Raw genomic sequence first — 56,580 nt, 5'->3', positions numbered from 1 at the left:
GCGTACGTGGTCATCACACCCCTCCTTCGTTCGTGCCGGGTTCGCTGCGCCCTCGGGGCACCCGGTGGTGGCCGGGTGCCCCGAGGAGGCTGTCAGCTGTCGGACCGTGACGGCGAGGTCAGGCCGTGGGGTACGGGTGGTTCTGCTGCGCACAGGACGAGGAGCCCTGGCAGGAGCTGGAACCCCACGACGCGCCGCCCTCGGGCAGTGCGGCGCTGTCGCGCAGCGAGGTGACGGTGAGGTCGCTCAGGTCGAGGTCCTGCAGCTCGAAGCTCGGGGTCTCGTGGAGGTCGGACATGGTGGATCTCCTTCCGGTTGGGGCGGTGGACCGGGGACCTACCCCGGGGTGGAACCGATCAAGCGCTGATCGAGAGCGACTTTAAGCCGGAATGCACCGGCCCTTCTGCCCCGATATGCCTGGCGCCGACACTGCTTGAACGAGCGTCAGATACTGCTTCAGGTCAGGCCGCTGTCGCACGGTATGTCCGTGGACTGGCGCCGCGATGACGCGCCGCTGACACGGCGGCAGCACGGATCTCCCGGCACGGGTGGGGTGTTCACGAACGCTGCGGCCAGGGTGTGATCCGCTGCCCGACCGGGAGGTTCTGCCATGACCAGTAGGTTCACCGAGCTCGCGATCGACTGCACCGACCCCGACGCTCTCGCGCGGTTCTGGTGCTCGGTCCTCGACTACGAGGCGCGAGAGGAAGACGAGGACGGAGTCGTCACCATCGGCCCGCCGGTGACGCCCGGGGCCGGGAGCCAGCGCGGCCCGGTGCCGCCGACCTTGACCTTCGCGCGGGTGCCCGAGGGCAGGACTGTCAAGAACAGGCTCCACATCGACCTCTCCCCGGCCGACCGGGAGCAGGACGAGGAGGTCGGCCGCCTGCTCGCGCTGGGCGCGCGGACCGCTTACGTCGGCCAGGGCGACGAGAGCTGGGTGGTCCTCGTCGACCCCAACACACCTGACTACCAGTTCTGCTGAGCATACCGGCACGTCAGAGAACGCAAGAGGCCCCGCACAGTCGGAGAGACCGCACGGGGCATCGTCGTACATGGGGCCTACCGGACCAGGGCCCGAACTTCCGCGCTCAGTCCCATTCGATCCGCTGGCCCTCGGCGCTGACGATTATCCGCAGCCGCTCGCCCGTGGGCTCACCCGCGACGCGCCACCGGGTGATGAGTTCGGCAACGGAGTCCCAGAGCCGGACCGGCCCGCCCTGCCGGACCAGCCACCGGCCCCCGTCCTCGAACACCACGGCCCATGACCCGCCGTCCACGTCTACCAACACGTGCTCGGTGCGTCCGTTCCGAGGCATGGCGAAGTACTGCGCCGTGGACGCTGCGAACTGCGCCACGAACCGCGCTGCCCACTGGTCGAGCACGTCAGCGCCGATGCCCGCCGGACGGGCCTCGCCCTGGTCGAGCGGGGGCAGCATGCCGAGCGGCGGGGGCGTGTGGGGGCGGGCGAGCATGAATGACACACCGCCGCCGAGCACCGGACCGGTTGCCGTGCCGTCCTCGGCCACCGTGAGCCGCACCAGCTCAGAAGCATTCATCCAGCCGCCCACGGTCACCAGGATCTCGCCACCCGGCCGGGTCTGCGCGATCCAGTCGGCTGGAACGGTCCGGACTCCGCATGTGGCGATGATTCGGTCATACGGCGCTCCCTTGGCGTGACCGGCGAGCCCGTCACCGGTCACCAGTTCGGGCCAGTACCCGAGTCCGCCGAGTGCCACGGACGCCCGCGCCGACACGTCCGCGTCCACCTCGATCGACGTCACCTGGTCGTCGCCAAGGACGTGCGTCAGCAACGCAGTTGAGTATCCGGTGCCGGTTCCCACCTCCAGCACGGACATGCCGGACTGCACCCGCAGGTCTTCGAGCATCCGGACCACCAGGCCGGGCAGCGTCGAAGACGACGTCGGCACCTGCGCCAACCGGCCCTCGACCTGCCGGGGCACCACGCAGCCGGCGAGCTGCGTCACCAACGTGTCGTCCTCGTACACGCGGCCGATCAGCTCGGGCGACCTCTCCAGCGACACGGGCCGATACCACCCGTCGCCGTCGTACTCGAACCAGCCGTCCCGTAGGAACGCCTCACGCGGGACAGCCAGCACCGCCGCTTCCCACTCGGCGGTCAGGATCACCTCCGCTTCCTTGAGCTGTGCGGCCAGCACCGCCCGCAGCCCTTCGGACTCGCTCACTCGTTTACTCCGTTCTCCAGAAGATCGGCGATGGCGGACGTGATCGGCAGGCCCGCCGCGTGCTCCAACCACGCCCATTGACCGTTCGGGTTGCACTCCAGGAACCACCATTCACCCTCAGGGGTCACGGCGAAGTCGAACGCCCCGAAGCGCAGACCGAACTCACCGAGGAACCGGAGCAGAGCGGCCCGAACCGGCTCGGGGCATACCACGGGTTCGTAACTCAGGTTCCGGTACTCGCTGCGCCAGTCGACCACCCCGGGAGGTGCGGTGATCAGCGCACAGAACACCCTCCCCCCGACCACCACGGCGCGCACGTCGCCGGACTTCGGCACCTGCGCCTGAAAGAGATGGGCGCAGTTGCTCACGGCGTCGGTGATCTCCCCCGGCTCGACCGGTGCCGCCCAGATACCGGCGGGTTCACCGTCCACGTGGTAAGCCCCGGCGTGCAAGGGCTTGTAGATCGTGGGTTGCGCGGCGGCGAACAGCTTCGCTTCGGCCGGGTTGTTGGTGATCAGTGTCGCCGGGACCAGCAACCCGAGCCCGGAGGCGAGGGAAAGTTGCGCGGGCTTGTACTCGGCGCGGGCGATGGCCTGCGGGTGGCTCAGGTAGAGACAGCCCGGAAGCACGCCGAGCACTCCGTTGAGCCCCCGACGGTTCTCCTGTGCGGCGAACCGGTCGGCTTGGTGCTCGCTGTCAGGGGTGTACGGGTTCGGCCGCCGGTGATAAAGCGCACGGACGCGGGAGAGATCGGCGGTCCGCTTGCCTACCGTGAGACTTCCCGACCAGCCGTCAGCCGTGATCGAGGCGGCCAGCGTCGCGCGGGTCGGGAAGTCACGTCCGGGGTCGAATCGGAGGACGGGCACCCGGCGCCGGTTCAACTCCGCTATGACCAGATCGGCGGTCGGGTCCTCGGTTTCGGTGGAGACCAGCACCGGGCGTCCGTCCATGGCGTTACCTCCTAGTCCTGCGTCGCGTCGTGGCCGGAGTCTCCGTCAACCTTGCCGTCCTTGCCGACCTGGGTGGGCGGGTAGGTGCCGACGGACGTGCCGTGCTTGCCCAGCTCGGCGGGGGTCATGGTGCCGTCCTCGCCGAACCACAGGCCGGTCTGCGTCGCGGGGTGCAACCCCGCGTACTGCCACTGCGACGGCTCACCGTTGCGCAGCGGCGCCATACGCCCCATGCCCCACGGGGCGACGGGAGCGAGTTCGGTAGCGGTGCTCAACTTTCCTCCTACGTCTCGGTGTTGCTCGGAGGTGCGAAAAACCCACCTTGCCCGCTCCGGTCTGTTGCCGGGTGCGAACAGGCAATGTGGGGTTGGGCCCCGTCCCGGCGGGGGTGTTGACCCTTCCCCGCCCGCCGGAACGGGAGTTCATGGGATGCGGCTACCCGCGCCCGAGGGGACGTGCCTTACGGAGCGGGGCCGACTCGCCGGGGACCGTCCAGCCGAGCGGGAACAGCACCGGTTCACCGGGGAACAGCACGGCCCACTCGGCGGTCATGACACCGCCCCATCGGCCGCAGGTCAGGCACCGCCAAACCGGGCCGCCCGGACCACTCTGCAGGGCACCGGGTTCTGTGGTCGTCTCGACCGTGTGTCCGGCGCCCTCGGGGCACTTGTGCATCTCCGCTCCATGCCGTGATTCGTCTGTGCCCCGCCCCGATTGTCCGGGCCGTCCAATTCCCGTCACCGGGACGGGGGCTGTACTTCCTCCGGCGGCGCAGGCGGCCGGGGCATGAGGGGCGGGCCGGGCTGTCAGGCCGCCAGGTGGATGCCGTTCTGGTGCGCGTCCGGGTTGGTGACCCTGTCCCGACGGGCGAAGCGCGCACGGACGGCCGCCATGTCAACGTGCCAAGCACGGTGGGTGGGCTCGGTCCTCCGGCTGTCCCGCTTGGCCATCGCGGCCACTGCCTTGCCGTGCAGGGTCGATATGCAGTCGGCGCAGGCGAGCAGCCCGGCCGTGATTCCGCCGGCTGCGGTCACCGGGCCGAGCCAGAGCACGCGAACCGAGGTGCGCCCGCAGTAGAGCCAGTAGTCCCCGGCCGCCCACGGGTTCCCGTCGTTGGCCTCGGGCGGCTCCGGCAGCCGTCCCGCGCCGATATCGGCCAGCGTGGGCAGCACCTCGGCAGCGAGGGTCACGGCGGATCTCCGGGACGAACGTGGCGAACCGTGACCCGTAACCGGGATCGCCGGGCGGCCCGTCTTCGGCGCCACCAGGTTTCCCAGTCTCCGCCGTACACGATGCCGAGCATGGCGACCGCCAGGGCGAAGAACCACCACACCCAGCCGCGCGGTGTACGGGTCGAGCTTGGCGAGGGCGAGCACCAGAGCGGCGGGTCCGAGAGCAACCGCCACGGCCAGGGCACCGGTCACGATGCTTGGGCGTTTCACTGCTGTCCCTCCGATCAGCGCCGGACTGTGTGATTCACCAGTACAGGGCTGCCGTTCGCCCTTGGACAGAGCAGGGATGACGCATCCGTGTGGCATCCATGTCTCAGAGTCTCTGCATCGAGTGCTCTGACCTGCTAGAACGGGTAGTCAGAGACCGGGAGGCGGCATGGCAGAGCGGCGCAGGGCCCTTGTTGAAAGGCGAAAGGCCCTTGGATTCACTCAGGAGTCCTTGGCTCAGGATCTGGGTGTGGATCGCTCTACTGTGGCGAGATGGGAAAGCGGAAAGGTAGACCCCCAGGATTGGCAGCGCCCGACCCTGGCCAAGGTCTTGCGAGTCACGCTAATTGAGCTTGACTCTCTCCTGCACACCGCAGCGGCTCCGAAGATCTCACGGGACGAAAGTGTCCCCGTCATTACGCTGGAATATGACGATGAGATCGAAGCGTTGGAGCTCGCGCGCAGGGTGTCTGCCAGCGACGTGGGCAAGGAAACGCTTGAACGCCTTGAGCTGACTTTTCATGACCTGGCAATCAAATATCCGACCGTAGCCCCCCAGGAACTCCTGGGACAGGTGCGGAAATATGCACTCTATGTAGCCAAGCTCATGGACGCAAAAAAGACTCTCGCCGAACATCGGCAGCTACTCGTGATAGGCGGCTGGTTCTCTCTTCTTGGCGCAACTCTGCACATTGATCTCAATCAGCAAGACGCAGCAACGGCGAGACTGCGAACGGCGATGACTCTAGCTCAGCATGCCGAGAATTCAGAAATTCAGGCTTGGTGCTTTGAAACTGATGCTTGGCGGGTTCTCACTGACGGCGACTACTCCAAAGCGGCAGAACTTAGCGAGACTGCGCAACAGTTGGCGCCCGTCGGAAGCTCGGTTGAAATCCAGTCACTTGCGCAGCAGGGGCGAGCATTTGCACGATTGGGATATTCCGCCGAGACCTATTCCGCAATAGATCGAGTGCAAGCACTTTCCGCTGCGCTAGGCACTCCAAATCGGCCAGAACATCATTTCCAATACGATCCAGCCAAGTCACTCGCTTATGCGGCGACCACGCTTGCATGGCTCGGCGATCCGGCAGCCGAAGCGTATGCGCGGGAAGTTATTTCGCGGCTCTCGCCCTCGGAGGACGTTAGCAAATGGCCTCGCCGGGTGGCATCCGCCAATATCGACCTGGCGCTCTCCCTGGTGGCCACTAATCGATTGGATGAAGCATGCAATTCGGCACAGCGCGCTATGCTATCTGGTCGAGTCGCGCCATCCAACCATTGGCGCGCCCTCGAAGTCGTCAAAGCAGTAGAAGTGCGAAAGATTTCCGATGCGCGAGACCTCAGAGAAGTCTATGAAGGAATGCGCCTGCAGATAGCACCGTCGAGCGATTGACAGAGCGAACGCAAAAATGGCCCCGCCCAGACCCTCGGCGAAGATGAGTTCCTTGCCGTGCTCGCGCGCCCAGTTGGCGAGGGCGTACATGTGCCCCATGGACCGGATGGCACGGTCGAACCGCCAGAACACAAGCGCGTCGTACGCCTGCGGGTTGCTGAGCCAGCGGGGAAGTTGCGGGCGCTCCCACGGGGACGTCTTGGACGCGCTGACGTCAAGGTCCACCGCTTCGCGCAGCGCGTCACCCTGCCGAACGTGACCTGCAACTCTCCAGCTACGTGGTCGCACGCCTCCCGCTGACGCTCGGGGCTGGTGGTCTCGTCCGTCAGGACGGACAGTCGGATGCACCGGACGCCCCGAAGGGTCTCGGTGAACACAGTGCCGGAGAGTGGGTTGCGCGCATCTTCCATGTCCCACTTGGGGAGCGCGCCTTGCCGCTGACCAGCTTCCGGGCCCTTGACCAGCACAGATGCCGCTGCCATCTCTCACACTCCAGAACATCCAGTTCTGTGTGCCGGGAGATCCGGAGGGGAACGAGTTCTGCGTCCTCGCGGGCCGGCGGACGTGACCGCCCTGCAACTGCCAGCCGAGAGCTTCGACGCCGTGGTGGCGCTGTACTCGCTCATCCACATCCCGCTCGCGGAACAGCCGGGGCTCCTCGGGCGGATCGCGGCCTGGCTGCGGCCCGGCGCCTGCTGCTCTGCACCACCGGGCGCCGGGCGTGGACCGGCACCGACGAGAACTGGCTCGGTGGCGGCGCGGCGATGTGGTGGAGCCACCCGGACGCCGCCACCAGCCGGGGCTGGCTGGTGGACGCCGGGCTGGAGCTCGTCGGCGAGGAGTACGTTCCGGAGGGCGACGGGGGGCACGCGCTCTTCTGGGGCCCGTCGGCCACCAGGGTGAACCGGAGGGAAACAGTGCGGGTCGAGCCGACCGCTCCCTGCCCCTCGCGCCGCGCGGGTGCGCCCACCCGGTATGACGTCGCGGGTTGTGGTGAGGGAGCATGCCGCTATGGATATCCACACGCTCGTCCGCACCCGCCGCGCCCTGCACGCCGTCGCCGAGCTGGTGCTGGCCGGCCCGCAGTACCGCGCCAGTGGCACGATCAGGCTGCGCGCCGCCCTCGGGGGCTTCGCCACCACCGCCGAGCCGCATGTGCAGGTCGTCGGTGCGGAGCTGGTGGCGGCCGGTGAGCGGCTCTTCCTGGAGTGGACCACCTGTGCCGCCCTCGGGGCTGCGATCGGGGTGAGCCCCGGTGCGCCGGCCGGGCTCTACCAGGACGGCTCGGGTGCCGCGCCGCACGACCCGATCGAGGTCGATCCGCAGGCCGCACAGCAGATCGTGCAGGCCTTCGCGGTCGGCGACGCTGCGCTGCGCCGGCTCTTCCCGCAGGCCGAGCCGGTGATCTGGCCCGAGCACTTCGACATCGCGGTGACCGTGGCGGAGGTCAACTACGGCGTCTCGCCGGGGGACGCCTTCCAGGCCGAGCCGTACGCCTATGTCGGCCCGCACGCCGTGCCGCAGGGGCCGTTCTGGAACGCACCGTTCGGCGCGGCGGTCACGCTGCGCGAGCTCGGCGGCGTGGACGGCGTGGTGGCCTTCTTCGAGCAGGGGCGCGAGCTGCTGGCCTGACCACCACACACGCCCCGCCCCCGCCCGCGCCCCGCCCGCGCCTCAGCCGAAGGGGCCACCGGCGGCGAAGGCCAGCGCGGCGAAGCGCTCGCCGATGCGGTGGTGGGCGGCGGCGTCCGGGTGGAGCTCGTCGGGCAGCGGCAGCTCGGCGTAGTCGGCCTCGCCGTACAGCTCCCGGCCGTCGAGGTAGTGCAGGTTCGGGTCCTCGGCCGAGCGCTGCGCCACGATCCGGGCCAGCTCCTCCCGGATGACGCCCAGGGCCAGCTTGCCGCTCGCGCGCTCCGCCGGATCGCCCGCGGCCCGGAACCGCAGCTGCCCGCCGGCGAGCGCGCTGAAGTCGGGGAGGCTGGGGCCGGGCGTCTCCTCGTGGATGGGGCACAGGACGGCGGAGACGACCAGCAGCGGCGTATCGGGGTGGCCCTCGCGGATGGTGTCCAGGAAGCCGTGCACCGCGGGGGTGAAGGCGCGCAGGCGCATCAGGTCGGTGTTCACCAGGTTGATGCCGAGCTTGACGCTGATCAGGTCGGCGGGGGTGTCGCGCAGGGCGCGGGCGGTGAACGGGTCGAGCAGGGCGCTGCCGCCGAAGCCCAGGTTGATCAGCTCCGCACCGGCGGCCGAGGCGGCCAGCGCGGGCCAGGTGGTGGTGGGGCTCGGGGCGCCCGAGCCGTGGCTGATCGAGCTGCCGTGGTGCAGCCACACCGGGCGGCCCCGGTGCGGTGCGGGCTCGACGGGGGCGTCGGTGCGCAGCGCGAGCAGCTCGGTGGTCTCGTTGTGCGGCAGCCAGATCTCGACGTCCTTGGCGTCCGCGGGCAGGCCGGTGAAGCGCAGCGTGCCGGGCGCGCCGGGCCGGTGCTCGGCGCTGCCGGTGGTCATGTCGATGGTCAGGGTGTTGCCGCTGTCGACGCTGCCCTGTCCGCTGAGCCGGCCGTCGACGAGCAGGTCGTAGACGCCCTGCGGGCGGGGCGGGGCGCCGACGTAGACCTGCTTGGTGGGCAGCGTGTCCAGCTCGACGGTGGTGGCCCGGGTGCGGAAGACCAGCCGGACGCCGGAGGGCTGGGCCTCGGCCATCGCGAGCTGCCCGTCGGTGCACTGGGCGCGGGCTCGGGCGGGCAGCCGGTGCGGGAGGACGCCGTGAGCGGTGTGTTCCAGGTCGAGGGCGCCGCGCAGGAGGTCGGCGGTGACGGGAGTGGTGATCCAGCCGGGCGTGCCGGTGGGCAGGGACATGGGGCTCAGCCTGTCGTTCGTGGTGGTGGTCGTGCATGGTGGTCGGGCGTGCTGGTGATCGGGTCGGCCGGGCCGGGTTCAGGCCGCGGGCCAGTTGCGCAGCAGCGCGTCCATCGCGTCCAGTACCCGGTTCCAGCTCTCCTGGCTGTCGGGGGCGCTGTGGCTGAAGCCGCCGCCCAGCTCCAGGCTGACGTAGCCGTGGAAGACGCTGCCCAGCAGCCGGACGGCGTGCGTCTGGTCGGGTTCGGTCAGGTCGTAGCCGCGCAGGAGCGCCCGGGTCATCTGGGAGTGCCGTACACCGGCGCTGTCGGCGGCGGTCTGCGCGTCGAGCCGGTACTGGGTGGCGGCGTAGCGGCCGGGGTGCTCGCGGGCGTAGTCGCGGTAGACGTTGGCCAGGGCGGTCAGCGCGTCCTTTCCGGCCCGTCCGGCGAGCGCGTCGGCGGCCCGGTCGGCGAGCTCCTCCAGGGCGAGCAGGGCGATCCTGGTCTTCAGGTCGTGGGAGTTCCTGACGTGCGAGTAGAGACTCGCGACCTTGACGTCGAACCGTCTGGCGAGTTCCGAGACGGTCACCTGGTCGAAGCCGACCTCGTCGGCCAGTTCCGCTCCCGCCTGGGTCAGGCGTTCCGGGGTGAGTCCTACGCGTGCCATAGCCTGCCTCTCAATCGACGTGCCGATTATGCATTTGCCTAAAGCTTTTAGGCAAATTAGCCTGCGTTGTATGAAGCCACTGACCGAGCAAGAGATCCGTGCCGCCTTCGTCAACTGCACCAAGGGTGAGGTGAAGCGGCTGGCCGTCCCGCGTGACCTGGCCGAGCGCCCCTGGGACGATCTGGACTACCTCGGCTGGCGAGATCCACAGGCGCCGGACCGCGCCTATCTCGTCGCCGAGCTGGACGGCGGGCCGCAGGCCGTCGCGCTGCGCTGCCCGAGCCCGGCCGGCTGGCAGATGCGGCGCAGCATGTGCTCCTTCTGCCTGACCGCCCACACCGGCGGTGTCTCCCTGATGGTGGCCCGCAAGTCGGGCAAGGCCGGGCAGCAGGGCAACTCGGTGGGCGGCTACATCTGCAACGACCTCGCCTGCTCGCTGTACGTGCGGGGCAAGAAGGAGGCGGGCGCCGGGGCGCGGCTGCACGAGTCGCTCACCCTGGAGGAGAAGATCCAGCGCACCGTGGCCAACCTCGCGGCGTTCATCGAGAAGGTGACCGCCTGAGCCGAGGGCCGGCTCGGCGGCCCGGAAAAACTGCTGTGGATATGGCTGGAATTCGCAGCAGCTGAAGTGGAGATGCCGCTCTACCGTGACCGGACAACTGTGCTGTCCCGGAACGGAGTTGAGTGACATGACCATGTTCACCAGATCCCGCACCGACGCCCTGGTCGCCGCCTGGCTCAGCGGCGCCGAGGGCGTCGACGGCCTGGCCAACCCGGCCGGCCCGCTCTACGTCGGCGGCGCCGCCGCCGAGGCCGCGCTCGCCGAGTCCTACGAAGGCATCCTCACCCACTGCAGCAGCTGTAGCGCCTCGCTGCACAGCTACTGCTGCTGACCAGGCAGTACGAGGGCGGCGCCCCCGCGGTCCCGCACCGCGGGAGCGCCGCCCGTCAGGAGACCAGGGCCGGACCGGGCCCTGGCCGAGGACCGCCCGGAGAGGACGCACCATGACGCAGGAGGCCGTCGCCGCGCCGCTGGAGGAGGGCTGGTTCGCCGAGCCCGTGCAGGCGCTGGCCGCCCCGCTGCTCACCGAGCTGGAACACCGGCTCGCGGAGCTGACCGGCCTGGCCACCGGCGAACGGCAGGTGCTGGCCACCGCCTTGCGCACCAGCCTGTCGCGCTCCCTCCAGCTGAAACTGAACCGGGTCCTCCTGCTGGAGCTGCGGGCCGCGGCGCTGGCCGGTGAGCTGGCGGGCGCGGACGAGGCGCAGCGCTGGCACAGCTTCCTGCGGCGCGCCAGCACCGTCGACTACCTGGACGGGCTGCGCGAACGCTACCCCGTGCTGCACGAGCGGGTCCGCGCGGCGGGGCGCCTGCAACTGGACGCCGGACTCACCATGGCCCGGCGCCTGGTGGCCGACCGGGCGGCGCTCGGCGAGCTGCTGGGCGCGCCCGCCGGGCCGCTGCTCGACCTCGAACCCGGCGCCGGCGACCAGCACCGGGGCGGGCACGCGGTGGCCCGGCTGCGGTTCGAGGGCGGCACGGTGATGTACAAACCCCGCTCGCTGCAGGTCGACGCGGCGCTGCGGGACCTGCTCACCGCGGTGCTCCCGGCCGGGCAGGCCGCACCGATCCGGGTGCCCACCGTGCTGACCCGGCTGGACCCGGGCGGCGAGCCGTACGGCTGGGCCGCCCACGTCGAGCACGTGTACTGCGCGAGCGAGGCCGAACTCGCCCTGTTCTACTGCAACCTCGGCCACTGGCTGGCCGTCATGCGGCTGGTCGGCGGCACCGACCTGCACGCCGAGAACCTGCTCGCGCACGGTCCGGTGCCGGTGGTGGTCGACGCCGAGAGCCTGTTCACCCCTGATCCGCCCACCGAACCCAGCGGCCGTGGCGACGCGGTCGACCTGGCCGCCCGCACCGTGCGCAGCACCGTGCTGCGCACCGGCATCCTGCCGCTGCGCCTGGACGGTTACACGCTGGCCGGGGTCGACCTCTCGGCGGCCGGCGGCCTGCCGGGTCAGCAGCCGCGGATCCCGATGCCGGTGATCGTGGACGGCGGGCGGGACAGCGCCCGGATGGAGCTGACCGCCGTCGAGGTCCGGGCCTCGCGCAACCACCCGAGCCCCGCGCCGGTGCTGGCCCGGCACTGGCAGCAGGTCCTGGGCGGCTTCGAGGAGTTGACCGCGCGACTGCGCCGACTCGACGACCAGGGCGAACTGCGCCGCGTGCTCGGTGCCTTCGAGGGCTGCGAGGTGCGGCTGATCCGCCGCCCCACCCAGGCGTACATGGAGATCGGCCGGATGCTCTGGCACCCGGCCTCCTTGCACGATCCGGCCGCCGCGCTGACCCGGGCCAGGGACATCCTGGCCCGCAACGCGCAGGGCAACCCGGTCGCACCCCGGCAGGCCGCCGAGATCGAGGCGGAGATCGACGACCTGCTGCTCGGCGACGTCCCGGTCTTCAGCATGCTGGTGGATCCGGCCACCCTGGCGGCCGCGCTGACCGACTGGCGCGCGGCCGACCTCGCCCTGGAGCAGGAGGTGATCCGCGGCGCCCTGGTCGGCGCCTACCTGAACGAGCGCCAACTGCCCGCGCGGACACCGAAACCGGCCACCGCACCGCACCTGCGCCGGGCCGAGGAGCGCCGCCGGCGGCTGGCCGCCGAGGCGGTCCGCACCATCGGCGCCGCTGCCGTGCGCGGCCGCGACGGCACGGCCACCTGGATCAGCCCGGTACTCACCGATGTCGGCTGGGCGATCCGCCCGCTGACCGCCGACCTCTACAGCGGGCAGGGCGGCGTCGTCCTCGCGCTGGCCCAGTACCGGCAGGAACAGGCCGCCGGCCGGGCCGACGAGGTGGCGGGGCTCGACGAGCTGCTGCGGGGCGCCCTGCGGGTGCTCGCCGCCACCGAGGACCAGGTGCCCACCCGGCAGATCGGCGGCTTCACCGGCCTCGCCTCCCAGCTGTGGACCTGGTCGACGCTGCACGAAGTCCTCGGGGAGGGCTGGCTGCTGGAGCGCGCGCAGGCCAGGGCCGCACTGCTGGACGCGGAGCGGATCGGCCAGGACCGGGCACTGGACGTGCTCGGCGGCGCGGCCGGCGCCGTCGTGCCGCTGCTGGGGCTCGCCGCGGCCACCGGGGCGCAGCGCTGGCTGGCGGCCGCCGCCGAGGCGGGCCGGCACCTGGAGCGGACGGCCGTGCTGGACGAGCGCGGAGCGCGCTGGCCCACCGCGCTCTTCCCGGCGGCGGTGGGCGGCTTCGCGCACGGCGCCACCGGCATGGGCTGGGCGCTCACCAGGCTCGCACTCAGCCCGGCCGGAACGCCGGCGGATCGCGAGCGCTGGCGTCAACTCGCCGACCGGGCACTCGACTTCGAACGATCGCTGTACTCGCGGGAGGCGGCCGCCTGGGCCGACCTGCGGGAGACCAGCGGGGTGGACCACGCCACCGCCTGGTGCCACGGTGCCACCGGCATCGGGCTGGCCGCCGCGGACCTCCACCGGCGCACCGGGGATCCGGCCCACCTGGAGACCGCCCGCCGGGCCGGCCCGGCCGCGCTGCGCGAGGGCTTCGGCTGGACCCACACGCTGTGCCACGGGGACCTGGGGCTGTGGGAGCTGCTCGCGGCGCTGCGCGCCTGCCATCCCTCGGCCGTGCCCCCGGTGCACCAGGACCGCGGTGCCGCCGACGCCGAGTTGCTCAGCGGCCTGGAGGAGCACGGCGCGATCGGCGGACTGGCCCGCGAGGCGTTCTCGCCGGGTCTGCTGCCTGGACTGGCCGGTGTGGTCCACCTGTTGCTGCGGATGCACCCCGAACAGCGGCTGGCCTCCCCGTTGCTGCTCGGCCGCGCGGGGGAGTGATCGGAGCCGCTGCACGCGGGGGCCTACCCGCCAGGAGACCGGCGGGTAGGCGCGAGCCCTGCGACACGCCCTCGGGCGTGGGCGGTCAGCGGGGGAGGGCCTGGTACAGCCCGCGGCCGGTGCGCTGCGCGCGGGAGGCCTTCACCAGGCGCTCCAGCGCGGTGCGGATCGCGTTGACGCTGCCGGGGGTGGACTCGCGCCCCAGGCCCTGGGCGACGTCACCGGCCCGCACGGGCTGCTCGGCGCCGGCCAGGAACTCCAGGATGCCGTCGGTGAGTCCGGGCGCGCGCTTCTTCGCCGCCTCGGCCGGCGCGGGCGCCGTGCCCTTGCGCGGCTTCGACGCGCGCCGCGCCCGACGCGGGGCCTCGGCCGCCGCCGGCTCGGCGACCGCCTGGGGGGCGGTCTCCGGCGCCGCCGCCGGGGCGACCTCGGGTGCGGTCTCCGGCGCGGTCTCCTGCGCCGGGGCGGGCACCGCGGCCGCTGCCTTCGCCGATGTCTTCTTCGCCGCTGCCTTCGTCGACGTCTTCGCCGGCGCCTTGGTCGCGGCCGACCCCTTGGCCGGGGAAGTCCTGCGGGTGCGACCCGTCTTCGCGACGGCGGCCCGGCGTGCGGTCTTCGGTGCGCTCTTCGCCGGCGCCTCGTCGGTGCCCTCGGCCGCCGTCGGCTCCGGAACCTCGGTGGGCGCGGGTGCCTGGACCGCGATCGTCTCCGTGGCGGGCGTCTTCTGCGCCGGCACGGTGGGGGCCTGCTGCGCGGCGGGGGCAGGCGCCGGGGCGAGCGACTGCAGGCTGCTGAGGGCGCTGCGAACCGCGCCGAGGCGGTCCGTCACCTCCGCCAACTGCCGTTCCAGCGTGCCTTGTTGCTCCTCCAGGCGGGGGAGCTCGGACTGCAGCAGGGCGATGGTGGACGCGACGCTGCTGTGACTGTTGAACGTGGTAGCCACGAATTCCTCGCTTATTCCGGGTGTGGGAAGTGCTCGTGATGGTCTCCATGAGCCGTACGGTGCATTTGCCTTCTTTCCATCCCCGGTAAACGTGAATGCGTATGAAGTCTGTACGGCACCAGCGGCTCGGGTGGTGGTGCCGACCGGCATTGACGTCGGCGCAGGGTCCAACGTGCGGTGGCCGGATCAGTTACGAGAGCGACGAAGAGCGACCCCGACGAGCGAGTTGACGGTGTCGGATGTGAACGCGTCATCCTCGTCGATGCCACGCGTGGTTTCCGCGGCCGGCCCACCGGTCAGGCCGTGCCCAGGAACCAGGTGGTGAGCATGGCGAGTCCGGCTCCCGCCATCGGCAGGCAGGCACTGCGCAGGTAGTCCGCGCAGCTCTGGACCGCGTGTTGGCGCCTGGAGCGGGTCGCCAGGCCCAGGAACACCGCAGCTTGCGGGGAGATCCGCGCGCCCGTCGGCACGCCGTCCCGCGCCGTGGCCAGGTCCTGCGCGGTGGCTTGGTCCTGCGCCGTGGCCAGGTCCTGCGCCGTGGTGCCGTCCTGAGGCTGCAGCAGGGCGGTGAGGCGTTCAGCCACCTGCTTCCCGGTCACCTGCAGCGAGACTCCTCGGGCGTCGGTGAGCACCAGGTCGTCCCACCCCCGGTTGCCGGGGACTCGGTCGCGGCGGATCCGCACCAGCGCGGTGAGGTCGACCGTCCGCACACCTGTCAGCGTACGGGCGGTGAGATACCGCAGGTCGGGTCCGTGGATGACGGGGTCCCCGGTGTTGTGCCGGTTCATGAGGAGCATCGTGGCCGCTGTCCCGGTCAGCGCACCGATGAACTGCTCACCGGCCTGGACGGTGCCGCAGCGTTCGACCACGGCGGGTACGGCGATGCCCGCGGCTGCGGCCGCGCCCAGCACCGCACAGCCGATCCGGCCGTGCCGGAGGCTGACGTCGGCCGGTACGCCGGTCGGCCCTGCCTTGGTCAGCAGCCTGGCCTCGCGCCGGCTCGGCTCCGTGACGGTCCGGTCGGCCGCCCGCCCGGGCTGCGGCTTCTTCCGCCGCTTCTTGCCTGCCATGTCAGCCCCCTTGTCGTGCCTGTTCCGACCGGCACCGTAGTCCTGCGCCGTCACGCCGTCATGGGCGGGGTCCGGTCGCCGTGCCGACCCGCCGGGCGACCGATCCTTTCGGGACCGAACCGTGGGTACGGTCGGTGCGTCCTGGTAGTCGAGTCCCGTTCATCCAGCAGAGGAGACCCATGAACGACGCCGGCTTCGCCGCCCGTCCCAGCCGCCGCACCATGCTGGCCCTCGGTGCCGGGGCGGCGCTCGCCGCCAGCGTGGCCACCGCCGGACCGGCTGCCGCCGCGACGCCGGGCGGCAGCGACCTGCACCGGGCGCTGGCCGACCTGGAGCGCGAACACGCCGCCCGGCTCGGGGTGTACGCGCGCAACACGGTGACGGGCCGCCAGGTTCGCTACCGTGCGGGCGAGCTCTTCGCGACCTGTTCGGCCATCAAGACGGTCACCGTCTCCGCCGTCCTGCGGGACCTCGACCGGGACGGCGACTACCTGGCCAAGCGCATCCACTACACCCAGCAGGACGTCACGCGCTCGGGCTACGCCCCGATCACCGGTACCCCCGAGCACCTGGCGAACGGCATGACCGTCGCGGAGCTGTGCGCGGCGGCGATCGACTACAGCGACAACACCGCGGCCAACCTCCTGGTGGGCGAACTCGGCGGTCCCCAGGCCGTCACCGCCTTCTGCCGCTCGATCGGGGACCGCGTCACCCGGCTGGACCGCTGGGAGCCCGAACTCAACTCCGCCGAGCCCGGCCGGGTCACCGACACCACGACTCCGCACGCGATCGGCCGCACCTACGCCAGGCTCGTCCTCGGGGGCGCGCTCACGGCGCCGCACCGGCAGCAGTTGACCACCTGGCTACTGGGCAACACCACCAGCGGCGCACGCTTTCGGGCCGGACTGCCCAAGGACTGGAGGCTCGGCGACAAGACCGGCACCGGTGACTACGGCACCACCAACGACGTCGGCATCGCCTGGACTCCGGCGGGGGAGACCGTGGTGCTGGCGGTCCTGTCCACCAAGCAGGACCAGAAGGCGCCGGCGGACGAGCCGCTGATCGCCAAGGCCGCCGCCCTGCTGGCGCCCGCCGTCGGCTGACCGGGGTTCTCCGGCTGCCACCGGTTGTCCACCGGCGCCACCGACGTCCACCGATGCCACCGACGCCCACCGCGCCCGGCTAAGGTCGTGGTGGGACGTCGCCGGCGACCGCCGGGGCGGTCGTGGGACGAGGCTGGAGGGCCGGGCGTTGACGGAGATCATGGTCATCGGTGGGGGCGTCGCCGGAGCGGCGGCCGCCCTGGGCCTGCACAAGGCGGGCTTCGACGTCACCGTGTACGAGGCGCACCCGGACACCGGGGCCGACATCGGTGCCTTCCTCACCCTGGCGAGCAACGGCATGCGCGCGCTCGCCCAGCTCGACGCCGCCGCACCGGTCGCCGAACTCGGCTTCCCGCTCACCGAGATGAGCGTGCTGGACGAGGCGGGCCAGGAGCTCGCCGCGATGCCGCTCGGCGAGGCCGACCACCCGCTGACCCGCTACCGCTGTCTGCGCCGCGCCGAGTTGGGTGCGGCGCTGCGGCGCGAGGTCGGCCGCCGCGGGATCCCGATCCGGCACGGCGCGCGGCTGACCGGCCTCGTGGAGAGCGCCGGGGGAGTCACCGCGACCTTCGCCGACGGCAGCTCGGCCCGCACCGAACTCGCCGTCGGCGCCGACGGGTTGAACTCGACGGTGCGCGCCCTCCTGGACCCGGACCAGCCCGGCCCCGAGTACGCGGGCCAGCGCGTCTGCTACGGCTACACCACCGACTACGCGCCACTGGGCGAAGCCTCGCACCGGATCACCATGCTCCGCGGCAGCGGTGCCGCCTTCGGCTACGCCTGCTCCCCGTCCGGCGAGACCTTCTGGTTCGCCCGGGTGCCCGGCCCACCGGTGGCCGCCGACGAACTGGCCCGCACCACACCCGCCCAGTGGCGCGAGCACCTCCTGCCGCTGCTGTGCCCCGACCGCACGCCCGCCGCGGACATCGTGGCGGCCACGGCGGAGCGGCTGATGGTGACCAACGCCCAGCACCTGCGGCCGGGTGGCCGCTGGCACCGCGGCCGCACCGTCCTCATCGGCGACGCCGCCCACGCGGCCTCCCCGGCCACCGGCCAGGGCGCGTCGATGGCCCTGGAGGACGCGGTGGTCCTCGCCAAGGCCCTGCGCGAAGCGGGCCCGTCCACGGACGCGCTCACCCGCTACGAACTGCTCCGCAGGCCGCGCGCGGAGCAGAACATCGCCACCAGCGCCCAGCTCACCGCGAACCGCACCAACACACCCCCGCCGCCCACCCCCAGCACCCGCCCGCCCCGCGACTCCGCCCGCCCCGCATCGCGCACGGACGAGGAACTGCTGCGCCTGCTGGACTGGCAGACCCCGCTGCCCGCACCCGGCCAGGAGGGCTGACCCGACCTCCGCGCCACCGGGCGGCCGGGCCGCCGCGCCGGGTCGCTAGCGACCCGTGCCCGCCTGGCTGCCCGTCAGGCCGCCCGCCTGGCTGCCCGTCAGGCCGTCCACCAGCGCCCGCAGCCCGCTCAGGTAGGTGTCCTGAGCGGTCAGCGACTCCCAGCGGCCCGCGACCTGTGCCAGCCGGGGGAGCTCCTCGGCATCGAGGTCGGCGAAGACCGCCGCCCGGTAGGTGGGCCGGTCGTCGTCCGCGCGGCGCCGGGCCGCCGCGGCGCGGATCATGATCTCGCCGGCCGTGTAGTGCCAGATCGCGCGGTAGCCGTGCACGGCCTGGTCGGGCGTCAGTCCGCAGTCGACCAGCCCGGCCACGATCTGTTCGACGAACCACAGCGCGGTCCTGGACATCAGGTCGTCGGCGGTCAGCACCGCGACGATCCAGGGGCAGTCGGCCAGCACCGCGTGAATCGCGTCCGCGGCGGCGACGACCCGCTCGCGCGCCCCGGCGGGCAGCGCCTCGGGCCGGCGCAGGGTCCGCGTCGCGTAGTCGTCCAGCAGCAGCACGAGGAGTTCGTCCTTGTTGCGGACGTGGTGGTAGAGCGCCATCGGCGTGCTGCCGATCTCGGTGGCCAGCCGGCGCATCGTCAGCCGCTCCACGCCCTCCTCGTCCAGCAGCCGCAGCGCCGCCCCGATGATCTCCTCGCGGGAGATCCGGGCAGGTCGGCCGGGTGTCTTGCGCGGTGCGGGCGGTTGCGGCATGCCCCCATCATCCCCCAGGAGTCGACAGCGGGATGCATCGGGCGCTAGTTTTCTTACATGTATAAAAACTTACGGGGGCGACCCGGAGCCGTGCTGGCTGCTGCCGCGGTCGCGCAGTTCGTCCTCGCCCTGGACATGTCGGTGGTCAACGTCGCGCTGCCCACCATCCGCGACGCCCTGGGATTCACCCCGCTCGGGCTCTCCTGGGTCGTGCACGGCTACGCGCTCGCCTTCGGCGGCCTGCTGCTGCTCGGCGGCCGTGCCTGCGACCTGTACGGCCGGCGCCGGCTCTTCGCCCTGGGCCTGGGCGTCTTCGGACTCTGCTCCCTGGCGGGCGGGTCGGCCCAGGCGCCCTGGCAACTGGTCGCCGCCAGGGCCGGCCAGGGCCTGGGCGCCGCTGCCGCCGCACCGGCCGCCCTGGCCATGCTGACCACGACCTTCCCCGAGGGGCGGGCACGCACCCGCGCACTCGGGGTGTGGAGCGCGGTGAATGCGGCCGGCGGCGCGCTGGGTGTGCTCGTGGGCGGGCTGCTGACGCAGTACGCGGGCTGGCGGTGGGTCATGCTGGTCAACCTGCCCATCGTCGCGGCGGCCCTCGTGCTGCTCCCCGCAGACGCAGACGCAGGCGCGGACGCGGACGCGGGCGCGGGAGCCGAGGCGCCGACCACCGGTCGCAAGGACCCGGACGTGCTCGGCGCCCTGCTGGCGACCGGCGGCATCGGGCTGCTGGTGTTCGGCGTCCTGCGCACGGACACCCGGGGCTGGACCTCCGCGACCACCGTGTCGACCCTCGCCGCCGCGGTCGTGCTGCTGGCCGCCTTCGTCGTCACCGAGTCCAGGGCCGCCGCACCGCTGCTGCGCCTGGGGCTCCTGCGCAGCCGCTGGGTCGCCGGCGCCAACGTCCTGGTGTTCCTCGCGGCGGCCGGGCAGTTCAGCGCCTTCTACTTCGTCTCCCTCTACCTGCAGCAGGTGCTCGGCCTGGGCGCCGCGGCCACCGGCGCCGCCTTCCTGCCCTTCTCCGCGGGCCTGGTCGCGGGCACCGTCGTCGCGACCCGCCTCACCGCCGTCCGCTCCCCGCGCGCGGCGCTGATCCCCGGCGCGCTGCTGGCCGCGGCGGGGCTGGCCTGGTTCGCGTGCATCCGCGTGGACGGCGGCTTCCTCACCGACGTCCTCGGCCCCGCCCTGCTCACCAGCATCGGGACCGGACTGGTGCTGGCCCCGGTCGCCGCCGCCGCGACCACCGGCGTCGCGCCCCAGGAGGCCGGCATGGCCTCGGGTGTCTTCAACAGCGCACGCCAACTCGGCGGTTGCGTCGGCCTGGCCGTCCTCGCGACCGTCGCGGCACACCGCACCGGCCAGGCCACCGGCCCCGCCGCGCTGAACGCCGGCTACGCCACGGGCCTGGCGGTCGGCGCCGCACTCTTCCTGCTCGCGGGGGCCGTGGCGATCGCCCTGCTGCCCCGCCGCCGGGCCGCCGCCACCACCGTGCCAGCCGCCGTCCCCGCTCCGAACCGACCGAAAGACAGGACCCCGTCATGACGACGACCCCCATCGACCTGTTCGCCACGGCCCTGCAGTTCCACCCCGACGGCGCGGTGCGGAGCGCCGAACGCCGCATGGCGAGCGGCGATCCGGGCGCCTGGCAGATCGCCGCCTTCCACGTGGAGACCGACTCCGACGTGCACGCCGACCACTGGGAGATGCACCCGGAGGCGGACGAGGCGGTCTGCTGCCTGGCCGGCGGCGCGCGCCTCCACCTGCGCCCCACCACCCCCGGCGAACCCGAGGAAGCCGTGCACCTGCCCGCGGGCGCCGCCGTGATCGTGCCCCGGGGCCGCTGGCACCGCCTCGAACTGGACGCGCCGAGCGACCTCATGTCGATCACCCTGCGCCAGGGCACCCGCCTCGAGCGCCGCTGACCACCGCGGTGGCCCGGCAGCCCCTGCTGCCGGGCCACCGCGTCCGTCGGGACCGGAGCAGGCCCTACTGGCACCCGCCCAGCACCCGGCGCAGCGCTTCGACGACCGAGTCGGGCGGGAAGCGCAGGCGGGCCGCCTGCTCGGCGAGTTCCAGGGTGGCGGCGAGGTCGTCGGGGGCTGCGTCGGCGACCAGGCCGCGCATCCAGGCCAGCAGCTCGGCGGGCACCTGGGGCCGGCTCCCGGCGAGGATGACGGCATCCGGCACCTCGGCGACCGGGGCCGGTCCGGGGAACGCCCGTACCGGGGCCTGCCGCACGGATGCGGTCGGATCGGCGTGCGGTGCTGGGGGCCCGGCCGGGCGGGCCGGGGGCGGGCAGGGTGCCGGGAGCGGCTCGTCCGCGCTGGCGTAGCGGCCGGCGGGCAGCCCGACCTTGTAGGGGTGCACGCACACCGCCACGCCCTGGGCGGTGTAGCGGAACCCGGTCCGCGGATCGAACGGCGCCTCGCGAGCGGGCCGGTCGTAGACGTCGAACCGGCCGCCCGGGTAGCGCAGCGCCGGGCAGATCCAGCAGACGTCGTGGTCGCTGTCGTCGTCGATGAACGGTGTGTCCGGGCCCATGCCGCCGCACCTTACCGTCGAGCGCCGAGCGGCTTCGCCCGGGCCCGGCCGGTCGCGATACGGTCACGGCATGGCTGACACCCGGCTGACCACCCCCTCGTACCTCGTCCTCGGCATCATCGACAAGCTGGGCGAGGCCAGCCCGTACGACGTGAAGGTCGAGGCGGCCCGCACGGTCGCGCCGTTCTGGTCGGTGCCGCACGCGCAGGTGTACGCGCAGTGCGACCGGCTCACGGAGGCGGGGCTGCTCTCCGAGGTCCGGCAGGAGGGCGGGCGCAACCGGCGGCTGATGAAGCTGACCGAGGCGGGCCGCACCGCGCTGGCGCGGTGGCTCTCGGACACCGCCTTCGTGCCGGTCGAGGCGCGCGAGCGCAGCATCCTGAAGCTCTGGTTCGGAGCCCGGGGCGAGCTGCTCGCCCCGGAGCAACTGACCCAGCACGGTGCCACCTTGGCGGAGTACGAGGAGCTCGCGACAAGCGTCGGAACGCTGCTGACCCGCGGTCAGCGCGAGGCACTGGAGTTCGGCATCCGCTACGAGCGGATGATGGTCGACTTCTGGCAGTGGGTGGAGCAGCGCGAGGGCTGAGGCCGCGCGGGGGGCTGACAACAACGACGGTGCAGGGGCGTTGACCCCGACCGGGGACCGCCGCTACCTTCGCGATAGTCCAGAAAGGACTATCGCTGATTCAGTCGGGAGCGGGTACACCCCGAGGGAGCCGCCGTGAACCGTCTCAGGAACGTCGCCTGGGGGCGTGTGGCCACGATCGCCGTGGTGGTCCTCTGCCTGGGCTACGCGCCGATCGCGATGACCGAACTGTGGCCCTACGCCCACCCGGGCGCACCGGCGTTCGGGCAGTGGGTGCTGGCCCGCGCGGTGTCGCCGCGCTACGTGGCGGACGCCTTCGCCACCCGGATCGGGCCGTACGGGCGCAGCCTGGTGCCGCTGGTCGTCCACTCGGTGCTCGGCGGCCTGCTGATGCTGCTCGGGCCGGTCCAGCTGCTCTCGGCGGTCCGCCGGCGCCGACGGCTGCACCGGGTCGCCGGGGTGGTGTTCGCGCTGACCGTCTACGTCTCGATGGCCGGCGCCGCGGTCTACCTGGCGCGCACCCGCCTGGCCGACGCGTTCGGCGGGTCGACGTTCTGGATCGTGCTCGCCACCATCCTGGTCGGCACGGTGCTGAGCGTGACCTTCGGCATCCTGGCCGCCGTAGGGCGCCTGCCCGACCTGCACCAGCGGTGGATGCTGCTCTGCTACGGGTTCCTGATGACCGCGCCGCTGCTGCGCCTGGAGTGGGGCGTGCTGCCGTGGCTGCTGCCCGGCCTGCCGATGACGGAGATCAACCGGGTGGCGATCATGCACCTCGGCTCGGTGGTCACCTTCGGCGCGCTGCTGGCCTCCCGGGCGCTCGACCGGCGGGAGAACGTCCCCGGGGTGCGGGGCAGTTGGGTGCCGCTGCCGGTGCTCGTCCTCGCCCAGCCGGCCGGCGCGGCGGCGCTGCTCTGGATCACCCGGTCGTTCTGGGGCTGGGGGGCTGAGGGGCGCCGGCTGCTCCTCGCGTACCTGATCCCCTTCGCGCTGACCTACGCGGTCCTGATGGTGCGTCAGTGGCGCGCGGGCCGGGCCGGGGCGAGCTGGGCGCGCGAGGAGTGGCGGCTGCACCTGGTCGCGCTCGCGATGGCGCCGGTCTTCTCGGTCGGCGCGGCGCAGCTGTTCGAGCGGCAGTTGGGGCTCGACGCCCGCACGGCCCTGTCCGCCGGGGTCGCCATCGGCTGCGGGGTGCTGGCGTTCGCGGCGACCACGATGGTCAGCCTGCGGGTGATGTACGGGCGCGAGCTGCTCCGGCGGCAGCCGCGCGGCGCAGGGCGGCCCGTCGACCTGGCGGTTCGGTCAACCATCAGCTGAGGGGGAAGACTTGAGCAGTGTCGAGGTGGCACCGGCCGCCGATCTCGAAGGACCGGGACCCGGGCGCGGACTGACCGCGGCCGTGACGATGCTGGCCACCGTGGTGGCGGTGGTCAGCGGCCTGACCGGCGCGCTGATGGCGGCCGTGAGCTTGTCGGGCCACGTCTTCGGCGCCTGGGCCTCGCCCGAGCCGCTGAGCCCCGGCCTGATCGGCGCCGCCATGCTCGGTGTCGCACCCGGCCTCCTCATGGTCGGCCGGGCCCGGGTCTGGGAGGAGGTGCGCACCCTGGTGCTGCCGACCGCCGTCGTGCTGCTCGGCCTGCTCGCGGTGTCGCTGCTCAACGCCGGCCAACTGCAGGTGGTCCGGGGCGGTTCGGTCTTCCTGGTGATGTTCAGCCTCGGCTGGATCGCCGTGCTCGGCCTGCTGGCTCTGCTCGCGCTCGGCTGCCTGGCCCGGCAGTACCTGGAGCCGGCCCGCCCGCCGGCCCCGCCGGTCGTCCCGCTGCCGGCCTGGTCGAAGCCGTTCATGGCCGTGCTCGGGTCGGGCTGGTTCGGCATCGGGGCGGGCCTGCTGGCCGTGCCGGGCTTCTGGGCCGCACTGGTGCCCTGGCACGTCGACCGCCCCGACGCACAGGCGCTCGGCGTCTGGGGCATCGCCCTGGGGGTGGGCGTCCTCGGCGCACTGGCCGAGGACGACCTGACCCGGCTGCGCCCGGCCCTGACCGCCCTGCCCGGCGTCGCCCTCGCCGTGGCCCTGGTGCTGGGCGTGCGGAGCTCGGCGGTGCGCTGGAGCTCGGGCCCCGGGCTCTGCCTGATCACCTTGGTCGGCGGGCTGCTGGCCGCCGGACTGATCGGGCAGTGGCTGCTCTCCCGGAGGGCGTCGCCGCAGGCCTGAGGTGCAGCTCTGAGCCGCTGGCCAACGCCTGGTAGGCCGGTGCGTCAGTCCGCTGGTGCGGGGCGGGCCGGGGAGCCGAGGCGGTTCACGGCGGCCAGGACCGGGCCGGTTCCGTCCTCCTGGCGGATGCGGGCGGCCAGGGCCTGGGCGCGGCGGGTGTAGGACGGGTCGGTCGTGGCCTGGACGAGGGCCGCGGTCAGGGCCTGGGCGGTGAGCCGGCGCAGCGGGATCGCGGTGGGGGCGACGCCCAGGGCGGTCAGGCGGGCGGCCCAGAACGCGGCGTCGAACTGGACGGGGAGGGGGACGGCCGGAATGCCCGCGCGCAGGGCGGCGGCGGTGGTGCCCGCTCCCGCGTGGTGGACGGCCGCGGCCATGTGCGGGAACAGCAGCTGGTGCGGCATCTCGTCGATGGTGAGCATGTCGTCGTCCTCGCAGGCGAGTTCGCTCCAGCCGCGCTGGATGACCCCGCGCAGCCCGGCCGCACGCAGGGCGCGCACGACGGTCCGGCTCAGCCGCTCGGGGTCGGGGACGGTGGCGCTGCCCAGGCCGACGAAGACCGGTGGCGGGCCGGCGGACAGGAAATCGCTCAGCCGGTCCGGGAGTTGTGCCTGGGGCGGGTCGTGGGGCCACCAGTATCCGGCGATCCGCAGGCCGGGGCGCCAGTCGTGCGGGCGCTGCACCACGAGGGGGCTGAAGCCGTGGTAGACGGGCCAGTCCTGGCGCTCGCGGGCCCGACGGGCGGTGTGCGAGCGGTGGCGGGGGAGGCCGAGGCGGTCCTGCAGCGCGCGGGCGCTGTCCGCGAAGATGCCGTCCACGGCAGCGTTCACCGCTCGTCCGGCCAGCCGGTTGCCCACCGCTCCCCAGGACCGGGTGCCGGTCACCGGAGGCGCGAACTCGACTGTGGCGGCCAGGGGTTGGAGGTACACGCCGATGCTCGGCAGCCCCAGCCCCTCGGCGATGGTGTGGCCGAGCGGGCCGAGCGAGCTGGACAGCAGCAGGACGTCGCTGGTGCGGGCGGCTGCCAGCAGGTCCTCGGCCGTCCGCCCGACCGCGGACCGGGCCAGCGCGATGACCCGCAGCAGCTTCCCGGCGCCGGTGGTACTCCGATGCAGCGCCTGTCCGCGCGCAGACCGGAGCTCCGCAAGCGGGTCGACCGGCAGCGCATGGAAGCCCACCCCCGCCGCAGCCGCGAGCGGCGCGAAACGGGCATGGGTGACGAGCGTGACCTGGTGTCCGGCCTGCGCCAGAGCATGGCCGAGCCCGGTGTAGGGAGCCACGTCGCCGCGCGAACCCGCGGTCATCACTGCCACTCGCATGACGGCCAGTATCGTCCAGCGGGGCCCGTTTCGGCAGCTGTGCCACGCAGGGCGTTGACGGGCGATCGCTGGGCCGGTGTCGCGACGCCTGGCAGGCCCCACCGTGGAGGATGTCACCGAGCAGGCCCGTGCTCTCGGGGCTATCGGCGACGTTGAGGTGAACGAACGCGCCATCATCGTCGAGGGCTTGAACGAGCCGCCGCGCTCCTTCCTGCAGCGCTGCTTCGGTTGCCAGGTCCACGACCGTGACAAGCCGTGCAACCACCGCCGGACGGCCGCGCCGACATCGGCCGGGCCGCCGCCCAGTAAGGAGACCGTGATGGACTTCGGTACCTGGCCCCGCGTCCTCGTCGTGGACGTGGAAGGCAACGGCGCCCAGCCACCGGACCTGGTGGAGGTCGCCGCGATCCCCGTGGTGCACGGGAGCCCGGTGCCGTCGTCCGCCCGCTCCACCCTGCTGCGCCCCCCGAACCCCATCACGCCGTTCGCCACGCGGGTGCACCGCATCACCAACCAGGACGTCGCGACGGCGCCGACCTGGGAGCAGGTCGGCGCCCGGGTACACGCCGACCTGGAGGGCACATGGATCGCCGCGCACAACGCCCACGTGGACTACGGGGTGCTGCTGCGGCACATGCCGCAGTGGCGACCGGCCGGGGTGCTGGACACCCTCCGGCTCGCTCGAGCGACCTGTCCGGCGGCCGGCGGGTACAGCCTCGACGCGCTGATCGACCTGACCGGCATCGACCTGGCCGCCGTCCCCGGCCAGCGCCACCGCGCGGGCTTCGACGCCCACGCCACCGCGCTGCTGCTGCTCCACCTCGCCGCGCACTACGACACCTGGGACGCGCTGCTCGCCGCCGCAGTCCCGCCCAAGATGCCCGGCGCCTCCCTGCCCGCTACCCCCAACTCCGAGGATCAGACTCTGTGGTGACACCGCTTTCCTCTGCATCGCCGGAACGAACTCGTCCGGCAAGAGCACCTTGGCCCGGAGCATCGAGGTGGCCGGTGTCCCGAGGCGACGTCAGGACACCGGCGGCCCGGCGGGGTCGCTCAGGGGCGGACGATCGCTGCGATCGTCATCACCGTGGCGGACTCGTAGTGGACCACTGCGCCCTTGTGCGGGGCGTGGATGATCTGGCCGCCGCCGACGTACATGCCCACGTGGCCGCGGTCGGCGAAGTAGATGATCAGGTCGCCGGGTTGGGCGTTGGCGATGTTGGTGCCGAGGTTGGTCCCGATGGTGGCCTGCTCCTGGGAGGTGCGCGGCAGGGAGATGCCGGCCTGCGCGTAGGCCCACTGCATCAGGCCCGAGCAGTCGAACTGGGTGGGGCCGGCGCCGCCCGGCACGTAGGGCATCCCGAGCCGGCTCTCGGCGGCGGCGATCGCGGCCTGGGCGGCCGAGTTGCCGGCGGAGCTGCCGCCGGGCGGGGTGCTGGGGGCGGTCGTGCCGGTACCGCTGCCGGTGCCGGTGCTCCCGGGGTCGGTGCGGGCCGCGTCGCGTGAGGCGGTCTGGGTGGCGTCGGTCTGGGCCTTGGCGGCGGCTGCGGCCTTGGCGTCCGCCGCGGCCTTGTCGGCTGCCGCCTTGGCGTCGGCCGCGGCCTTCGCCTCCGCGGCGGCCAGCGCCTGGCGCTGCTGCTCGGTGAGCGAGTTGAGCAGGTCCTGGCTCTTCTTCAACTTGGCCTGGACGTCGTCCTTGGCGGCCCTGAGCTGCTGCGTGGTGGCGTCCAGCTCGGCGAGCTTGGCCTGCGCCTCGGCCTTGTCCTGGTCGAGCTTGCGCTGCTGCGTCTGGAGCTGCTTCAGGGCGTCGGACTCGGTGTCGCTCAGCTGGTTGAGCGACTTGGCCTGGCTGAGGAAGGTGTCCGGCTTGGCGGAGAGCATCAGCTGGACGGTGGGCGATATTCCGTTGGTGGCGTACTCGTCGGCGGCCACCGAGGACAGCCCGGACTGCAGGTCGGCGACCTGGCCCTGCTGGCGGGCCAGCTGGTCCTGCAGGTCGCCGACCTGCTTCTGCAGGGTCTGCTGCTTGGCCTGCGCGCCGTCGTAGTTCTCGGTGGCGAGCTCCGCCTGGTGGTTGAGGTCGTCGACCTGGGACTTGACCTGGTCCAGCGAGGGCGGCGCCGGGTCGGCGTGCGCGGCACCCTGGGCGGAGAGCGCCATGGCGGTGGCGGCCGTGGCGGTCAGGATCGACGCACGGGTACGGCCGACGGGCTTGGGACGACGGTGGGACGCCATTGCTGCCTCTCCCTCGCGGGGACACATGGTTCCCCAGTACCGCTTGGCAGCTCCCCCGCGAGGGTCCCCTGTCGGACAGTCAGCTGTCCTTGCTGCGCTCGAACTCGGCGGCGCCCGCCACTGCCACCCGGGTCGGGTGATCACCATCGCGGCGGTCTGCTTGCCGACCTTAGTGATAACTCCGTGATCTGTTCAAATCTTTGGCGACAAAAACGTCCAACACCCCTCAGTGAATGGTTCCTTCGGAAGTGTGCACATCAAGTCGCCGGGTGGCGGCGCAGCTCAGCAGGGCGCGCAGGCCCTGGGCGACCGCGGCGGCCGGCAGGGACGGCACCGCCTGGTCGAGGACCTGTTCGGGCAGGGACGGCACGTGGACGAAACCACCCCGGGTGGTGGGTCGTTCGACGGCGATCAGGTGCATCAGGGCGTAGAAGACATGATTGCAGACGAACGTTCCGGCGGTGTGCGACAGCGAGGCGGGCAGGCCGGCCTCGCGCACGGCGGCCACGCACGCCTTCACCGGGAGGGCGGCGAAGTACGCATCGGGGCCACCGGGCACCACCGGTTCGTCGACCGGGCGGCGTCCGGTGTTGTCGGGAATGCGTGCGTCGTCGATGTTGACGGCGATGCGCTCCACGCTGATGCCGGGCCGCCCGTGAGCCTGGCCGACGCAGACCACCAGCTCGGGGTCGGTCGCCCGGACGGCGTCCCGCAGTTCGTCGATCGCCCGACCGAACACACAGCTCAGCCGCAGCGGTGTCACCTCCAGCCCTTCGGGTGCATCGGCCGCGACCAGGCGCACGGCCTCCCAGGAGGGATTACGGGTGGCGCCGCCGAACGGTTCAAAGCCGGTGAGCAGGACGCGGGTCATGGGTGGTCACACCTCTCGCAGTGACGGGCCTCGAAAGACCGAGGAAGGTCTCGGAAGGTCGCGGAAGGCTCCAGATGGCCTCGGATGGCCTTGGACAGCCTCGGACGGCCTCGGAGGGCTTCAGAAGGCGAAGAGCGAGATGATGGCGATGTTGCACACCAACAGCGCTCCCGCGGTACGGACCTGAGCCTTGATCGGCCCGTACTGGTCCTTGAGCTCCAGCAGGGCCGCGGGCACCAGGTTGAAGTTGGCGGCCATCGGCGTCACCAGGGTGCCGCAGAAGCCGGCCAGCATCCCGACGGCCAGCACCACCGCCGGATTCCCGTGCAACTGGGTGACCAGGACGGGCCAGCCGATCGCGGCGGTCATCACCGGGAAGGCGGCGAAGGCGTTGCCCATGATGACGGTGAACAGGGCCATGCCCACGCAGTAGAGCACCACGGCGGGGAACCGGCTGCCGTGCGGCAGGATGTCGGTGGTGAGCCTGCCGACCTGGGTGCCGACCCCGGCCACCTGGAAGATCGAGCCGAGGACGGCCAGCAGCTGGGGCAGCAGCAGCGCCCAGCCCATCGATTCGAGCAGCCCGCGCCCGGCGTGCAGGGCGACGACGGGCTTGCGCTCACGGGTCATCAGCAGCGCGACCAGCAGGGCGACCAGGGCGCCGATCCCCAGCCCCACGATGGTCTCGCTGCCCGCCTGGAGCACCGGCCGGTTTCCGAGGTGCCAGTCCTTGACCACGGTCGAGCAGAGCACGGCCACCAGCGGGATGGTCAGGGCGGGGACGAACACCCGGTTGCCGAGCCGGGCCGCGGTGGCGGCGCGCTGCTCGGGTTCCGGGGCGCGGGAGGCTCCGCGCCCGGTGAGGCCGAAGCCCGCCAGGCAGATCATCACCAGGACCGCGGCGCCGAGCGGTGCGGCGGGTGCGGTCCTGCGCACCACCCAGGTGCCGTAGATGAAGCTCAGGCCCAGCAGCCCCCAGAAGGCGGCGGAGCCGAACCGCTTGGGGTTGCTCCGGTCGACCGCCATCTGCCCGGCCACCGCGAGGAAGAGGGCGCCGATCAGCCAGTACAGCCACTCCGCCTGGATCATTTCGCCTCCCCGGCCCGGGCGCGCCCGACGGTGGTCTGCTTCGCGGTGCTGGTCTGCACGGTGGCGTTCTCCCGGTCGAGGGCACGGTCCAGGCGCAGCAGCTGCAGGCCGTGGATGACGGTCGCGCACAGCGCGCTGGGGATGGCCCACAGCGCGAGCTGGGTCGGTTCCAGGTGCGTGTGGTAGGTCGCGTTGGCGAAGCCGGTGATCAGCAGGATCGAGCCGACCGCGAGGAAGCAGTCCTCGCCGAAGAAGAGTCCGACCGTGTCGGCACTGGCGGCGTACGAGCGGACCCGCTCGCGCATCCGCTCGGTGAGCGTGCCGTGGCGGCGCTCGGCGGCGGCCTCCGCCATCGGGGCGACCATCGGGCGCACCGCCTGGGCGGGGCCGCCCAGCCCGGTGAGGCCGAGTGCCGCGGAGAGCTGACGCAGCACCAGGTAGATCGCCAGCAGCCGCCCGGTGCTGAGCGCGCCGAGCCGGCCGATCAGAGTGCGGGCCTGTTCCTGCAGGCCGCGGTACTCCAGGAGGCCGATGACCGGCAGGACGATGACGAAGATGGTCACCGACCGGCTGGAGGCGAAGCCGGTGCCGAAGGCCGCGAGCACCTTCATGGGCGAGAGCTTGCCCAGCAGGCCGGTGACAACGCCCGCCACGCCGACGATCAACAGGGGGTTGCGTCGAGTGGCGAATCCCGCCACCACGACGAGGATGCCGAAGAGAACGATCACGCTCTTGGCCACCTTCCGAAGGAGGTTCCCGGCCTTGTGGGGGAGGCCCTGGGGGGAGTTGAGCCGAGGTTAGGGGATTGTTGAACAATCCCACAAGACTTGGGTACCGTTCTCTGACAACGGATCGGCCACGGGCTGCCGGGGTGCATGAGCCGGGGTGCATGATCGGCGCGGGCTGCATGATCGAAGAAGGAGGGCCGCCGTGGTCTCAGACGAACGGGCGACGACCGGGGAGTTCAGCGCCATCGCGGCCGATCGCGGGCGCCTCGGGCGCACCAGCGCCGCGCAGCGGGTGGCCGAACTGCTCTGCGAGCACATCACCGAGGGCCGTCTCGCCCCCGGCACCAGGCTCTCCGAGGAGGCGCTCGGCGAGGCGCTCGCGGTCTCCCGCAACACGCTGCGCGAGGCCTTCCGGCTGCTGGTGGACCAACGCCTGCTGGTCCATCAGCTGAACCGCGGCGTCTTCGTACGGGCGCTGCGGCCCGCGGACGTCGCCGACATCTTCACCCTGCGCCTGGCCCTGGAACAGGTCGGCGTCCGGGCCGCGCCGCACGCCGCACCCGAGCTGATCGCCGCCGTGCGCGGCGCGCTGGCCACCGCCGAGGCGGCCGAGCAGCGCGGCGACTGGGTCGCCGTCGGCACCGCCGACCTGCGCTTCCACCAGGCCGTCGCCGGGCTCGCCGGCAGCGAGCGGATCGACGAGTGCATGGCCCGGCTGCTGGCCGAACTGCGCCTGGCCTTCGGCGCGGTGGCCGATGCCCGGGGCCTGCACGAGCCGTTCCTGCGCTGGAACCAGGCGCTGGCCGGGCTGCTGGAGTCGGGCGCGACCGACGACGTCGAAGTGGAACTGACCCGGTATCTGGACGAGGCCCGGAGGGTGATCGTGACCGCCATGACGGAGACGGAGCCGGACCGGTGAGCGCCGAGGCAGCCGGGCCGGTGAACGCCGAAGCAGCAGGCACCGGGCCGGTGAGCGCGGCGGCAGTGGAGACCGGAGCAACTGCTGACGGAGCAGCGGTGATCGACCTCAACGCCGACCTGGGCGAGGGCTTCGGCCGCTGGCAGCTCACCGACGACCGGGCGCTGCTCTCGGTGGTCACCAGCGCCAACGTCGCCTGCGGCTTCCACGCCGGTGACCCCTCCACCATGCGGCGGGTCTGCGCGATGGCCGCCGAGCACTCGGTGCGGATCGGCGCGCACGTCTCCTACCGGGACCTGGCCGGCTTCGGCCGCCGCGCCATGGACCTGCCGCTGGACGAGCTGGCCGACGAGGTCGCCTACCAGATCGGTGCCCTGGACACCTTCGCCAAGGCGGCCGGGACCAGGGTGCGCTACGTCAAGCCGCACGGCGCGCTCTACAACCGCACCGTCCACGACGAGGGGCAGGCCACGGCCGTCGTCGAGGGCCTGCGCCTGGCCGGCCTGACGCTGCCCGTCCTCGGCCTGCCCGGCTCCCGGCTGCACCTGGCCGCCGAGGAGGCCGGGCTGCCCACCGTCACCGAGGCGTTCGCCGACCGCGCCTACACCCCGCAGGGCACCTTGGTATCGCGCCGCGAGGTGGGCGCGGTGCTGCACGACCCCGGCGAGGTGACCCGGCGCTCGGTGGCCATCGCCCAGGGCGACCCCGTCGGCACGAACACCGGTGGGCGGATCCGGCTGCGGGCCCGCTCGCTCTGTCTGCACGGGGACACCGCCGGCGCGGCCGACCTCGCCCGCGCGGTGCGGGCCGCGCTGCACGGCGCCGGTGTCCGGATCGAGGCGTTCGCATGAGGGCGCTGCCGGTGGGGCTCGACGCGCTGCTGATCGAACTCGACGGCGCCGCGGAGACCGCCGCGCTCCACGCCGAACTGCTGCGGATGCGCGAGGCCGGCCAGCTGCCCCGGGTCCGGGAGATCGTGCCGGCCGCGCTGACCGTGCTGCTCGACGGGGTGGACGACCCGCGCGCCCTCGCCCGGCAGCTGGCCGGCCGGCGGGTGCCCGCGCTGCCGGACAGCGCCGGTGAGGTCATCACCGTCCCGGTGCACTACGACGGCGAGGACCTGCCGGCCGTCGCCGCGCTCTGGGGGGTCGGCGAGGACGAGGTCGCCCGGATCCACGCCGCCGCGCAGTACCGGGTGGCGTTCAGCGGGTTCGCGCCCGGCTTCGGCTACCTGACCGGGCTCGACCAGCGCTTCCACGTGCCGCGCAGGGCGGTGCCGCGCACCAGCGTCCCGGCCGGGTCGATCGCGCTGGCCGGCGCCTACACCGGCATCTACCCGCGCTCCTCGCCGGGCGGCTGGCAGCTGATCGGCCGCACCGACGCCGTGCTGTGGGACCCCGCCCGCGAGCCCGCCGCCCTGTTCGCCCCGGGCCACCGGGTCCGCTTCGTCAGCATGGAGCACCGCGTGGAGCACCGCATGGAGCACAGTGTGGAACACCGCGCGGAACACGGCTCGGAGCACGGAGCCGAGCACCGCGTGGAGCATGGAGTCGCGCACGGAGTGGAGCCGAGATGACCCTGACCGTCGTCCGTCCGGGCCTGCTGACCACCGTTCAGGATCTCGGCCGGCCCGGCCACGCCCACCTCGGCGTCCCCCGCTCCGGTGCACTGGACCGCCGCGCCCACCGGCTGGCCAACCTCCTGGTGGGCAACTCCGCGCGGGCCGCCACGCTGGAGACCACCGTGCTGGGCTGCGCGGTGCGGGTGCGCCGCCCGGTGGTCGCGGCCGTCACCGGAGCGCCCTGCTCCGTACGGGTGGACGGCCGCCCCGCCGCCTGGGGCGCCCCGCTGCGGCTCGGCGCGGGCGCGCTGCTGGAGCTCGGCACCGCCGCCCGGGGCGTGCGCAGCTACCTGGCGTTCGCCGGCGGGGTCGCGGCCGAGGCCGTGCTCGGCAGCCGCGCCACCGATCTGCTCTCCGGCCTCGGCCCCGCGCCGCTGGCCGCCGGTGACGCGCTGCCGCTCGGCGCCGACCCGGCCGGCCCGCCGCTCGCCGCGGACGTGGTGCCCTGGGTGGCCCCGCCCGAGCACCTGGTGCTGCCGCTGCGGCTGGGGCCGCGCGACGACTGGTTCGCACCCGCGGCCGTCACCACCCTGGCGGCGTGCGACTACCGCGTCTCGCCCGCCAGCAACCGGATCGGCCTGCGCCTCACCGGCCCGGTGCTGGAGCGGGCCGTCGAGCGGGAGCTGCCCAGCGAGGGCATGGTGCTGGGCGCCGTCCAGGTCCCGCCGGACGGCCGCCCGGTGGTCTTCCTCGCCGACCATCCGACCACCGGCGGCTACCCGGTGATCGGCGTGGTGCCCGAGGACGCCCTGTCCGCGGCGGCCCAGGCACCGCCCGGCACCCCGGTCCGGTTCGTCCCCGTGCCTGGCGCCGGCTGGTGAGCCGAGGTCCATGAGAAGGCCCTGGGGGCGGGCCGTCCGCGGCCGGCCCGCACTGTGCGATGGTGGACGGGTGATGCTGGAAGACCTGGTCCGGCTGCGCCGGGCCCGTGACCTGATGGACCGCGACTACGCACAGCCGCTGGACGTGGCGGCGCTGGCGCAGGTGGCCCTGATGTCGCCCGGCCACTTCTCCCGCAGCTTCCGCGCGGCCTTCGGCGAGACGCCCTACAGCTACCTCATGACCCGCCGGATCGAGCGGGCCAAGGCACTGCTGCGCCGCGGTGACCTGTCGGTGACCGAGGTCTGCTTCGCGGTCGGCTGCACCTCGCTGGGATCGTTCAGCTCGCGCTTCACCGAGCTGGTCGGCGAGAGCCCCAGCGCCTACCGGGAGCGTGACCACGAGGCGGACGCGGCCCTCCCCGCCTGCCTCGCCAAGATCCACACGCGACCGGTCAGGAACGGAGAAGCCCGGACCCGGACACCGCCCGTAGGGTGAGGCGCATGGAGACCAAGCGTGACAAGCAGCCGGCCGCACCGCACAGCGCCGACCGCCACGATCTGATCCGCGTGCACGGCGCGCGGGTGAACAACCTCAAGGACGTCAGCCTCGAACTGCCCAAGCGCCGGCTGACGGTGTTCACCGGGGTCTCCGGATCGGGCAAGAGCTCGCTGGTGTTCGAGACCATCGCCGCCGAGTCGCAGCGGCTGATCAACGAGACCTACAGCGCCTTCGTGCAGGGCTTCATGCCGACGCTGGCCCGGCCCGAGGTCGACGTCCTCGACGGGCTGACCACCGCGATCATCGTCGACCAGCAGCGCCTGGGCGCCGACCCCCGCTCCACGGTCGGCACCGCCACCGACGCCAACGCGATGCTGCGCATCCTGTTCAGCCGCCTCGGGCGCCCGCACATCGGCCCGCCCAGCGCGTACGCCTTCAACGTCCCCTCGGTACAGGCCAGCGGTGCGATCACGGTGGCACGGGGCGCCGCCACGAAGGCCGTGAAGGCGACCTTCAACCGCACCGGCGGCATGTGCCCGCGCTGCGAGGGCCGCGGCTCGGTCACCGACATCGACCTCACCCAGCTCTACGACGACTCCAAGTCGCTCGCCGAGGGCGCCTTCACCATCCCCGGCTGGAAGTCGGACAGCTTCTGGACCGTGCGGGTCTACGCCGAGTCGGGCCTGCTCGACCCGAACAAGCCGATCCGCAGGTTCACCAAGAAGGAGATGCACGACTTCCTCTATCGGGAGCCGACCAAGGTGAAGGTCGAGGGCGTCAACCTCACCTACGAGGGGCTGATCCCCAAGCTGCAGAAGTCGATGCTCGCCAAGGACAAGGAGGCGCTGCAGCCGCACATCCGCGCCTTCGTCGAGCGGGCGGTCACCTTCACCACCTGCCCCGAGTGCGAGGGCACCCGGCTCAGCGAGGGGGCCCGGTCCTCGAAGATCAAGGGCCTCAGCATCGCCGACGCCTGCGCCATGCAGATCAGCGACCTGGCCGCCTGGGTGCGCGGTCTGCGGGAGCCCTCGGTGGCGCCGCTGCTCACGGCGCTCGGGCAGACCCTGGAGTCGTTCGCCGAGATCGGGCTGGGCTACCTCGCGCTCGACCGGCCCGCGGGCACGCTGTCCGGCGGCGAGGCGCAGCGCGTCAAGATGATCCGCCACCTCGGCTCCTCGCTCACCGACGTCACCTACGTCTTCGACGAGCCCACCACGGGCCTGCACCCCCATGACATCCAGCGGATGAACAACCTGCTGCTGCGGTTGCGGGACAAGGGCAACACGGTGCTGGTGGTGGAGCACAAGCCCGAGGTGATCGCGATCGCCGACCACGTCGTCGACCTCGGCCCGGGCGCCGGAACGGGCGGCGGCACCCTCTGCTTCGAGGGCACCGTGGCGGGGCTGCGGGCCAGCGGCACCGTCACCGGACGCCACCTCGACGACCGGGCCGCCCTCAAGGAGAGCGTGCGCACGCCCACGGGCAAGCTGCCGATCCGCGGCGCGTCGGCCAACAACCTGCAGGACGTCGACGTGGACATCCCGCTCGGGGTGCTGGCCGTGGTCACCGGCGTCGCGGGCTCCGGCAAGAGCTCGCTGGTGCACGGCTCGCTGCCCGGATCGTCGGGGGCCGGCGACCCGGAGGTGGTCTCGATCGACCAGAGCGCGATCCGCGGCTCGCGGCGCAGCAACCCGGCCACCTACACCGGGCTGCTCGACCCGATCCGCAAGGCCTTCGCCAAGGCCAACGGCGTCAAGCCGGCCCTGTTCAGCGCCAACTCCGAGGGCGCCTGCCCCACCTGCAACGGCGCCGGCGTCGTCTACACCGACCTGGCGATGATGGCGGGCGTGGCCAGCACCTGCGAGGAGTGCGAGGGCCGCCGGTTCGACGCCTCGGTGCTGGAGTACCACCTCGGCGGGCGCGACATCAGCGAGGTGCTCGCGATGTCGGTGACCGAGGCCGAGGAGTTCTTCGGCACGGGCGAGGCCCGCACGCCGGCCGCGCACGCGATCCTCACCCGGCTCGCCGACGTCGGCCTCGGCTACCTCAGCCTGGGCCAGCCGCTCACCACGCTCTCCGGCGGCGAGCGCCAGCGCCTCAAGCTGGCCACCCACATGACGGACAAGGGCGGCGTCTACGTCCTCGACGAGCCGACCACCGGGCTGCACCTCGCCGACGTCGAGCAGCTGCTCGGCCTGCTCGACCGCCTGGTCGACTCCGGCAAGTCGGTGATCGTCATCGAGCACCACCAGGCGGTCATGGCGCACGCCGACTGGATCATCGACCTCGGCCCGGGCGCGGGCCACGACGGCGGCCGGATCGTCTTCGAGGGCACCCCCGCCGAGCTGGTCGCCGCCCGCTCGACCCTCACCGGCGAGCACCTGGCGGCCTACGTCGGCGCCTGACGGGGCCGGCCTCACGGGTCCTCGTACGTCTCACCCTCGGTCGGCCGGTCCTCGGGCGAGCGGTCGTCGCGGCTGACCCGGCCGACCATCGCACCGGCGTACACGGTGTAGCCGACGCCGATCAGCCAGGACTGCACGATCAGCACGGACCCCACCGCGCCGTAGGAGACCGCGTTGGAGACGATCAGCGGTGCGAAGACCAGCTGGGAGAAGACGCGGAGCCCGGCGAAGGCCGCCACCGTCGCGACCGCTCCGGGGAACAGGGCCGACCAGGCGATCCGGGAGGCGAGCAGCAGGTGCTGCAGCCACCAGAAGTAGAGCACTCCGCCGCAGACGCTCAGGCCGGCCCGCAGCGCGGTGGACGCGGTGGCCTCGTGCGGGAGCGCGCCCCGCCAGGTGGTCAGCAGGATGACGGCGATCAGTCCGGCCAGCCCGAGCACCTGGCGCCACACGGCGTGCCAGGCGCCGGGGCGCAGGTTCCAGATCCGCTCGTAGGTCCGCTGGACGGCGGCCATCAGCGAGATGCCGAAGACGGCGAGCGCGGCCAGGCTCAGCGCGGTGGTGGTGTTGAGCACCTCGCTGCGGGAGGCGAACAGCTCGCCGACCGCCTTGGCCGACCGGCCGGACAGCGCGAGGCCGTCGTTGATCCAGTCCGCGATCCCGCTGCCCCGGCTCGGAAAGGCCGCGGCGACCACCACCAGCAGCGGAACGAGCGTGACGAAGAACAGCGCGGCGAAGGCCATCGCGCGGTGGAGCAGCTCGATCTCCTGTCCGCTGCGCCAGACGGCATGCGCCAGCGCCCTGGTCTCGCGGCCCAGGTCCTTGATGCGGTCACCGACGGGTTTCGCGACGGCGGCTCACCTCCTCCCGGTCCCGTCCGCCGGTGCGGCTCGGCGAACACTCCCCGTCCCGCCTTCCACCTGCTGGTCCGGCTGACACCTGCCGCCCGGCGCACCCACCGGATCGCAGTACGTCCTGCCGCCGCCTGCCCGCCGCGCGGGCCGTCTGTCCCGCTCGCCCGGGGCGGCCTGACGGAGCGTCCGCCGGGCGATCCTCCGCCCTCCGGAGGGCGATCCGGAGGGCGATCCGGAGGGCGGGACCTTTATTTGTCGCCCCGGGGTCGCTCGTGGGTGATCGGGTGGCAGGATGTCCCCGCCATGCCTGCCTCCGCAACCCGGGGCGCACCCGCCGCGGTGCCTCCCGCCTCGCTCGACTTTCGCGTACTGCGTGCTGTGCCGTTCGCGACGGTCTGCGTCGTGCTGGCCGCAGCCGGGCACGCGATGGGTTCCGGCGCCGCGGTCCCGCTCCGGGCGGTGGTGCTGGGCTGGCTCCTGGTCCTGGCGGCCGCCGTGTCGGGCGCCCGTCGGGAACGGTCGCTGACCGCGATCACCGGCGCGATGGCGGGCGGACAGCTGGGCCTCCACCTGCTCTTCCACGCCGAGCAGGCGTACCAGGCCGAGCGGACGCCGGTGCGGGCGCAGACGGCACCGGCGGGCATGGCCGGGATGGGCGACATGCCCGGGATGCCCGGGATGTCGGGCGGTGCTCACCAGGCCGCGGCGGGCGCCCAGCTGGGCGCGCCGGCGGGGATCGCGCCGCACGCCTCCGCGACCCTCGCGCCGCACCTGGCGCTGTGGTGCCACGCCTGGCTGCTCGGGATGAGCCCCACCATGTTCGCCGGCCACTTCGTCGCCACGGTGGTGGCGGCCTGGTGGCTGCGGCGGGGCGAGGCGGCGGTGTGGCGGCTGGTCCGCAGCACCGCCGAGGCGGCCGCGGCGGTGGCCGCGGCGGGTGCGGCGAGGCTGCGTGCGGCCGTCGCGCGGCTCGGTGTCGCGCTCTTCGGCGGGCTCGGGCGCGGCGGGCAGCCGCCGCGCGGGTGGTTCGCGGGGGCGGGCGGCCGGTGGCGGCTCCCCTCGCCGGTCCTGTTGCGGCACTGCGTGATCAGGCGGGGGCCGCCGGCGGCCCCCGCTGTCTGAACCCGACGGCCCCGAGCGCCCCCTGGCGCCGACCGGACGGGTGACGGCCCCGTGCCCCTGATCACCTCGGCGCGCCCACCCGTACCGGCGGCACTCTCCCGCCGGTGCGCCGCACGCGTGCCCGCTCCCCTCGGAGAACACCAGACATGACAGTCACCCTCAAGCGCCGCCTGGCCGCCGCGACCGCCCTGGCCGGCGCGGCCGTGCTGCTGATCGCCGGACCCGCCTCCGCGCACGTCACCGTGCAGCCCTCCAGCGTGGCCAAGGACGCCACCGACCAGACGTTCGCCTTCCGCGTGCCGGACGAGGACGACACCGCCAGTACGGTGCGGGTCGAGGTCGACTTCCCCCTCGACCACCCGATCCCGTCCGCCCTGGTGGCGCCGGTGCCCGGCTGGACCGACCAGATCCAGACCACCAAGCTCGCCACCCCGATCCACACCGACGACGGCGACATCACCGACGTGGTCTCGCAGATCGTCTGGACCGGCGGGCAGATCGCCCCGAACCACTACCAGGACTTCACCGTCGACTTCGGGGCCCTGCCGGACAACACCGACCAGGTCGTCTTCAAGGCCCTGCAGACCTACAGCAACGGAAACATCGTGCGGTGGATCGACGAGCAGAAGCCCGGCCAGCCCGAGCCGGACCACCCGGCGCCGGTGCTGTACCTCACCTCGGCGCCCGCCTCGTCCGCGCCGTCGGCGCCGAGCACGGCGGCGAAGAGCAGCAGCGACGCCACGGCCCGCGGTCTGGGGATCGCCGGCATCGTCGTCGGCGTGCTCGGCGCGGTGGCCGGCGCGGTGCTCGGCCGCCGTGGCCGGGGCGCCGACGGTTCCGGCACCTCCGCCTGACGCACCCGGCCCGGTGTGCGGGAGCGACGGCTCCCGCACACCGGGCCGGTGTCTTCTCCCGGCGCCTCGGCGCCTGGGCGTTGGTGGTCAGTCGGACGTGGCGGCCCGGGGGCGGAACTGCGGACCGTAGCGGCCGGAGCCGTCGGGCAGCGGGATGTCCATGAGCGCGAGGGCCGGCTTCTCCAGTGCCAGCATCGCGCCCACCGCGCCGTCCAGGGCATCGGAGTCACCATTGGCCCAGGCGTCCTGGAGACCCTGCAGCACGTCGGAGAACGTGTCGTCGAACTGCTGCAGCAGATCCTGGACCTCGGCGGCAGGCGAGGGCCAGCCGCCCGCCGGGACGACGCCCATCGGACGGGTCTGCGGGAACGGGACCGCTTCGCCGCTGAACTCCCAGGCCCCGCCGACCTGCTGCAGCCGCCGTTCGTGGTAGATCTCGCCGAACGCGTAGTAGTGCGCCGGCGCGTCCTGGGCGGACGGTGCCTCCGGCGTGGCCGAGGTGCCCTCGCCCTGCTCCCTGATGGTCTCGATCGACTGCTCGACGTCGTCGAGGCTCGTCACCGGTGTCAGGGTGTCCGGGCCGATCCGCAGCTCGAGCTGGCGGTCCGGCGCGAGGGCGGGGCGGACGTCCTGGAACGCGGTCAGGAGCGCGGTGTAGAACGCGCCGATGGTCGGCGGACCGGACTGCCGGGCGAGCGGGCTCTCGGGAGTCTCGATGCCCATCAGGACCTCGCGCACGTACTCCTTGGTGAGCCCGGAGAGGTACACGGTCAGCCCGCCGCGCACGCCGCCGGGCAGCGGTCCGGGGTAGCCGGGGACGGCGTCGGCGATCCGCGGGGTGCCGCCGACCGCCACGAGCAGGTTGCAGGCCGACCCCATGTGGAACATCTCGTCGCAGACGATGCCCTTGATGAGTGCGGCGGGCTCGCAGTCGCGGTCCTCGATGGACCACCAGGCGCACAGGTAGGGCGGGATCGTCGCCAGCTCCAGCTCGACGGCGATCTGCAGCGCCCGGCGGATCCAGTCCTCGTCACGGCGGTCGCGGGGCACCGCGAGCAGCCTGGCGACGGCCCCGCGGCCCTGCTCCGCCCGGGCCTGCGCGGGGCCCGCCGCGACGGCCGGGCCCACCGTGGCCGCCGCGGCCGACTTGAGGAACCCCCGGCGCCCGAGCGAGGGCACCCGCCGACCGTCGGTGCTGTCAACCGGTTCGATCACGCTTGACTCCGTTCCCGAGCGGGTGGACCCGGCCCACCGCGGGCGGTCTCCCGCGGCCCTGCCACGGCTGGCGAAGCTATCAGGCGGACGCGCGTGCCCGGAGTAGGCTCGACGGGCCCGTTTGTGCTGATCAGAGGCAGCGGACAGGAAGAGGGGTGGGGTTGATGACCCGCGCATGGGGCCACCGCGTCGCGCAGCGCCCGGACCGCCAGGATCCGCCGGACAGGCCCGGCCCCGGCTGAAGAGCCGGGGCCGGGGCGGACCACCTCGGTGGGCCGGATCAGTGGCCCGGCAGGGCCGGCAGGTCGAAGGCCGCTGCGGCGATGCCGTACTGGGCGGCGAACGAGGCTCCCTCCCTGCTGGTGGGGGTGAGCGAGTAGACCAGGTCCCGGGCGCCGTCCCGGGTGGCGAAGACGCCGTTGCTGTAGCCCGGACGGCTGCCGGTCTTGCCCCACAGCACGCTGCCGTCGGGGGTGGTGAAGCGCATCAGGCCGGTGCTGAAGCAGGCCCGGCCCGTGACCGGGCCGGTGTCGCAGTTCGGGTTCTGGACGTTCGGCACGTCCGGGACCGCGAACAGCTCGGCCTGCTGCGCGGGCGGCAGCAGCCGGCCGCCGAGCAGGGCGGTGAAGAAGCGGTCCAGGTCGGGCGCGCTGGAGAGCATCCCGCCCTCGGCCCACGGCCAGGGGCTCTGCTCGGTGACATCGGCCTGCCTGGTGCCGCCGTCCGGGGTGCTGACGGTCAGATAGCCGTGCGCGGTGGGGTGCGGCAGCCGGGTGTCGTCGGCGGCCGGGACCGAGGTGTGGCGCAGGGCGAGCGGGCGCAGGATCCGCTGCTCCACCTCCTGCGCGTAGGAGCGGCCGGTGACCTGCTCGATCAGCAGCCCGGCCAGGTAGTAGTTCGTGCCGTTGTACTGCTGGGCGGTGCCCGGGGCGAACTGCATCGGGTGGGTGGCGGCCTCGGCCACCACCTGCTGCGGGGTCCAGCCCTCGTCCTTGTGGTCGACGAACCACTGGGCGCTGCCGTCGTCGCCGAAGTCGCCGCCGGTGGGCAGCCCGCTGGTGTGGTTGAGCAACTCCCGCACGGTGATCGGCGGGTAGGAGGCCGGCAGGGTGCCGGGCAGGTACTGCTGGACGGTGCCGTCCAGGTCGAGCCGCTTCTCCGCGGCCAGTTGCAGCACCACGGTGGCGGTGAAGACCTTGGAGATGCTGCCGATCCGGAACCGGCCGTCGGCCGCCACCGGCCGGCCGGTGGCGAGGTCGCCGCTGCCGGAGGTGCCCGACCAGCGGCCGTCCCGGCCGTCCACCAGGACCACCGCGCTGGTCAGGTGGCCGTTCGGCAGCCCGGCGATCGAGGCCCGCAGCGATGCCGCGTTCGGCGCCGGCAGCCTCCCGGCGGCCTGCGCGCCGCCCACGGTCCCGGCGGTGAGCGCGACGACCAGGGCGCCGATCACCCCCGCGCCGGCCCGACGGCGGCGGTCGGTGCGGTGCCTGACGGTGGTGCTCGTCATCTGGTGACTCCTCGACGGGTGGGGCGGGTGCGGCCGACGGTGCGTCAGCGGCGTCGAGGAGAGTCTGTTGCGTCCGGCCCGCCCGGCCATCGGGGATCCACCCTGACGGTTCCCTGACCGCCCCCTGACAGGCCCCGGGGGCAGGGAGCCGGAATGGCTGGTTCCGGTCGGTCCGGCGGCGTCCTCGGTGGGGCGCGTTGTCGGCTGTGATGTCAGGGGCAGACTTCACTGGTCGAAAGGGGCACCCCGGTTGCCCCGGGCGGGCAAGGCGGCGGGATTTCGGGCGGCACCACAAGGAATCGGGTGCCCCGCCGGACGGCGGGCGTGTGTCGGGTCACGAACGGGCCGTCTTTCGCGTGTCCGGAAAACACTGATATCTCTTGAGCACCTTAAGATATGAGTGTCACTCAGTTCATCGACCGACCCTGCCGGTGCCCTCCTGCTGCCCTGCGACGCGCGCGGCGACGACGTCATTTCCGAAGCCGGCCACCCGAACCGGCCATCGCGGACGGCTCTCTTGATGAGGACATGGTGCAGGAAGGGGCCGGAGGGGAGATCAGTGCTTGAGATCGCTCAGTTCTCCGCTGACGTTGAGCAGTTCGTGGCACTGGGAGGCCTGCTTGCCGGAGGCCGGAGTGCCCGGCTGCTGGCAGGTCACACTTGCTGTCACCGTCTGGTTCTCGGTGACCTCGATGGGAGTCACCCAGTGGTAGTCCTGGTTGCGGAAGGTCTCCAGCGCGATCGTCGTGATCGTCTGGTCGCCGAACTTGATGGTCAACAGCCCTTGGTCGCCCTGGAAGTTGGCGACGACGATGTCGGTGATGCCGAGGACCTTGCCGGCCGGCACCTGGTAACTGCCCACCGCGGCGGCGCCGCTCGCGGTCTGTACGTCGATCGTGGCGGAACTCTGCTCGCCGGTGCCCGGCACGGCCCGGCCGGAGCCGCCGTCACCGCCGTCACCTCCGCCGGTGCCGCCCTGCTGTCCGGTGCTCGGCTGCCCGGCACCCGGCTGGCCCTGGCCGCCGGTCGCGCCCCCGCTCGCGCCCGGCGTGGGCGGGGCCGCGGTGGGGGGCGGGCTGGGCGCCAGGGTGTGCTGGTCGACGACCTGCTGCGCGGCCTGCTTGGCGGAGCTGCGCACTGCCGGGCGCACCAGGGCGAACCAGGCCAGCAGCAGCGCGATCAGCGCCGCGAGGAGGGCGAGCAGCCACCTGGGCAGGATCGGGAGCTGGACGAACTCGCCGTGCAGCTGCCGGCGTTGCCCTGCGGGCTGCTGCGCCCCCGGCTGCTGCGGCGCCGCCTGCTGGGTCCCCGGCTCCTTGCCGCCCGGTTCGTTGCCGCCCGGCGCCTCGGCGGCGGGCTCTCCGCCGACGGCGACCTCGAAGGGCCAGGAGGCCGGCTTGCCGAACCAGATCAACTTCCGTGCGCGGACCCGCACGCGGACCTCGGCCGACTCCCCGGGCTGCAGGCGCAGCCGGTCCGGGGCGACCCCGAAGCGCAGGTCCTCCCCGGCCTGGGCGGGCGCGAAGGTGACCGCGCTGGGCGCGTTGCCCAGGTTGCGCACCGCGGCGCGGTAGCGCGCACGCAGCCAGCCGCGGCGCCGCCGGGGCGCGATCTCGGCCTGCAGCTCGTGGAACGGCGTGACGGTCACCGTGGTCTCGGGGACGGTCACCAGCTCGGGCCGCTCGGCGGGCAGCACCCGGATGCCGAGGGGGAAGTCGCCCGCGCGCACCTCGGGCGAGCGCGGCGGGGCAAGCTGCACCGTCACCGTCTCGGAGGTCCCCGGATAGAGCGAGACCCGGGCCGGCTCGACCGTCGTCCACGGGGCACACTCCCCGACCACCTCCAGCGAGTACGCCTCGACGATGTCGGTCCCGTTGCGGACCGTCAGGGTCGTGGTGGCCACGCCTCCGGGCGACACCGTCAGTGCGGGAAGGCCGAGTTCGGCGGATGTGGTCATAGCGCGACGGTAGGACCGCCGTACCGCCCGCGCAGAGGGACGTGCGGGCAAGGCGCGGGCAGGCCCCTTGCCCGGGCGAACAGACCCCCGCCCCGGCCGTGCCCGGGGCCGGCGCCGTGACGGGGAGGCCCGGCCCTCAGCACCACACGTCCATTGGCCCGCAGGAGTAGAACGGATCCGTTCATGACGTCGATCGAGACAGCCCAAGAGGCGCCGGTGGCGACGCGGTTCGCCCGCGTCCCCCTGACCGGAAGGGACGGGACACCCACCGGGCCCGGATCCGCCGAGGTGCGGGTCAAGCCCGCCCGGGTGCCGGTGGCGGTGTTCGCCGAGGACATCATCCTGCACACCGGCGTGGTCCAGCAGTTGAGGCAGCGCCCGGAGGTGGAGCTGCTCACCGACGGCGAGACGGAGAGGGCACGGGTCTCGCTGATGGTGGTCGACGTGCTGAACGACGCCGTGGCCGAACGGCTGCGCACGCTGCGCCGCGGCACGCAGAGCCGCACCGGGCTGGTGGTGGGCCGCTTCGAGGCCGGCGGGCTGCAGACCATCATCGAGTGCGGCGTCACCGCCGTGCTGCGCCGCTCGGAGGCCGACCAGGACCGGCTCGTGCACCTGGTGACCGCGCTGGCCAACGGGGAGGGCGTGATGCCCGGGGACCTGCTCGGCACCCTGCTCGACCGGGTCGGGAGCCTGCAGCGCACCATGCTCGACCCGCGCGGCCTGACCCTGTCGACCCTCACCGCCCGGGAGGCGGAGATGCTCCGGCTGGTCGCCGACGGCCTGGACACCGCCGAGATAGCGGTGCAGACCTCCTACTCCGAACGCACGGTCAAGAACGTGCTGCACGAGATCATCACGCGGCTGGGGCTGCGCAACCGCGCCCACGCGGTGGGGTACGCGATGCGCCACGGGCTCATCTAGGGCGCCCGGGGCCCGGCCGCTCGGCCGGTTGCCCTCGGGGGCACCGGCGGCTACCCCCGGCACGGGTCGCCGGGCTCTGCCCCCGGCGCCCCGGGCCGGGGAGACTGCCGGGAGCACCGCCCTTCTCGGTCTGTGAGGTTGAGCGTGATCGGCGCCCCCGGTACTCCCCGCCCCGAGCGGCGGTCGGCACGAGCCGTCGTCGCGGCCCTGCTCTGCCTGGCCGCCGTCGTCCTGACGCTGGGCTTCGCGCACTCCGACGCGCCGGGCGGCGGCACGCGCCCGGCGGCCGCGGACAGCACCCCGGCCGCCGACCGGATCGTCTTCGCCGGTACCGACCACCGCAGCCTGGCCCGGGTGACCGGCGCGGCGTCGACCACGCCGCTGTTCGGACCCGGTCCCGCCCACTTCGACGTGGAGCCCTCGGCCCGCGGCGACCAACTGGTCTTCAGCAGCCTGCGCGACGAACCGCTGCCCCAGGTCTACCTGCGCGACGCCACCGGCGCGGTGCGCAAGTTGACCACCGGCATGGACACCGCCGACCCGACGCTGACCCCCGACGGCACGTCCGTGGTCTTCGACGCGCTGGAGCCCGGCGGCACCAACGGCGCCTCGCAGCGGGACCTGTGGCTGGTGAAGACCGACGGCAGCGGGCTGCGCAGGCTCACCGACACCACCTCCAACGAGACGCACCCGACGGTCTCGCCGGATGGCCAGTGGGTCGCCTACACCTGCGACGCGGACCCGGCACGCACCCAGGTCTACCTGATGCCGCTGGCCGGCGGCGCCTCACGGCGGATCACCGACGTCACCACCGGCAGCGCCCTCGACCCGGCCTGGAACCCGGTGAACGACGACGCCCACGCCAACCAGATCGTCTACACCTGGGACCAGGGCACCGATCGCGGCCCCCAGCTGATGCTCACCTCGCCCACCGGCGGCGACCGGGCGTTCTTCCCCGGCACCGGCTCCACCTGGCAGTCCGGATCGGCCGCCTGGCTGCCCGACGGCAGCGGCGTGCTCTTCCTCAGCCCCAACCAGCCCGACGGCACGCTGACCGCGATCCAGCACCTGTACCGGGCGCCGACCTGCTCCTGCACCCCGCCCCAGCCGCTCTACAGCGACGACCGCCTGCTGCAGACCCCCACCTGGCTGGGCAACCAGAGCGACGGCGAGCCGGTGGTGGAACAGACCAGCGCCTCGGCCGCCGACGTGGCCGACGTGGAGGACGTGCGCCCGGACGGAGTGGACCCGCGCGACCTGGGCATCAGCGTGCTGCGCGAGGACCCGGCCGCCGACACCGACACCGACCCCGGCTCCGATCCGCTCTTCAACCCCCGCCCCGGCTACGACCCGTGGTTCGAGCGGCAGGGCTACACCCCCGACGGCCGGCAGATCGTGGTGACCCGCTTCGAGGACTCGCCCGCGGGCCGGATCGAGCGGATCTGGCTGAGCGGGGCCGACGGCTCGGACCCGCAGCCGATGAACCTCGCCGGACGCGGACCGAACGACTGGGACACCGACCCGGAGATCTCGCCGGACGGCACGCTGATCGCCTTCACCCGGACCTCGCCCGGCGGCATCGGGGCGGCCTCCGGGCCGGGGCGGGTGGTGATCGCCCAGGTGGCGACGGGCGCGATCGTCGGCACCATCGAGCCGCCCGCCGGGCAGCCGGGGGCCTATGACGCGCAGCCCACCTGGTCCCCGGACGGCAAGCTGCTCGCCTTCACCAGGACCGAGGTGATCGACGGCAACGGCGCCAACAAGCACGTGTGGACGGTGCCCGTCGGCGCGCTCGGCCAGCAGAGCGACCTGTCCGCGAAGGCCTGCCCCGCGGGCTGCGCCGTCATCGACGACAGCCCCGCCTTCTCCCCGGACGGGAAGCAGGTCGCCTTCAACCGCAAGAGCGGCGACGGTGCGGTGGACCAGCGCGACGGCATCCTCATCGCCTCGTCGACCGGCGGCAGTTGCACGGTGGTCCTGCCCGCGGGCCTGACGAAGGACCCGAGCGCCTGCACCCGCCCGCTGCCGGACACCTCCGCCACCGGCCCGTTCCAGCCCCGCGACGCCGCCTGGACGGCCGACGGCTCGCAGCTGGTGCTGACCTCCCGCCGGGCCCTCGCGCCCGACTCGCCGGAGGGACTCTCGGTCTACGACGTCCCGACCGGCAAGCTCATCCCGCTGGACTGGAACCTGCCGGGGCGCCAGAAGGAGCCGAACATCCAGCAGTCGGTGGACCTGTCGCTGAGCGCGCCGGCCAGTACGCCCCCGCTCGTGACCGGTGGCAGTACGAGCGTGGCGCTCACCGTGACCAACCAGGGGCCCGCGCCCTCGCCGGGCACCGTCTTCACCGCCTCGGTGCCCGGCGGCGCGCGGCTCGGCGGGCTGACGGCCTCGGTCGGACAGTGCGACGCAGCGGCGCTGCGCTGCGACCTCGGCACCCTGGCCCCGGGGGCGCGTGCCGAGCTGACCGCCACCGTGGTCGCCACGCTGGTCGGCGACCAGCCGTTCGGCTGGAGCGTGGCCGGGTCGGTGGTCGACCCCAACCCCGCCGACAACGCGGCGCAGACCGTCGTGCCCGTGGTGGCCGCGCCGCCGCCGACCACGTCGCCGCCGACCCCGCCACCCACCACCACGCCGCCGCCGTCCTCCTCCCCGCCCGCCCCGCCGCCGACCACGCCGGCCGCGGCGCCTTCCGGCGGGCCGCAGCAGCAGCCGGGGCCCGCGCCGAAAGCCGGACCGGGCGTGTCCGTGGCAGCCCAGCCGGACCCCGGCTACGTCGGCGGCCATGTGACGGTCAGCTACACCGTGCGCAACGACGGCCAGGCGCTCGCCACCGGGCTGCGCCTGTCGCTCGGGCTGCCCGCCGGGGTGCCCGCCGAGGCGCTGCCGCCCGGCTGCGCGGACGGCGCATGCGCGCTGGGCGACCTGTCGCCGGGCGGACGGGAGGTGGTGCAGGTGGTGCTCGCGCCGAACGCGGCCCTGCGGGCCACCGTCACCGCCGTGCTGACCACCACCGGCACCGACGCCGACCCGGGGGACCACGTGGCGCGGACCCCGCTGCGGATCCTGCAGCCGCGCATCGTCGCGGTGCCGCCGATCGGCAAGCCCGGTTTCGTGACCTCGGTGCGCGGCCTGGACTTCCCGCCCGGAGTGCCGGTCACCTTCACCTGGCAGCCCGGCATCACCGCCGCCGCGGCGCCCACCGTGCCCGCCGCCGACGGGACCTTCGCCGGGCAGCTGCTCATCCTCCCCAAGGACCAGACCGGCCCGCGGACCATCACCGCGAGCGGCCCCGGGTTCTCGCCGGTGAGCTGCCCCTTCCTCGTGGTGGCCGGCAGCATCGGCCCGCCGGAGGAGGTGCAGCGGCGGTGATCCACGAGGTCGACGAGGCGCTGCGGCTGCTGCTGGCCGAGAGCGGGCTGCCCGAGCGCGGGGTGGAGGTGGTCTTCGACTCGCCCACCCGCGACTGGGCCGCCCGGCGCAACAGCCCGACGGTCAGCGTCTTCCTGCACGGCATCCGCGAGGAGGTGACCCGCCGGCAGAGCGGCACCGCCGCCGAGCACGACGCCGACGGCGTGGTGGTGGCCTGGCGCGCCGCGCCGCGCTGGTTCGAGCTCTCCTATCTGGTGACGGCCTGGGCCGGGCGGCCGCAGGACGAGCACCGGCTGCTGGCGGAGACGCTGCACTGCCTGACGGCGGTGGACGCGCTGCCCGCGCGGCTGCTCACCGGGACGCTCGCCGAGCTCGGGCTCACCGTCGGGCTCGACACCGCCGGACCGGAGGCGGGCCGGCCGTCGGTCTCCGACGTGTGGTCGGCCCTCGGCGGCGAGTTGAGACCCTCGATCGACCTGCGGGTGCTCGCCCCGCTCTCCGGCGAGCGCGCCCCCGCCGGGCCCCCGGTCACCGAGGGGCTGGTGGTGCGGGCCACCGACACCGGCGACACCGGCCGGGGGACCGGCGCCGGCCCAGCGGACGGCTCCGGCCGTCGGCTGCGCTACCGCGAGGGCACGGACCCCGGCCCGGACGGCTTCGCGGCGCCCCGGGAGCGCCCGCTGCCGCCCGGGCGACGCCGGCGCGGCGGTGCGGCGCGATGACCCTCGACCCAGGGCCTTTCTTCTTGCCGGGCGCGCGGTGTTGGCCCGCAGCGTCAGCTGCTGATGTCGCTGCCCGCCTGGACGCACCGGCGAATCATCCGAGTACGACCCAGTACGAGGACGATCCGCCGGCACGCCCAGCCGGGCCCCCGACACCGCGCGCTGATCCGGCAACATCCATGAGAAAGGCCCTGGCCGTGGCCGGGAGCGCGCCGCCGCAGCCCGGCCACGACCAGCCGGCGGACCGGTACCTGTGGGACCGGCTGGGCCACCTGGAGCAGCGCATCCGGGCCGCGGTCCGCGAGCGCCGGGCCGGCGACCCGGACCCGGACGACCCCTACCGCGGCCAGTACCTCACTCCGGAGGCGGTCGAGCGGATCCTGGCGGCCCCCGCCATGGTGGGCCGCGCGGGCGGCGGCCTCGGCGAGCCGCCGGCGCCGCCGCCCGGGTCGCGGACGGCGCGGCTCGCCGAGGCCTTCGGCCTGCTCCCGATCGACCTCGAACTCCTGCTGGTGGCGCTGGCTCCCGACCTCGACACCCGCTTCGAGCGGCTCTACGGCTACCTCAACGACGACCTGACCCTGCGCCGGCCGACCATCGGGCTGGCGCTCGAACTGTGCGGGCTGCCGGGAGCGGGCCCCGGCCGGTTCCGGTTCTCCGCGCACGCCCCGCTGATCGCCGGCGGCCTGCTGGAGATCACCGAGCCGGAGCGCCCGCTGCTCTCCCGGGGCCTGCGGGTGCCCGACCGGGTGACGGCCCGGCTGCTCGGCGACGACGAGGTCGACGGCGCGCTGCGCGGGCTGGTGCGGGTCGGCACCGGGACGGGCGCCGGTGGCGAGGACGGTGCCGGCGGCCTGACCGGGACTGCCCGCAGGCTGCGCGCCGCCGCGGCGACCGGCAGCGGACTGGTGTACCTGCTGGACCGCAGCGGCACCGCCGGCCCCGAGGCGGTCGCCGCCCTCGCGGGCGGGGGCCGCCGTCCGCTGGTCGTGGACGTCGCCGCGCTCGCCGCCCGCCCCACGGACGAGGCCGTGCGCGCGCTCGTCCCGCTCGTCCGGGAGGCGCGGCTGGGCGGCGGCGGTGTGGTGCTCGGCCCGCTCGACCGGCTGGCGCCCGAACGCCCCGAGCGGGCAGGGCTGTTGCGCGAGCTGTGCGCCCGGCTCGCCGGGGTGCCGCTGATCGTGCACGGCAGCCCGGCCTGGGAGCCGGGCTGGGCGGCGGAGAGTCCGGTGGTCCTCGCGGTGCCGCCGCCCGACCCGCGCGAGCGCGCCGAGCGGTGGGCACGCGTGGTGCGTGGTGCGGTGCGTGGTGCGGCGGGCGGTTCGGGGGGCGAGGAGGCAGGCGGGGCGGCGGCGGGCGGTTCGGTGGGCCGTTCAGCGGGCGGTTCGGGGGACGGCGAGCCGGTGCCGAGCGCCGAACTGGCCGAGGTGCTCGCCCCCTACCGGCTGGACGAGGACCAGTTGGCCAGGGCCGCCGACGTGGCGGCCAGGACCGCCGCGGCCGAGCGGCGCCCGGTGCGCGCCGAGGACCTGCGGGCCGCGGTGCGGGCGCAGAACGGGGCCGGGCTCGCCCGCCTCGCGCGTCGGATCGAGCCGGCGGTCGGCTGGGGCGACCTCGTGCTGCCCGAGACCACCTCGCGCCAGCTGCGCGAACTCGCGCTGCGCGCCAGGCACCGCGACCAGGTGCTCGGCCAGTGGCGGATGCGCCCCGGGGGTGGCCGCGGGCGCGGGGTGATCGCCCTGTTCGCCGGCGAGTCGGGCACCGGCAAGACGATGTCGGCCGAGGTGGTCGCCGCCGAACTCGGCATGGAGCTCTACGTCGTGGACCTGTCCAGCGTGGTGGACAAGTACATCGGCGAGACGGAGAAGAACCTGGAGCGGATCTTCACCGAGGCCTCCCAGGTCAACGGGGTGCTGCTGTTCGACGAGGCGGACGCGATCTTCGGCAAGCGCTCGCAGGTCAAGGACGCCCACGACCGCCACGCCAACGTGGAGTCCGCCTACCTGCTGCAGCGGATGGAGTCCTTCGACGGGATCGCGATCCTGACGACCAACCTGCGGGCCAACCTCGACGAGGCGTTCACCCGGCGCCTGGACGTCATCGCGGAGTTCCCGGTGCCGGACGAGGCGCAGCGCCACGCCCTGTGGGACCGCTGCCTGGGCTCGTGGATCCCGCGCGGGGACGACCTCGACCTCGCGTTCTGCGCGCGCCGCTTCGAACTCGCCGGCGGCTCCATCCGCTCCTGCGCGGTGACCGCCGCCTACCTGGCCGCCGCGACGGGCCGGCCGCTGGAGATGGCGCAGCTGGTGTCGGCGGTGGCGCAGGAGTACCGCAAACTCGGCCGCCTGGTGCTGGCGGGCGAGTTCGGCGAGTGGCTGCCGGGCTGACGTGGCCGGTTGCTGACCGCCGGCCGCCGGCTGTGGTCCGCTGGTCCGCCGGCCGTGCTCCGTGTGGCGCACGTGGCCCGCGCGGTCCGCCGCCGGGTGCCCGCCGGGGCAGCGTTCTTGCCCCTGGTCCGGGACCCGGGGACATGTCCTGGCAGGCGGCCCCACCGCAGACTCGGTGGCGGATGATCGGACCGGCCGAAGGAGCAGCATGCCGTCGTACCTCACCCCGGGTGTGTACGTGGAGGAGGTCCAGTCCGGTGCACGGCCGATCGAGGGAGTCGGCACGGCTGTCGCCGCCCTGGTCGGCTTCGCCGAGACCGGCCCCTGGCACGAGCCCACCCTGGTGACCAACTGGGACCAGTACGTCCAGCTCTTCGGCGGCTTCACCGAAGGCAGTTACCTGCCGCACGCGGTCTACGGCTTCTTCGCCAACGGTGGCGGCTCCGCCTACATCGTGCGGATCGGCGAGCCCGGCCGCGCCGCGACCGGCAGCGCGCCGGAGCCCGCCCACCGGGCGCCGGCGCCCACCGCCATCGCGGGCTTCCTCGTCGCGGCGCTGCCCGGCACCGGCGCCGACGTGACCGTCGAGATCGCCGACGCCGAGGGGGAGAACGTCCCGGAGGACCGGTTCCGGCTGCTGGTCCGCAAGGGCGGCGAGGTCGCCGAGACGTACGAGGTGTCGACCCGCAGGAACACCAAGGGCTATGTCGTCACCCAACTGCGCGAGTCGAAGCTGGTCACGGTCACCGAACAGCCCGGCAGTGCGCCGAGCCGGCCCGAGCGCCAGTCCTTCGCCCTCGCCGAAGCCCCCGCGCCCGCCGCCCCGGCCGCCGCCCCCGCCACCCGACTCGACCCCGCCGAGTACGTGGGCGACGCCTCGGCCCGCACCGGGTTCGCGGGCCTGGAGTCGATCGACGAGATCACCATGGTCCTGGTGCCCGACCTGATGAGCGCCTACCAGCGCGGCGACCTGGACGCGGAGGGGCTGCGCACCGTCCAGCTGGCGGTGATCTCGCACTGCGAGCAGATGGGCGACCGGATCGCCGTCCTGGACACCCCGCCGGGCCTGAACGCCCAGCAGGTGCGCACCTGGCGCAACCACGAGGCGGGCTACGACTCCCGCTACGCGGCGCTGTACTACCCGTGGATCAAGGTCTTCGACCCGGCGAGCGGACGCAACGTGCTGGTCCCGCCGAGCGGGCACGCCGCCGGGGTGTGGGCCCGCAGCGACGCCGAACGCGGCGTGCACAAGGCCCCGGCCAACGAGGTCATCCGCGGCGCGGTGGACCTGGAACTACGGCTGAGCAAGGGCGAGCAGGACCTGCTCAACCCGATCGGCGTCAACTGCGTGCGCGCCTTCCCCGGGCGCGGCATCCGGATCTGGGGCGCGCGCACCCTCGCCTCCGACCCCGCCTGGCGCTACCTCAACGTGCGGCGGCTCTTCAACTACCTGGAGGAGTCCATCCTGCTGGGCACCCAGTGGGTGGTGTTCGAGCCCAACGACGACCGGCTGTGGTCCAGCATCCGGCGAAACATCACCGCCTTCCTCACCGAGGAGTGGCGGCGCGGCGCGCTGTTCGGCCAGACCGCCGCGGAGGCCTTCTACGTCAAGTGCGACCGCGAGAACAACCCGCCGGAGTCCATCGACCTCGGGCAGGTGATCTGCGAGATCGGGGTCGCTCCGGTCAAGCCCGCCGAGTTCGTGGTGTTCCGGCTGGCCCAGTTCTCCGACAGCACCAGCCTCGTCAACGAGTGATCAGCACAGTTCGGCACAGTTTCGGCACCCTGGGAGGTGACAGGAAGTCATGGCTGAAGGCGATCCGCTCTCCACACATATCTTCGGCGTCCAACTCGGCGGCTACAACGTCGAGTCCATCAAGGAGGTCAGCAACCTCACGGTCGATCAGGAGGTCGTCGAGTACAAGCAGGTGACCCAGCAGGGCAAGCTGCTCGTCCGCAAGCAGCCCGGCGCGCGGATGCCGGGCGAGGTGACGATCACCCGCGGTCTCGACAAGAGTTCGGCGTTCTCGGACTGGATCAAGGAGACCCTCAACAACGGCGCGATCAACACCGCACGGCAGAACCTCACCATCGAGGTGAAGGACACCACCGGGGCCACCCTGCGCCGCATCCAGCTGATGAACGCCTGGGCGAGCCGCTGGGAGGGCCCCACCCTCACCGCGGGCGAGTCCAGCGCCGCGAGCGAGACGGTGACCATCGTGTTCGAGGAGATCTCGGTCGAGTGAGGCGACGGATCGGCGTTGAGGAACTCCTGGCGCAGGCCCAGGCGGAGGCACCGGCCCCGGCGGCACCCGCACCGGCCCGGGGCCCGGCCGCGCCGCCGCGGTCCCGGGGGCACGAGCTGCGCACGGAGTTCGACTTCGAGCTGCCGCGCGGGTACGTCGACGACGAGGGCACCGTGCACCGGCACGGCAGCATGCGCCTGGCCACCGCGCGGGACGAGCTGATGCCCCAGATCGACCTGCGGGTCAAGGAGAACCCCGCCTATCTCAGCGTGGTGCTGCTGAGCCACGTGATCACCAGGCTGGGCACCGTCACGGACGTGCACGCGGGTGTCGTGGAGCGGATGTACGCCACCGACGTGGCCTTCCTGCAGGACTTCTACCAGCGGATCAACAGCGAAGGGCACACGCGCGCCGCGGTGACCTGCCCGCACTGCGACGGCGCCTTCGAGATCGACCTCGCCGGTGGGCGCCTGGGGGAATCGTGACGTACGCGGCCGGCCGGCTGTACGAGGAGGTCGCGTACATCGCCTACCACTTCCACTGGCAGCGGGATGCCGTCCTCGATCTGACCCACGACGAACGACGGCGCTGGGTCCGGGAGATCGCGCGGATCAACACCCGTGTCAACGAAGGCGGATGAGCGGCATGGGCTTCTGGGACGGGCTCGCCCGCCGGACGGGGGGCAGGGGCGCGGGGCCTGCGGAGGTGGCCGGGGTGGCCCCTGCGGAGGTGCCCGGGGCGGTGTCCGGGGCGGTTCCTGCCGCGGACTCCGGTGAGGGGATCCCGGACGGGGGCTGGCGGGCGGTCGCGCCCGTGGCCCCGATGCTCGCCGGGCCGGTGACCGGGGTCAGCGACGGTCTGCGCTTCCGGTCCCGGCTCGCCTCCTGGCAGAACCCGTCGCGCTGCGGCAGCCTCGGCCACGCCGTGCTCCCGTCGGCGCCGGCGGGCATCCTGCGGGCGGTGGCCCGGCCGCTGCGTCCGGTGGGGGCCGCCGGTGCGGACGGCGTCGTGCTGCCGTACGTGACGCCGAGGCCGCCGGACGAGCCGTTGGTGGAGTCGGCGGGGGTGGAGCCGGCGAGGGCTGCGGGTGCGGTGCGGCGGGGTGGTGCGGCGCGGCAGGTGCAGCGGTCGGGTGCCGGCAGGCCGGGCGGTGCTGCGGGTGCCGGCGTCGAGAACCGGGCGGCGGCGCCGGCTGCCGAGGGTGAGGCCTCGGGGCTGCGGGAGCCGCGAACGGTCCGGCCGCGCCCCGTCGGTCGGCCGCTGACCGCGGCGCCGCGCCCCGGTGCGCTGCCGCTGCGGACGGTCGCTGTGGTGCGGCCCGTTGTCGGGCAGCCGACCGGGCCCCCAGCTGAGAGCCCTGAGGCGAGTGCGGCGGTTGTGGCCCAGCCGCAGCCAGTGACCGAATACCGGGCTGCTGGGCCCGCCGGTGGTGTGGTCCAGCGCGCCGCGGCTACCGGCGCCGTGCCGGGCCGACCCGTTCTCGGCGCGCCGCTGACCGCGCTGCCCGCGAGCGCGTCGTCTCGGCCTGCGGCCCAGCGGCCCGGTGGAGCTGACCGTGCGTCCGGTCCGTCGGCTGCGCCGATGCCGATCGTGCGCGGGGACGCCCACGTGACCGGTCCTGGAGGTCCGATGGCCGGGACGGCAGAGTCGGGCCGCCCCGCGTCCACGGCCACCGGCGCCACCCACGGGCAGCGCTCGGCCGCTCCTCCGGCGGACGGCTCTCCCCCTGCGCGGGGGCGTGGGGGGCTGGGCGCGCCCCTCAACGCGCTGCCGCCGACCGCAGCCGTGCCGGGCGGCCGTCCTGCGCGGCCTGGCGAGCGGCACGGGCGGTCCGAGCGGCCCGAGCGGCCAGGCGAGCGGGGCCCTGCTGTGATGCGGAGTACGCAGCCGGTGGGGAGGAGCGCTGCGGACGGCGGGTCGGGTCCCGGCGGCGGCCCTGTCGCGCAGCGGTCGGCCGCGGGGAGCGGGACGGGGCCGCGCCGGGAAGACCCAGCCCGGGACGCTGCCGCTGCGGGTCCAAGCGGCGGCGCGCTCGGTGCGCGTGGGGAAGGCACTGTCAGCACCGGGCAGTCCGGCGGCGGTGCGGATCCGACCACCGTCCAGCGCACGGCCGATGAGGGGCGATCCGACACCGGTCGCCGGGTCGCGACCACGCGCGGGGGTGCACGGGACGGCGGCAGCAGGCCGATGGCCCGGCAGGCTCCGGGCGGCGGGCCCCGACCTGAGGCCGGCGCACCGCCGGGGGCCACGCCCCTCGTCCCGTCGGCGCCGCCTGCTGCCGTGCCGCAGCCACTTGCCGTCCCGCCCCGGCAGGACGACCGCGAAGCCTCGGACCAGGCCCGGCAGCCGTCGGCGCCGGCCCGTCCGCCGATCGGTGAGCGGCCGGTGCAGCGCGCTGTGGCGGCGAGCGGCCACATGCCGGCGGTGCCGGTGGTTGCTCCGCACGGCGCGGCGCGCACGGCCGGGGCCGTCCACCGCACGCGCGGGCTGCTCGGCGAGCGGCGGATGAGCTTCGCGCTCCCGGCGACCGCGGCGGCGCGCGCAGCTGGTCCCGGGTCGGCCGCGCCCGCGCACCCGACCACACCCGTGGTCAGGGCCGCCTGGCGCCAGGACCCGCCCGCACCCGCCGAGGGAAGGTCGGGTGCGGGCCGGGCGGTGCCTGGGGCGGCTGTGCCTGCGGCTGCGGCTGCGGTTGTGCAGCGGTCGCGGGGCGGACGGGGGGTGGCGCCGGTGGGTTCTCCGGTGGGCGCTGAGGGAGGGTCGGGTGCGGGGCCGGTGGCGTCCGGGGTGGCTGCGGTTGTGCGGCGGTCGTGGCGTGGGCGCGGGGGTGCGCCGGTGGGTGCTGAGGGAGAGCGGGGTGCGGGCCCGGTGACCTCTGGGGCGGTTACCGGTGCGCAGCGGTCGCGGCGCGGGCGTGGTGTCGCGGGCACGGTGGTGGCGCCGGTGGGTTCGCCGGTCGGCGTTGCGGGGCGGTCGGCTGCGGGGCGAGCGGTACCCGGGGCG

The 56,580-nt window shown here is 73.6% G+C and carries 52 protein-coding genes and 1 pseudogene (1 of these 53 only partly in view); 31 read left to right on the top strand and 22 right to left on the bottom strand.

The features are described 5' to 3' along the window. Positions 1-14, bottom strand: the 5' portion of a protein-coding gene (locus OG500_RS04665) for a lantibiotic dehydratase (protein WP_329576858.1). Its footprint begins 2,650 nt before the window's first position; only the first 14 of its 2,664 coding nucleotides appear in the window; the start codon lies at positions 12-14; the stop codon falls past the left edge of the window. Positions 15-118: 104 nt separating this feature from the next. After that, complete coding sequence (locus OG500_RS04660) at positions 119-298, bottom strand: thiazolylpeptide-type bacteriocin (protein WP_327065068.1); 180 nt, start codon at positions 296-298, stop codon at positions 119-121. 312 nt (positions 299-610) lie between these two features. Here OG500_RS04660 and OG500_RS04655 point away from each other — a divergent pair, with 312 nt between their 5' ends. Further along, complete coding sequence (locus OG500_RS04655) at positions 611-985, top strand: VOC family protein (RefSeq protein ID WP_329576854.1); 375 nt, start codon at positions 611-613, stop codon at positions 983-985. Positions 986-1,091: 106 nt separating this feature from the next. Here the strand turns inward: OG500_RS04655 and tgmC are convergent, their stop codons facing one another. The 4 genes from tgmC to OG500_RS04635 form a co-directional block, all read right to left on the bottom strand. After that, positions 1,092-2,207, bottom strand: coding sequence for an ATP-grasp peptide maturase system methyltransferase (tgmC, locus tag OG500_RS04650; protein WP_329576852.1), 1,116 nt, complete (start codon positions 2,205-2,207; stop codon positions 1,092-1,094). Beyond that, positions 2,204-3,157 (bottom strand): ATP-grasp ribosomal peptide maturase, encoded by a 954-nt coding sequence (gene tgmB / locus OG500_RS04645; RefSeq protein ID WP_329576850.1) that lies wholly within the window; start codon positions 3,155-3,157, stop codon positions 2,204-2,206. The genes tgmC and tgmB overlap by 4 nt, the downstream gene beginning before the upstream one ends. Before the next feature lie 11 nt (positions 3,158-3,168). Then, positions 3,169-3,432, bottom strand: a complete 264-nt coding sequence (gene tgmA, locus OG500_RS04640) for a putative ATP-grasp-modified RiPP (protein ID WP_329576847.1) — start codon at positions 3,430-3,432, stop codon at positions 3,169-3,171. Positions 3,433-3,963: 531 nt separating this feature from the next. After that, entirely contained in the window at positions 3,964-4,347 is a 384-nt protein-coding gene (locus OG500_RS04635) for a hypothetical protein (RefSeq protein WP_329576844.1), read from the bottom strand. Positions 4,348-4,765: 418 nt separating this feature from the next. Between OG500_RS04635 and OG500_RS04630 the strand changes: the two genes are divergently transcribed. After that, positions 4,766-5,989 (top strand): helix-turn-helix transcriptional regulator, encoded by a 1,224-nt coding sequence (locus OG500_RS04630; RefSeq protein WP_329576841.1) that lies wholly within the window; start codon positions 4,766-4,768, stop codon positions 5,987-5,989. 18 nt (positions 5,990-6,007) lie between these two features. Here the strand turns inward: OG500_RS04630 and OG500_RS04625 are convergent. Continuing rightward, positions 6,008-6,399: pseudogene (locus OG500_RS04625) on the bottom strand (recombinase family protein); the annotation flags it as partial. Positions 6,400-6,553: 154 nt separating this feature from the next. Between OG500_RS04625 and OG500_RS04620 the strand changes: the two are divergent. Together OG500_RS04620 and OG500_RS04615 are read left to right on the top strand one after the other, a co-directional pair. Next, positions 6,554-6,892, top strand: a complete 339-nt coding sequence (locus tag OG500_RS04620; RefSeq protein ID WP_329576838.1) for a class I SAM-dependent methyltransferase — start codon at positions 6,554-6,556, stop codon at positions 6,890-6,892. A 108-nt stretch (positions 6,893-7,000) separates the two neighbouring features. Next, entirely contained in the window at positions 7,001-7,621 is a 621-nt protein-coding gene (locus OG500_RS04615) for a hypothetical protein (RefSeq protein ID WP_329576835.1), read from the top strand. Positions 7,622-7,663: 42 nt separating this feature from the next. Here the strand turns inward: OG500_RS04615 and OG500_RS04610 are convergent, their stop codons facing one another. Beyond that, positions 7,664-8,845, bottom strand: a complete 1,182-nt coding sequence (locus OG500_RS04610) for a GDSL-type esterase/lipase family protein (RefSeq protein WP_327065062.1) — start codon at positions 8,843-8,845, stop codon at positions 7,664-7,666. Between the two features lie 78 nt (positions 8,846-8,923). Further along, a complete protein-coding gene (locus OG500_RS04605; RefSeq protein ID WP_329576829.1) occupies positions 8,924-9,493 on the bottom strand; it encodes a TetR/AcrR family transcriptional regulator in 570 nt (189 codons plus the stop codon). Between the two features lie 70 nt (positions 9,494-9,563). On the opposite strand from OG500_RS04605, the gene OG500_RS04600 reads away from it, so the two are divergent. The 3 genes from OG500_RS04600 to OG500_RS04590 all read left to right on the top strand — a co-directional run bounded on the left by OG500_RS04600 (position 9,564) and on the right by OG500_RS04590 (position 13,357). After that, positions 9,564-10,055 carry an FBP domain-containing protein gene (locus OG500_RS04600; RefSeq protein WP_329576826.1) on the top strand — a complete coding sequence of 164 codons (492 nt, stop codon included), beginning with the start codon at positions 9,564-9,566 and terminating at the stop codon, positions 10,053-10,055. A gap of 127 nt (positions 10,056-10,182) precedes the next feature. Then, positions 10,183-10,386, top strand: a complete 204-nt coding sequence (locus OG500_RS04595) for a DUF6229 family protein (protein ID WP_327065059.1) — start codon at positions 10,183-10,185, stop codon at positions 10,384-10,386. A gap of 112 nt (positions 10,387-10,498) precedes the next feature. Then, positions 10,499-13,357, top strand: coding sequence for a type 2 lanthipeptide synthetase LanM family protein (locus tag OG500_RS04590; protein ID WP_329576823.1), 2,859 nt, complete (start codon positions 10,499-10,501; stop codon positions 13,355-13,357). A gap of 85 nt (positions 13,358-13,442) precedes the next feature. Here the strand turns inward: OG500_RS04590 and OG500_RS04585 are convergent, their stop codons facing one another. Beyond that, on the bottom strand, positions 13,443-14,300 hold the full coding sequence (locus OG500_RS04585; protein ID WP_329576821.1) for a hypothetical protein: 858 nt from the start codon (positions 14,298-14,300) through the stop codon (positions 13,443-13,445). Positions 14,301-14,596: 296 nt separating this feature from the next. Beyond that, positions 14,597-15,370, bottom strand: a complete 774-nt coding sequence (locus OG500_RS04580) for a hypothetical protein (protein ID WP_329576819.1) — start codon at positions 15,368-15,370, stop codon at positions 14,597-14,599. Between the two features lie 179 nt (positions 15,371-15,549). Here OG500_RS04580 and bla point away from each other — a divergent pair, with 179 nt between their 5' ends. Both bla and OG500_RS04570 read left to right on the top strand, forming a co-directional pair. Further along, positions 15,550-16,473 (top strand): class A beta-lactamase, encoded by a 924-nt coding sequence (bla, locus tag OG500_RS04575; protein ID WP_329576817.1) that lies wholly within the window; start codon positions 15,550-15,552, stop codon positions 16,471-16,473. A gap of 148 nt (positions 16,474-16,621) precedes the next feature. Next, positions 16,622-17,821 carry an FAD-dependent oxidoreductase gene (locus OG500_RS04570; protein ID WP_329576815.1) on the top strand — a complete coding sequence of 400 codons (1,200 nt, stop codon included), beginning with the start codon at positions 16,622-16,624 and terminating at the stop codon, positions 17,819-17,821. Positions 17,822-17,866: 45 nt separating this feature from the next. On the opposite strand, the gene OG500_RS04565 is transcribed toward OG500_RS04570, so the two are convergent. Then, positions 17,867-18,577 (bottom strand): TetR/AcrR family transcriptional regulator, encoded by a 711-nt coding sequence (locus OG500_RS04565; RefSeq protein ID WP_329576813.1) that lies wholly within the window; start codon positions 18,575-18,577, stop codon positions 17,867-17,869. A 57-nt stretch (positions 18,578-18,634) separates the two neighbouring features. On the opposite strand from OG500_RS04565, the gene OG500_RS04560 reads away from it, so the two are divergent. Together OG500_RS04560 and OG500_RS04555 are read left to right on the top strand one after the other, a co-directional pair. Beyond that, positions 18,635-20,116, top strand: a complete 1,482-nt coding sequence (locus OG500_RS04560) for an MFS transporter (protein ID WP_329576810.1) — start codon at positions 18,635-18,637, stop codon at positions 20,114-20,116. Then, positions 20,113-20,496, top strand: a complete 384-nt coding sequence (locus OG500_RS04555) for a cupin (protein WP_327065052.1) — start codon at positions 20,113-20,115, stop codon at positions 20,494-20,496. Before OG500_RS04560 ends, OG500_RS04555 begins: the two co-directional genes overlap by 4 nt. A 64-nt stretch (positions 20,497-20,560) precedes the next feature. Here the strand turns inward: OG500_RS04555 and OG500_RS04550 are convergent, their stop codons facing one another. Continuing rightward, positions 20,561-21,115 (bottom strand): hypothetical protein, encoded by a 555-nt coding sequence (locus tag OG500_RS04550; RefSeq protein ID WP_329576806.1) that lies wholly within the window; start codon positions 21,113-21,115, stop codon positions 20,561-20,563. Positions 21,116-21,185: 70 nt separating this feature from the next. On the opposite strand from OG500_RS04550, the gene OG500_RS04545 reads away from it, so the two are divergent. The 3 genes from OG500_RS04545 (at position 21,186) to OG500_RS04535 (ending at position 23,913) form a co-directional block, all read left to right on the top strand. Further along, on the top strand, positions 21,186-21,701 hold the full coding sequence (locus tag OG500_RS04545; protein ID WP_327065050.1) for a helix-turn-helix transcriptional regulator: 516 nt from the start codon (positions 21,186-21,188) through the stop codon (positions 21,699-21,701). Positions 21,702-21,836: 135 nt separating this feature from the next. Further along, the gene (locus OG500_RS04540) at positions 21,837-23,018 is read left to right on the top strand and encodes a DUF2306 domain-containing protein (protein ID WP_329576801.1); all 1,182 of its coding nucleotides are present in this window, start codon (positions 21,837-21,839) and stop codon (positions 23,016-23,018) included. A 10-nt stretch (positions 23,019-23,028) separates the two neighbouring features. Further along, positions 23,029-23,913 (top strand): hypothetical protein, encoded by an 885-nt coding sequence (locus tag OG500_RS04535; protein ID WP_329576798.1) that lies wholly within the window; start codon positions 23,029-23,031, stop codon positions 23,911-23,913. 44 nt (positions 23,914-23,957) lie between these two features. Here the strand turns inward: OG500_RS04535 and OG500_RS04530 are convergent, their stop codons facing one another. Then, a complete protein-coding gene (locus OG500_RS04530; protein ID WP_329576795.1) occupies positions 23,958-25,229 on the bottom strand; it encodes a glycosyltransferase in 1,272 nt (423 codons plus the stop codon). A 319-nt stretch (positions 25,230-25,548) separates the two neighbouring features. On the opposite strand from OG500_RS04530, the gene OG500_RS04525 reads away from it, so the two are divergent. Further along, positions 25,549-26,163 (top strand): 3'-5' exonuclease, encoded by a 615-nt coding sequence (locus OG500_RS04525; RefSeq protein ID WP_329576793.1) that lies wholly within the window; start codon positions 25,549-25,551, stop codon positions 26,161-26,163. Positions 26,164-26,282: 119 nt separating this feature from the next. On the opposite strand, the gene OG500_RS04520 is transcribed toward OG500_RS04525, so the two are convergent. The 4 genes from OG500_RS04520 to OG500_RS04505 all read right to left on the bottom strand — a co-directional run bounded on the left by OG500_RS04520 (position 26,283) and on the right by OG500_RS04505 (position 30,152). Continuing rightward, positions 26,283-27,464, bottom strand: a complete 1,182-nt coding sequence (locus tag OG500_RS04520) for a C40 family peptidase (protein WP_327065045.1) — start codon at positions 27,462-27,464, stop codon at positions 26,283-26,285. Positions 27,465-27,690: 226 nt separating this feature from the next. Next, positions 27,691-28,335 (bottom strand): pyroglutamyl-peptidase I, encoded by a 645-nt coding sequence (gene pcp, locus OG500_RS04515; protein ID WP_329576790.1) that lies wholly within the window; start codon positions 28,333-28,335, stop codon positions 27,691-27,693. Between the two features lie 120 nt (positions 28,336-28,455). Then, positions 28,456-29,424 (bottom strand): DUF979 domain-containing protein, encoded by a 969-nt coding sequence (locus tag OG500_RS04510; protein WP_327065043.1) that lies wholly within the window; start codon positions 29,422-29,424, stop codon positions 28,456-28,458. Beyond that, positions 29,421-30,152 (bottom strand): DUF969 domain-containing protein, encoded by a 732-nt coding sequence (locus tag OG500_RS04505; RefSeq protein ID WP_329576787.1) that lies wholly within the window; start codon positions 30,150-30,152, stop codon positions 29,421-29,423. The genes OG500_RS04510 and OG500_RS04505 overlap by 4 nt, the downstream gene beginning before the upstream one ends. Positions 30,153-30,354: 202 nt before the next feature. On the opposite strand from OG500_RS04505, the gene OG500_RS04500 reads away from it, so the two are divergent. From OG500_RS04500 to OG500_RS04475, 6 genes are all read left to right on the top strand, one after another. Further along, a complete protein-coding gene (locus OG500_RS04500) occupies positions 30,355-31,071 on the top strand; it encodes a GntR family transcriptional regulator (RefSeq protein ID WP_327065041.1) in 717 nt (238 codons plus the stop codon). A gap of 50 nt (positions 31,072-31,121) precedes the next feature. Then, positions 31,122-31,922 carry a LamB/YcsF family protein gene (locus tag OG500_RS04495; RefSeq protein ID WP_442789309.1) on the top strand — a complete coding sequence of 267 codons (801 nt, stop codon included), beginning with the start codon at positions 31,122-31,124 and terminating at the stop codon, positions 31,920-31,922. Further along, positions 31,919-32,647 (top strand): 5-oxoprolinase subunit B family protein, encoded by a 729-nt coding sequence (locus tag OG500_RS04490; RefSeq protein ID WP_329576783.1) that lies wholly within the window; start codon positions 31,919-31,921, stop codon positions 32,645-32,647. Before OG500_RS04495 ends, OG500_RS04490 begins: the two co-directional genes overlap by 4 nt. Further along, positions 32,644-33,513: a biotin-dependent carboxyltransferase family protein gene (locus OG500_RS04485; RefSeq protein WP_329576780.1), complete on the top strand. Its 870-nt coding sequence runs from the start codon at positions 32,644-32,646 to the stop codon at positions 33,511-33,513. The genes OG500_RS04490 and OG500_RS04485 overlap by 4 nt, the downstream gene beginning before the upstream one ends. 70 nt (positions 33,514-33,583) lie before the next feature. Further along, complete coding sequence (locus OG500_RS04480) at positions 33,584-34,009, top strand: helix-turn-helix transcriptional regulator (RefSeq protein ID WP_327065038.1); 426 nt, start codon at positions 33,584-33,586, stop codon at positions 34,007-34,009. 5 nt (positions 34,010-34,014) lie between these two features. Continuing rightward, positions 34,015-36,417 (top strand): excinuclease ABC subunit UvrA, encoded by a 2,403-nt coding sequence (locus OG500_RS04475; protein ID WP_329576777.1) that lies wholly within the window; start codon positions 34,015-34,017, stop codon positions 36,415-36,417. 11 nt (positions 36,418-36,428) lie between these two features. On the opposite strand, the gene OG500_RS04470 is transcribed toward OG500_RS04475, so the two are convergent. Next, entirely contained in the window at positions 36,429-37,160 is a 732-nt protein-coding gene (locus OG500_RS04470) for a YhjD/YihY/BrkB family envelope integrity protein (RefSeq protein WP_327065036.1), read from the bottom strand. A gap of 414 nt (positions 37,161-37,574) precedes the next feature. Here OG500_RS04470 and OG500_RS04465 point away from each other — a divergent pair, with 414 nt between their 5' ends. Together OG500_RS04465 and OG500_RS04460 are read left to right on the top strand one after the other, a co-directional pair. Next, the gene (locus OG500_RS04465; protein ID WP_329576771.1) at positions 37,575-38,393 is read left to right on the top strand and encodes a hypothetical protein; all 819 of its coding nucleotides are present in this window, start codon (positions 37,575-37,577) and stop codon (positions 38,391-38,393) included. A gap of 146 nt (positions 38,394-38,539) precedes the next feature. Next, the gene (locus tag OG500_RS04460; RefSeq protein WP_329576768.1) at positions 38,540-39,247 is read left to right on the top strand and encodes a YcnI family copper-binding membrane protein; all 708 of its coding nucleotides are present in this window, start codon (positions 38,540-38,542) and stop codon (positions 39,245-39,247) included. Between the two features lie 87 nt (positions 39,248-39,334). On the opposite strand, the gene OG500_RS04455 is transcribed toward OG500_RS04460, so the two are convergent. The 3 genes from OG500_RS04455 to OG500_RS04445 form a co-directional block, all read right to left on the bottom strand. Continuing rightward, positions 39,335-40,462 (bottom strand): ferritin-like domain-containing protein, encoded by a 1,128-nt coding sequence (locus OG500_RS04455; RefSeq protein ID WP_329576765.1) that lies wholly within the window; start codon positions 40,460-40,462, stop codon positions 39,335-39,337. A gap of 280 nt (positions 40,463-40,742) precedes the next feature. Continuing rightward, a complete protein-coding gene (locus OG500_RS04450) occupies positions 40,743-41,969 on the bottom strand; it encodes a serine hydrolase domain-containing protein (RefSeq protein WP_329576763.1) in 1,227 nt (408 codons plus the stop codon). Positions 41,970-42,525: 556 nt separating this feature from the next. Continuing rightward, on the bottom strand, positions 42,526-43,926 hold the full coding sequence (locus OG500_RS04445; protein WP_327065031.1) for a COG1470 family protein: 1,401 nt from the start codon (positions 43,924-43,926) through the stop codon (positions 42,526-42,528). A gap of 183 nt (positions 43,927-44,109) precedes the next feature. On the opposite strand from OG500_RS04445, the gene OG500_RS04440 reads away from it, so the two are divergent. From OG500_RS04440 to OG500_RS04405, 8 genes are all read left to right on the top strand, one after another. Then, positions 44,110-44,850, top strand: coding sequence for a helix-turn-helix transcriptional regulator (locus OG500_RS04440; RefSeq protein WP_329576759.1), 741 nt, complete (start codon positions 44,110-44,112; stop codon positions 44,848-44,850). Between the two features lie 147 nt (positions 44,851-44,997). After that, a complete protein-coding gene (locus tag OG500_RS04435) occupies positions 44,998-48,222 on the top strand; it encodes a hypothetical protein (protein WP_442907121.1) in 3,225 nt (1,074 codons plus the stop codon). Further along, complete coding sequence (locus OG500_RS04430; protein WP_329576753.1) at positions 48,219-48,944, top strand: DUF4255 domain-containing protein; 726 nt, start codon at positions 48,219-48,221, stop codon at positions 48,942-48,944. The genes OG500_RS04435 and OG500_RS04430 overlap by 4 nt, the downstream gene beginning before the upstream one ends. A gap of 179 nt (positions 48,945-49,123) precedes the next feature. Continuing rightward, positions 49,124-51,331 (top strand): ATP-binding protein, encoded by a 2,208-nt coding sequence (locus OG500_RS04425; protein ID WP_329576750.1) that lies wholly within the window; start codon positions 49,124-49,126, stop codon positions 51,329-51,331. A 208-nt stretch (positions 51,332-51,539) separates the two neighbouring features. Then, positions 51,540-53,087 carry a phage tail sheath family protein gene (locus OG500_RS04420; protein ID WP_329576747.1) on the top strand — a complete coding sequence of 516 codons (1,548 nt, stop codon included), beginning with the start codon at positions 51,540-51,542 and terminating at the stop codon, positions 53,085-53,087. Between the two features lie 49 nt (positions 53,088-53,136). Then, positions 53,137-53,577 (top strand): phage tail protein, encoded by a 441-nt coding sequence (locus tag OG500_RS04415; protein WP_327065025.1) that lies wholly within the window; start codon positions 53,137-53,139, stop codon positions 53,575-53,577. Continuing rightward, positions 53,574-54,062, top strand: a complete 489-nt coding sequence (locus OG500_RS04410) for a hypothetical protein (protein WP_442789106.1) — start codon at positions 53,574-53,576, stop codon at positions 54,060-54,062. The genes OG500_RS04415 and OG500_RS04410 overlap by 4 nt, the downstream gene beginning before the upstream one ends. After that, the gene (locus OG500_RS04405) at positions 54,059-54,217 is read left to right on the top strand and encodes a DUF6760 family protein (protein WP_327065024.1); all 159 of its coding nucleotides are present in this window, start codon (positions 54,059-54,061) and stop codon (positions 54,215-54,217) included. Before OG500_RS04410 ends, OG500_RS04405 begins: the two co-directional genes overlap by 4 nt. Positions 54,218-56,580 lie beyond the last annotated feature (2,363 nt).

It is taken from the genome of Kitasatospora sp. NBC_01250 (assembly GCF_036226465.1).
Taxonomy (GTDB): domain Bacteria; phylum Actinomycetota; class Actinomycetes; order Streptomycetales; family Streptomycetaceae; genus Kitasatospora.
This window is presented reverse-complemented; position numbering and strand designations above follow the sequence as displayed.

Excerpts from the sequence above, each read along its gene's own strand:
- OG500_RS04465 (WP_329576771.1), top strand. The coding sequence starts at position 37,575 with ATGCCTGCCTCCGCAACCCGGGGCGCACCCGCCGCGGTGCCTCCCGCC.
- OG500_RS04420 (WP_329576747.1), top strand. The coding sequence starts at position 51,540 with ATGCCGTCGTACCTCACCCCGGGTGTGTACGTGGAGGAGGTCCAGTCC.
- OG500_RS04660 (WP_327065068.1), bottom strand. The coding sequence starts at position 298 with ATGTCCGACCTCCACGAGACCCCGAGCTTCGAGCTGCAGGACCTCGAC.
- OG500_RS04520 (WP_327065045.1), bottom strand. The coding sequence starts at position 27,464 with ATGGCGTCCCACCGTCGTCCCAAGCCCGTCGGCCGTACCCGTGCGTCG.
- OG500_RS04530 (WP_329576795.1), bottom strand. The coding sequence starts at position 25,229 with ATGCGAGTGGCAGTGATGACCGCGGGTTCGCGCGGCGACGTGGCTCCC.
- OG500_RS04655 (WP_329576854.1), top strand. The coding sequence starts at position 611 with ATGACCAGTAGGTTCACCGAGCTCGCGATCGACTGCACCGACCCCGAC.
- OG500_RS04600 (WP_329576826.1), top strand. The coding sequence starts at position 9,564 with ATGAAGCCACTGACCGAGCAAGAGATCCGTGCCGCCTTCGTCAACTGC.
- OG500_RS04560 (WP_329576810.1), top strand. The coding sequence starts at position 18,635 with ATGTATAAAAACTTACGGGGGCGACCCGGAGCCGTGCTGGCTGCTGCC.
- OG500_RS04565 (WP_329576813.1), bottom strand. The coding sequence starts at position 18,577 with ATGCCGCAACCGCCCGCACCGCGCAAGACACCCGGCCGACCTGCCCGG.
- OG500_RS04610 (WP_327065062.1), bottom strand. The coding sequence starts at position 8,845 with ATGTCCCTGCCCACCGGCACGCCCGGCTGGATCACCACTCCCGTCACC.
- OG500_RS04485 (WP_329576780.1), top strand. The coding sequence starts at position 32,644 with ATGACCCTGACCGTCGTCCGTCCGGGCCTGCTGACCACCGTTCAGGAT.
- OG500_RS04550 (WP_329576806.1), bottom strand. The coding sequence starts at position 21,115 with ATGGGCCCGGACACACCGTTCATCGACGACGACAGCGACCACGACGTC.
- tgmB (WP_329576850.1), bottom strand. The coding sequence starts at position 3,157 with ATGGACGGACGCCCGGTGCTGGTCTCCACCGAAACCGAGGACCCGACC.
- OG500_RS04470 (WP_327065036.1), bottom strand. The coding sequence starts at position 37,160 with ATGGCCTTCGCCGCGCTGTTCTTCGTCACGCTCGTTCCGCTGCTGGTG.
- OG500_RS04605 (WP_329576829.1), bottom strand. The coding sequence starts at position 9,493 with ATGGCACGCGTAGGACTCACCCCGGAACGCCTGACCCAGGCGGGAGCG.
- OG500_RS04425 (WP_329576750.1), top strand. The coding sequence starts at position 49,124 with ATGAGAAAGGCCCTGGCCGTGGCCGGGAGCGCGCCGCCGCAGCCCGGC.
- OG500_RS04450 (WP_329576763.1), bottom strand. The coding sequence starts at position 41,969 with ATGACGAGCACCACCGTCAGGCACCGCACCGACCGCCGCCGTCGGGCC.
- OG500_RS04475 (WP_329576777.1), top strand. The coding sequence starts at position 34,015 with ATGGAGACCAAGCGTGACAAGCAGCCGGCCGCACCGCACAGCGCCGAC.
- pcp (WP_329576790.1), bottom strand. The coding sequence starts at position 28,335 with ATGACCCGCGTCCTGCTCACCGGCTTTGAACCGTTCGGCGGCGCCACC.
- OG500_RS04490 (WP_329576783.1), top strand. The coding sequence starts at position 31,919 with ATGAGGGCGCTGCCGGTGGGGCTCGACGCGCTGCTGATCGAACTCGAC.
- OG500_RS04510 (WP_327065043.1), bottom strand. The coding sequence starts at position 29,424 with ATGATCCAGGCGGAGTGGCTGTACTGGCTGATCGGCGCCCTCTTCCTC.
- OG500_RS04415 (WP_327065025.1), top strand. The coding sequence starts at position 53,137 with ATGGCTGAAGGCGATCCGCTCTCCACACATATCTTCGGCGTCCAACTC.
- OG500_RS04580 (WP_329576819.1), bottom strand. The coding sequence starts at position 15,370 with ATGGCAGGCAAGAAGCGGCGGAAGAAGCCGCAGCCCGGGCGGGCGGCC.
- OG500_RS04590 (WP_329576823.1), top strand. The coding sequence starts at position 10,499 with ATGACGCAGGAGGCCGTCGCCGCGCCGCTGGAGGAGGGCTGGTTCGCC.
- bla (WP_329576817.1), top strand. The coding sequence starts at position 15,550 with ATGAACGACGCCGGCTTCGCCGCCCGTCCCAGCCGCCGCACCATGCTG.
- OG500_RS04555 (WP_327065052.1), top strand. The coding sequence starts at position 20,113 with ATGACGACGACCCCCATCGACCTGTTCGCCACGGCCCTGCAGTTCCAC.
- OG500_RS04545 (WP_327065050.1), top strand. The coding sequence starts at position 21,186 with ATGGCTGACACCCGGCTGACCACCCCCTCGTACCTCGTCCTCGGCATC.
- OG500_RS04595 (WP_327065059.1), top strand. The coding sequence starts at position 10,183 with ATGACCATGTTCACCAGATCCCGCACCGACGCCCTGGTCGCCGCCTGG.
- OG500_RS04630 (WP_329576841.1), top strand. The coding sequence starts at position 4,766 with ATGGCAGAGCGGCGCAGGGCCCTTGTTGAAAGGCGAAAGGCCCTTGGA.
- OG500_RS04615 (WP_329576835.1), top strand. The coding sequence starts at position 7,001 with ATGGATATCCACACGCTCGTCCGCACCCGCCGCGCCCTGCACGCCGTC.
- OG500_RS04440 (WP_329576759.1), top strand. The coding sequence starts at position 44,110 with ATGACGTCGATCGAGACAGCCCAAGAGGCGCCGGTGGCGACGCGGTTC.
- OG500_RS04445 (WP_327065031.1), bottom strand. The coding sequence starts at position 43,926 with ATGACCACATCCGCCGAACTCGGCCTTCCCGCACTGACGGTGTCGCCC.
- OG500_RS04460 (WP_329576768.1), top strand. The coding sequence starts at position 38,540 with ATGACAGTCACCCTCAAGCGCCGCCTGGCCGCCGCGACCGCCCTGGCC.
- OG500_RS04525 (WP_329576793.1), top strand. The coding sequence starts at position 25,549 with ATGGACTTCGGTACCTGGCCCCGCGTCCTCGTCGTGGACGTGGAAGGC.